This window comes from Rhodococcus sp. BP-261, assembly GCF_019835205.1.
GTDB classification, from domain to species: Bacteria; Actinomycetota; Actinomycetes; order Mycobacteriales; family Mycobacteriaceae; genus Rhodococcoides; species Rhodococcoides kyotonensis_B.
In genome coordinates, this window is sequence record NZ_JABUCO010000005.1 from 230687 (window position 1) to 287586 (window position 56900).

The window sequence follows — 56900 nt, forward strand, 5'->3', positions numbered from 1 at the left end:
TCGGCGGTGACCGGGGTGCCGTCGATCTCGGCGAATCCGTGGCGTGCGAAGAAGTCGACCTCGAAGGTCAGTACGAACAGACGGCCGAGCGACAACTCACGCGCGACGCTGATCAGCTTCTCGACGATGAGGTGGCCCGCGCCGTGACCCTTGGCCGACGGATCGACCGCGACGGTGCGCACCTCGCCCAGATCCGCCCACAGGACGTGCAGCGCGCCGCAGCCGATGACCGTGCCTGCGCGCTCGGCGACCCAGAACTCCTGCACCGCCTCGTACAGCGTGACGAGGTTCTTCTCCAGCAGGATCTTGCCCGCGTAGATGTCGATCAGCCGCTTGATCTCGGGGATGTCGGACGTGCGCGCGCGTCGAACCTGCAGTTCGTCGCCGCCGTGTGGCCGGGCGACGTCGGTAGGTGCTGGTTCTTCGGTCGCGTCGACGCCCAGTCGACTCGCCCGGTTCGGCGCAGAAGTCATGTGGTGAACAGTAGTCAACGCCCCAACCGATATTCTTTCCGTGTGTCCGTCACCGAAGAGCTTCCCCTGCGGCAAGGACATCGTTGTCGACCGAGCTCGCGCGGGGGCGGGGCAGTATGACCGAACCCGTCGTTCCCAGCTCTCGATTGCCACACGGCAATTCCACGACAGGAAGTTCCGACCCCGTACCCGTCGTCAACATAGCCAACGTGCTCACGGTCCTCCGTATAGCGCTCGTACCCGTGTTTCTCGTCGTCCTGTTCGCCGACGGCGGCCACGACACGACGTGGCGCATCGGCGCGACAGTCGTGTTCGCGGCGGCGGCCATCACCGACAGAATCGACGGCCAGCTCGCCCGGAAGTACGGTCTCGTCACCGACTTCGGCAAGATGGCCGACCCGATAGCCGACAAAGCGCTCATCGGTGCGGCACTGATCGGATTGTCGATACTGGGTGACCTGCCGTGGTGGGTCACCGTCGTCATCGCGGTGCGCGAGGTGGGCATCACCCTGGTGCGCTTCGCCGTCATCCGGCACGGCGTCATTCCCGCGGGTCGCGGCGGCAAGGTCAAGACTCTCGTGCAGAGCTTCGCGATCGGCATGTATCTCGCCCCGCTGCCGGACGAAGTTCGCTTCGCATCGGTGACGCTGATGGGACTCGCGGTCTTCCTGACGGTCTACACCGGTCTCGACTACGTCGTACAGGCCGTCCGTCTGCGGCGTGGAGTGTCGTCGTCGTGACGGATCCGCTCGTGGACGGAATCGGGGTGGACCGGCTCGTCGCCGAGCTGACGCGTCGCGGCCAGACCGTCGCGACCGCCGAGTCGCTGACGGCGGGCCTGCTGGCCGCAACCGTGGCAGGCGTCCCCGGCGCGAGCGCGGTGTTGCGCGGCGGACTGGTCGTCTACGCCACCGATCTGAAGTCGACGCTGGCCGGCGTCGATCGCGACGTGCTGGATACCGATGGGCCGGTCGCGGCCACCACGGCCGCCTCCCTCGCGGACGGTGCCCGCCGAACCTGCTCGGCCGACTGGGGCGTCGGACTCACCGGAGTCGCGGGACCCGATTCGCAGGACGGGCATCCCGTGGGCACGGTCTTCGTCGGTATCGCGGGCCCCGACGGCACCGACGTGAACGAACTCCGACTGTCGGGCGACCGCTGGACGATCCGACGGGATACAGTCCGTGAAGCCGTGTCGGAACTGCTCCGACGCGTGCTGAGCGGTACGGACGTATAGGGTCGGGAACCAATCGGACCGTGTCGAGCGTTGTAGCTTACGACGGTTCACAGACTCTGAGGAGGAGCGAGATGGCGCTGCTATTGCGTGAAGCACTCGGCGACAGTCTGCGGCGCACTCGCGTTGCGCAGAGTCGCACGTTGCGCGAGGTCTCGAACACCGCCCGCGTCAGCCTCGGATACCTGTCCGAGGTCGAACGTGGACGCAAGGAGGCATCGAGTGAGCTCCTGAACGCGATCTGCGAAGCCCTGGCGGTTCCGCTGTCCGACGTCCTGAACGACGTCAGCGAGAGCCTGTCCGAGTCGACTGCAGCCGAGAAGCCCACTGTCGACGCCGCCGAGCAGTCGCCGCGTATCGCCGGAGACACCCGAGTGGTCATTCCAGCCCCTGCACGCGCACTTGCTGCCGCCTGATTCGTCATCGGCGCTAGTGTGAAACTTGCAGTTCGCACGACACCAGCATCGACCCACACGCGTCTGACGCGGCGCCCTGAGATGGAGGCAGGATCAACCCATGGCTAATCCTTTCGTCAAGGCCTGGAAGTACATGATGGCGCTCTTCAATTCCAAGATCGACGAGAAGGCCGACCCCAAGGTTCAGATTCAGCAGGCAATCGAGGACGCGCAGCGGCAGCATCAGGCGCTGTCCCAGCAGGCCGCCTCGGTGATCGGCAACCAGCGTCAGCTGGAGATGAAGCTGAGCCGTCAACTCGACGAGGTCGAGAAGCTGAATGCGAACGCGCGTCAGGCCGTCACGTTGGCGGACCAGGCAGCTGCCGCGGGTGACACCGAGAAGGCGACGCAGTACACCAACGCGGCCGAGGCGTTCGCCGCTCAGCTGGTCACGGCAGAGCAGGGTGTCGAGGACCTGAAGGTGCTCCACGACCAGTCGTTGCAGGCGGCGTCGCAGGCCAAGAAGGCAGTCGAGCAGAACGCCATGGCGTTGCAGGCGAAGGTCGCCGAGCGCACTAAGCTGCTCAGCCAGCTCGAGCAGGCGAAGATGCAGGAGAAGGTCAGCGAGTCGCTGCGGTCGATGGACAGCACGCTGGCTGCCCCCGGAAACACGCCGAGCCTCGACGCAGTGCGCGACAAGATCGAACGTCGTTACGCGGACGCGCTCGGTTCGGCCGAGCTGGCTCAGAACTCGGTGTCCGGCCGCATGATGGAAGTTCAGCAGGCGTCGGTGCAGATGGCAGGACACAGCAGGCTCGAGCAGATCCGTGCCTCGATGGCGGGCGACTCGCTGCCGTCGGGCAACACGGCCGCGCAGAAGCCGTCGATTGCCAAGCCGAACACCACGCCGGAACCTCCCGTTCAGAACTGACACGGACAGATTTCTCGGACGATGAACAGCCAGGATCATGGCCGACCACGACAGTGGTCGGCCATGCCCGTTTCGCAGACGGTGCCCCGCGTGCGCGGCGCCGCGAGTTCGGCGCGCAGGATGGGCGAATCGCTCGTCGACGCCGCCAGCCGATGGAACGATCCGCGCCAGAAGCAGATTCGTCGAATTCGGCGTGCCCGTCGTCGTGGGTCGTGGTTCGGCGGCGCGTCGGGAGTGTCGGCCGTGTCGACGGCGGGGCTCGCGGTGACGTCGATGCCCGAGTGGACGATGGTCGCCACCGGTGGCAGTGCCCTGGTGCTCGCGGTCCCGGCGGTGTTGGCGATAGGTCGCTATCGCACGCTGAAAGCGCAGCCGCTGCCTCCTGCGCGGCCCGGTCGTGCCACGTTGCCGGACCGCTCGTCGGCGGCTCACGCGCCCATGACGCGTCTCACCGGTGCCCAGCGGAGTCTGTACGAGCTCACCGGCATACTCGCGCGTTCCGAGTCCGTCGACCCGGTCGAACTGGCGGAGACGACGGATGTCGCCACATCAGCGGCGAACGCACTCACGGCGATGTCGGCCGACGTCGTGTCGATGGAACGCGCGGCCGCGTCGAACAGTGCAGCGGCCGAGCATCTCGCGCCGACGATTCGGGGCGCCGCAGACCAGCTGGATCGCGGCGTCGATCAGTTCGAGGAACTCGTTGCCGCTGCTGCACGGTTGACGGCGCCCGCACAGTTACCGTCGAGCACAATCGACATGCGGCGCGCCGAGCTGACGTCGGCGACCGATCGGCTCGACGGATGGGCGACTGCGCTCGCCGAACTCGCCGAGATCCGGCGTCGTCACCCCTAGGCGAACGGCCTCAGGGTGTTCCCCCATCTTTCCCTGAACTCACTGCTGACCTGGTGATTTCCCGCTTCCGCCGTGTGAGGATCGATCTCGACACACGAAGAAGGGAAAGCCATGCTCTGGAAAATCCTCGGAATCATCGTCCTGGTCTGGATCGCGTTCGCCGTCCTGGGAGCAGTCGTCAAGGGGCTGTTCTGGGTGGCCGTCGCGGCCGCGATCGCGTTCGGAATCTACTGGCTCGTCAAGGCCATCGGCTCGGCCGAGAACCGCGACCTCACGAAGCTGTAGCACTGCCGTGCAGCGGTGACGTCTCGCCGACGAGCACCGTCACCGCTCGCGGGACCGCCTCGATGCGGACCGGAAGTGGCGGAAACCGTTCGCCATCGGCATACGCGACCATCCCCGGCGCCGTCAATCTCACGTGAGACGAGCGGTGCACGTCGACCTCGGGAAGCTCGACGTGCGTTCCCTTGTACAGCGTGGGGGACAGTCGCACGAGACGTGTCCGCGAACTCGCGCGGACCACGGTGACGTCCAGTAGGCCGTCGTCGACGCGGGCGTCGGGACAGATCGCCATTCCGCCGCCGTACGTGGGTCCGTTGCCCACGGTTACCAGCGTCGCCTCGAGATCGAGTGTCACGTCGTCGAGTTCGATCGAATACGGAATGGGGCGCAGCTTCGTCAGTTCGAGCACCATCGCGAGGTTGTAGCGCAACGGACCCCGCGGCCATCGGAGCCGGTTGGCGCGCTCGGTGACGAGGCTGTCGAATCCGCTGGACAGTACCGTCGCGAACCACCGACCGTCGGCTCGGCCGAGGTCCATCGTGCGCCGAGAATTGCGTGCGACGATGTCCGCGGCAGCGGCCGGATCGCCGTGCGGCACACCGAGCAACCGCGCAAGATCGTTACCGGTGCCCGCAGGCACCACCGCGAGTGCCGTCGACGTGGTGGCGACGGCCTGCAGGGCGAGATTGACCATGCCGTCACCGCCGACGACCACGACGGTGTCGGACCCGGTGCGGACGATGCGCCGGGTCGCGTCGAGTGCGTCGCCGGGGGTGCGGCCCACCACCGTCGTGACATCCAGACCCCGCTCCCGTAGTCGCGTGGTGACGGCCTCGGTCACGGCGGGCGCACGGCCGTTCCCCGCAACGGGGTTGGTCAGGACCGTGACCGATCGAGTCATGGGATCAGCTTGCCAGGATTCAGAATTCCTGCGGGATCGACCGCCGACTTGATCGAACGAAGGATCGCGGCGCCGACTGCACCGACTTCCTGCGGCATCCACGCGCGGTGGTCGCTGCCGACGCCGTGATGGTGAGTGACGGTTGCGCCCGACCCCACCATCGCGTCGGTCGCGGCGGCTTTCGCGCCTGACCACTGAGTGATCGGGTCGGCTGCCGCAGCGCAGACGACGGTGAAGTACAGCGATGCGCCGGTCGCGTAGACGTGCGAGATGTGACACATGACGACGGCCGGAGTCCCTGCGGCACCGAGGGATTCGACGAGCGAACTCGCGACGGCCGTTCGGACGGAATTCAGCGACGACCACCGCGCCGCCGTTTCCAGCGTCTCTGCGAGAGCGCCCACGTCCAGTAGCGAATCGCGGAGGTACGGCGCATCGAAGCGGCCGCGTTCCCATGCCCGTGCCGCACCCTCGTCGACGGAGGATCCGCCGGAGCGCTCGAGCACGTCGTCGACGTCGGCAACCCGGCGTGCGACGTCGGATGCAGTTCCGTCGAACGTCATGATCGCGAGGCAGCCGCCCTGGGGTGCATCGTCGTGACCGGACAGCGCTGCGTTGATGCCGGTTTCGGCCTCGTCGGACAGTCGCATGACCGTCGGCCGACCGGGGAGGTCTGCGATGATGCGGAACGCCTCCGCGCCCGCGGCGAAGTCGGGGAATCGCCACGCGCGGTACGCCGTGGTCTCGGGGGCCTCACGCACCCGGACGGTGACGTCGGTGATGATGCCGAGCGTGCCTTCGGATCCGAGAAACACCTGGCGCAGGTCCGGTCCGGCAGCCGACGCAGGTGCTCGGCCCGGCCGGGCGACACCGGTCGGCGTCACAACGGTGAGCGACTCGACCATGTCGTCGAATCGACCGTATCCCGCCGACGCTTGTCCCGACGACCGCGTCGCAGCGAACCCGCCGATGGTGGCGTACTGGAAGGACTGTGGGAAATGCCCGAGGGTGAGGCCGTGTCGGCCCAACAGTTCTTCGGCCTCGGGACCGGTCACGCCCGCCTGGAGTACAGCGGTTCTCGAATCCAGGTCGAGATCCGTCAGCGCGCACATCCGTCGGGTGCTGACTGCCACGACGGCGTCGAACCAGTCACGTACCGGATCGAGACCGCCGACGACGCTGGTGCCACCGCCGAACGGGACCACCGCGATCGAGGCGTCGCTGCAGAATGTCAAGATCGTTTCGACCTGACGGGCGTCGGCAGGGAAGACGACGGCGTCGGGCGCGGACTGTGCGTCGGGACTGCGTCGGTTCAGCAGATCGGTCGTGCTCTTGCCGCCGAGATGTAGCAGACGCACCGCGTCGCCCGTCGCAACGTGGTTCTCGCCGACGATCTCTTCCAGCGCACGCCGCGCGTCGTGGGTCAGTGCGCTCGAGGTGAGTCGGACGTCGGAGGCGTTCCGGTGCGCGGATTCCGGTGCGTCGAGCCCGAGGACGGTACGCAGGATGGAGCGCGTACGCGCAGGCAGCGGTGTCTGGTGCTCGCGCAACCCCCACGCGTCCCACGCCATCATCGGCGCGCGCGATGCGGGCCGCTCCACCGAGGGTTGTTCGCGCATGATCTATAGTGTTACACAGCATAGGTGTTTGTAACTCGGCAAGCGCGAGTTGCTCCGATGTCTTCTGCGAACGGGGTGTAGTGGTGGTCGAGCCGTCCGTCGTCCAGAGTGTCGCAACCGAAGCGCCGAGGACCGAAGTGACGCAGACCGTCGACGATCAAGTGCTCGACGCCGCGCGCTCGTGCATTCTCGAATTCGGTGTCCGGCGAACGACTTTGGCCGAGATCGCGCGCCGCGCAAAGGTCAGTCGGCCAACCGTCTACCGGCGTTGGGCGGACACGCGCGCCGTGGTGTCGAGTCTTCTCACGCGTGAAATAGGCTCGGTGATGCCCTCGTTCGAGGCGGGTGCCCAGGCCCGCGAACAGCTCGCGTCCGCGGTGTCCGTCGTCGCCGATCGGGTGCGGCTTCACCCGTTGTTCGTCAAGATCCTTCGATCGGACCCCGACATTCTCGCGACCTACATCCTGCATCGGCTCGGAACCAGCCAATCGCTCATCATCGACGCTCTGGCGCCGATCCTCGAGAGCGGCCAGCGGGACGGTTCCATTCGTGAGGGACAGCCGGTCCACATGGCGACGGTGTTGCTGTTGATGGTCCAATCCGCCGTTCAGTCCGCCGAGATGGTGGCCGACAGAATTCCCGGTGACGTTCTGGTCGCCGAATTCGCGTACGCCGTCGACGCCTACCTAAGTCCACGCGTCGAGTGACGTCTGCGGCGAGCGCACGGCTCGACGGCGACCGCCGTCGGCGAGAACTCGCAGCGCTGTTCGACGGCTCGCCGGTCGACGTACTCGTCGTCGGCGGGGGCATCACGGGAGCGGGTATCGCGCTCGACGCCGCGTCGCGCGGACTTCGAACCGTGTTGGTGGACAAGCACGATCTCGCGTTCGGCACGAGCCGGTGGAGTTCGAAGCTCGTCCACGGTGGTCTCCGGTACCTCGCGTCGGGCAATGTCGCCATCGCACACGAAAGTGCCGTCGAGCGAGGCATTCTGATGACGCGCACCGCTCCTCATCTGATTCGTCGTCTGGCTCAGGTCGTTCCACTTCTCCCGGAGGTGTCGCGGTCGTCGGCCACGGTCGTGCGCGCCGGATTCCTGGCCGGTGACGTGCTGCGGCGATCCGCAGGCACTTCCGTTGCAGTACTCCCGAATTCGCGGTCCATCGGTGCCGATGCCGTCGCGGCGCAGGTGCCGATCGTGCAGCGACACGGGTTACGCGGGGGTCTGATGGCGTGGGACGGCCAACTCGTCGACGACGCGCGTCTCGTCGTCACCGTCGCGCGGACGGCCGCGCTGCACGGTGCGTCGATCCTGACGGGTGTGGCCGCGTCGGAGGTCGATCGCACGTCGGCGCTGCTCACGGACGGGGACACCGGCACGTCGACGCGAGTGCGCGCAGGCGTCGTCGTCAACGCAGCGGGGGTGTGGGCGGGCCAGGTCGATCCACGAATCTCGTTACGGCCCAGCAGGGGAACGCATCTCGTGTTCGACGCGTCGACGTTCGGCGGGATGACGAGTTCGTTGACCATTCCGATTCCGGGGGAGCGGAACCGGTTCGTGTTCGCGCTGCCTGCACCGCACGGCCGCGTCTACGTTGGACTGACGGACGTCGCGACCGACGGACCCATTCCCGACGAGCCGCGCGCGACCGACGACGAGATCGAGTTCCTGCTCGACGTCGTGGGTACCGCCGTCGATCCCGCACCGACGGTGTTCGACGTCGTGGGTACCTTCGCCGGTCTTCGGCCGTTGCTCGACTCGGGCGGTAGGACTTCGGCCGCTACGCGCACTGCCGACGTCTCGCGCCGGCATGCGATTCTCGACGACGGCGACGGACCGATCGGTGTCGTGGGCGGGAAGCTGACGACGTATCGCAGGATGGCCGAGCATGCCGTCGACGCCGCTGTCGCCGCAACGAGACTGCCTGCGGGTCCCTGCAGGACCGCGTCGATTCCGTTGGTCGGCGCCGGGCCGATCGCGGAGCCGGTTCCGGAGCGGCTCGTGACCCGATACGGTGCGGAGGCTGCGCTCGTGGCCGCCCTCGCCGACACGATGCCCGACGGCACTGCGCCCGTCGCGGACGGAATCGACGTGTCCGTCGCCGAACTCGCGTTCGCGGTGCGTTACGAAGGAGCCCGCACCGTTGCCGATCTCCTCGATCGACGGACGAGAATCGGTCTGGTGGAAGCGGATCGCGAACGGGCGGTCGACGCGGCGACACGGGTGCTCGCCGAACACGACTAGCTACCCGCGGGTGTGGCACGCTGAGCGTCGTGCGAGTAGCAGTGGTGGCGGGACCTGATCCAGGACATGCTTTTCCGGCGATCGCACTGTGCCTGAGGCTGATCGAGGCGGGCGACAGTCCGGTTCTGTTCACCGGGTCCCGGTGGCTGGTTGCGGGCACCGAAGCAGGTATCGACACTCGCTTGCTGAAGGGACTCGCGCCGCGCCCGGAGGACGACGACATGGATGCGGGCCAGCGGATTCACGCGCGCGCCGCGTTCATCTCGACCGAGTTGCTTCCCGATCTGAGGGACGTCGCACCCGACCTCGTCGTGTCCGACATCCTGACGGCGGGAGGAGGTATCGCTGCCGAACGTCTCGGCATTCCCTGGGTCGAGCTCGCGCCGCACCCGTTGTACGCGCCGTCGAAGGGCTTGCCGCCCATCGGCAGTGGGCTCGCCCCGGGAACCGGTATCCGCGGGAGGATCCGCGACGCACTGATGCGGTCCGCGACGGGACGGTCCATCGCGCGCGGCAAGGCGCAGCGCGGTCTCGCGCGCGAGAGCGTGGGTCTGCCTGCGGAGGATCCTGGGCCCGTCGCACGTCTGATCGCGACCATCCCCGCACTCGAGGTCCCGAGGCCGGACTGGCCCGCGGAGGCACACGTCGTCGGCCCGCTGTTGTGGGAGCCGACGGCCGAGACGTTGTCGGTCCCGTCCGGCTCGGGTCCCGTCGTGATGGTGGCGCCGTCGACGGCGTTCACCGGCGCGCACGGCATGCTCGACGCGACCCTGGAGGGCCTGTCCGGACGTGGCGTCCGGGTGGTCGCGTCGATGCTCGACGAACCGCCCGCCGATCTACCGAGCTGGGCCAACGCGGGCCTGGGGCGTCAGGACGAGCTGCTGACGCACGCGGACGTCGTCGTCTGCGGCGGCGGACACGGCATGCTCGCGAAAGCGCTGATCCACGGAGTACCCGTCGTCGCGATTCCCGGAGGCGGGGATCAGTGGGAGCTCGCCAATCGCGCCGAACGGCAGGGGAGCGCCGTCGTGGTTCGGCCGCTGAGCCCACAGGCAGTGGCCGACGCGGTTCTGCGTGTGATCGGGGATGCGGCGTTCGCGCGTGCCGCGGAGGCGGCCGCAGCCGGCGCCGCCGACGTGAAGGACCCCGTGGAGGTCTGCCACCGCGCGCTGGGGTGACGCATCGTCGGTTACGGTTGACGTGTGCGTCTGACCGAGTTTCGTGAGTTGCTGACAGAAGAGTTCGGCCAGGTTCGGGGAGATTCCATGCTCGTCGATCACGTCATCCAGAGCCTGGGCGGGCAGACCGGGGCCGAAGCGATCGAAGCCGGGGTCGATCCACGCGACGTGTGGCGTGCCCTGTGCAGCGAATTCGACGTGCCGCGCGATCGCTGGTGAAAGTTCCGTCGGCGTGTCGATAGCCCGAATCGAACTATCGAACACGTGTTCGCCTATGCTGGTGTCATTCGGTGCGCAGCGGTTCGAGACGTTTTCTGTCGGTGCCTAGCTCTACCGTTACCGGCAACACGTTCGACGCGAAGCTGAACGAGACCATACGAGGAGATCACGATGCCTGCTTACGATCGCGACAAAGCGCTCGATCTCGCCCTTGCGCAGATCGACAAGAACTTCGGCAAGGGATCGGTGATGCGCCTCGGTGACGAGGTTCGTCAGCCGATCGCTGTCATTCCCACCGGCTCGATTGCTCTTGACGTCGCGCTCGGCATCGGCGGACTGCCGCGCGGCCGCGTCATCGAGGTCTACGGTCCGGAATCCTCCGGTAAGACCACGGTTGCGCTGCACGCTGTGGCGAATGCGCAGCGCAACGGCGGAATCGCCGCGTTCATCGACGCGGAACACGCACTCGATCCCGACTACGCCAAGAAGCTCGGCGTCGACACCGATGCGCTTCTGGTCTCTCAGCCGGACACCGGTGAGCAAGCGCTCGAGATCGCGGACATGCTGATTCGCTCCGGCGCACTCGACATCCTGGTCATCGACTCGGTGGCAGCGCTCGTGCCGCGCGCCGAGATCGAGGGCGAGATGGGTGACAGCCACGTCGGTCTGCAGGCTCGCCTGATGAGCCAGGCGCTGCGCAAGATGACCGGTGCTCTGAGTAACTCGGGCACCACGGCGATCTTCATCAATCAGCTGCGCGAGAAGATCGGTGTCATGTTCGGATCGCCGGAGACCACCACCGGTGGTAAGGCGCTCAAGTTCTACTCGTCCGTCCGCCTCGACGTTCGTCGTATCGAAACCCTCAAGGACGGTACCGAGGCAGTCGGTAACCGTACGCGCGTGAAGATCGTCAAGAACAAGGTCGCACCGCCGTTCAAGCAGGCCGAGTTCGACATCCTGTACGGCAAGGGCATCAGCCGCGAGGGCTCGTTGATCGACATGGGCGTCGAGCACGGGTTCATCCGCAAGTCGGGCTCATGGTTCACCTACGACGGTGACCAGCTCGGCCAGGGCAAGGAGAACGCCCGTAAGTTCCTGCTCGAGAACCCGGACGTTCGCGACGAGATCGAGAAGAAGATCATGGAGAAGCTCCAGATCGGCGCCGACGTCACGGCCACCGACGACGCGGCTGCTCCGGTCGACTTCTGACGCTCCGATGCCGGCAGTGGAGGGTGGTGGAACCGAAGCGCAGGCGAAGGACGTCTGCCTTCGGTTGCTGACCGACCGTGCTCGGAGTCGTCACGAGCTCGAGACGAGTCTGGCGAAGAAGGGCTTCTCTGCGGAGGTGTCCACTGCCGTTCTTGCTCGTCTCGAAGCGGCCAAGCTCGTCGACGACGCCGCGTTCGCGGAGCAGTGGGTGCACTCGCGGCACACGTACTCCGGCAAGGGCAAGCGTGCGATCGGCCTGGAACTCCGCAACAAGGGTGTCACGGGTGCGCACGCGCAGAACGCGCTGGATCAGATCGACAGCGAGGACGAACGCGCACGCGCAACGGAATTGGTCCGTAAGAAGTGTCGAACACTTCGGTTGCCGAGTCCGAATGACCCCGATGCGCGTGCAGAACGAGACAAGATTGTCCGCAGGCTCGTCGGAATGCTTGCGCGCCGCGGCTATTCGCAGGGCATGGCGTTCGGAATCGTCAAGTCCGAACTCGATGCGCTCGGTGCCGACACCGAAGACTTCGACGGTGAACACCTCGGGTGATCGTCCACCCGTAACTACCCGTCGAAAACGCGAGGCCCGCAACACGATCGATCCGTGTTGCGGGCCTCGCCTCGTATGTGGACGCCTCGTAGATCAGGATTTCGTGGAGATCAGGCTGCTCCGGCCGGGCCGCCACCGAAGTCCGCGGCTGCCACCACACCGCCGCCGCCGGTCCTGCGCTTCTTCTGCCGCATCCGTCGTTCGACGACGGTCGCGAGCTTCGTCAGCAGCGAGTTCACGATGATCATGATGATCGCGACGATGATCAGAGCCGGCAGGTAGTTGCCGTAGAACGCACCGACCTGCTGACCGGCGCGGACCACTTCGACGTAACCGATGAGGTAGCCGAGCGCGGAGTCCTTCAAGGCGACGACCATCTGCGAGATGATGGCAGGCAGCATCGCCGTGATCGCCTGCGGCAGCAGGACGATTCTCATGACCTGGCCCTTACGCATACCGAGCGCCGAGGCGGCTTCGGTCTGGCCCTTCGGCAGCGAATTGACGCCCGCGCGAACGATTTCCGCGATGACCGAACCGTTGTACAGCGTCAGGCCGGTGACCACCGCGGCGAGAGCCAGGTACTTGACCTTGAAGACCTCGTACTCCGCGTACACCGCGTAGAGGAAGATCATCAGGATCAGAACCGGCACTGCTCGGAACAATTCGACGATCACGCCGCTGACGACGCGGACCGACCGATGATCGGACAGTCGGCCGATGCCGAGGACTGCACCGAGGATCAGCGCGAAGACGATCGACAGCGCGGCCGCGACCAAGGTGCCCTGGAGACCCGGCAAGAGGTAGGTGGTCCAGGTCGTCGATTCGAGGAACGGATCCCATTTGTCCGACGTCAACTGGCCTTTGGCGTCGAGCGCGCGGTAGATCAGGTAGGCGATGCCGAGGGACACCACCAGCACGACACCGGACAGGATGCGATAGCGAATTCGCGCTTTGGGTCCTGGAACGTCATAGAGAACCGCTACGGCGTCACTCATCACTTCACCGCCAATCGCTTGCTGAGGTAGCCGAACAGAAGCCCGGTCGGAAGCGTCAGGATGACGAAGCCGAGTGCGAAGATGCCACCGACGACGAAGATCGCGGCCTCGTTCTCGATCATCGTCTTCATGAGCAGCGAGGCTTCCGCGACGCCGATCACGGACGCGATGGTCGTGTTCTTGGTCAGTGCGATCAGGACGCTGCCGAGCGGCCCGATCACGGCTCGAAACGCCTGTGGGAGAACGACGATCGTGATGTTCTGGGTGAACGTCATACCGAGCGAACGGCCCGCTTCGGCTTGACCGACCGGAACGGTGTTGATGCCGGACCTCAGCGACTCGGCGACGAACGACGCCGTGTAGACACTCAGTCCGAGAATCGCGAGCCGGAAGTTGTTGTCCACCAAGAACGTCGGAGAATCCTGAGGCGCCAGTGCGACACCCATCGTCTGGTACAGGCCGAACGACGTGAACAGAATGATCAGCGTCAGGGGAGTGTTACGGAAGATCGTGACGTATCCGGTGGCGATGGCGCGCGCGATCGGAATCGGTGACACGCGCATCGCCGCGATGATGGTACCGATGATCAGGGCGCCGATCGCGGACAGAACCGTCAACTTGATGGTCATGATGAACGCGTCGACGAGTTGATCGCCGTACTTGCTCAGAAGGTTCAATGTGGGGATGTCCTATCGGCTCGAATGGGCCGCCTCGCCCCGGTGCGCCGACATTCGGTGCGCACCAGGGCGAGGCGCAGAGCGTCAGTAACGGTCGACGGTCGGCTCGGCGGGCAGCTCGTACCCGGATGCACCGACGGTCTCCTCGAACGCGGTCGCCCATGCGCCGCTCGTGACCATCTCCTCGATGGCGTCGTTGATCTGGTTGCGTCCCTCGGTGTCGTCCTTCGCGAGGCCGATGCCGTAGTTCTCGGTGGTGAACGGCTCTCCGACGACCTTCAGCTCACCGGGGTACTGCGCCGCGTAGCCGGCGAGAATGATGTCGTCGGTGGTGACGGCGTCGACGGCGCCGTTACGCAGGGCCTCGACGCATGCGGAGTAGGTGTCGTACTCCTGGAGCTGGACGTCCTGGGCGTACTTGTCCTTCACGTTCTGTGCCGGGGTGGAACCGGTGACCGAGCACAGCTTCTTGCCGCCGTTGAGCGAGTCGGGGCCCGTGATGTCGGTGTTGCTCTCGGAGACCAGGAGCGACTGTCCGGCAACGAAATACGGTCCGGCGAAGCCGACCTTCTCCTTGCGGGCGTCGGTGATCGAGTAGGTAGCGACGACGTAGTCGACCTCGCCGTTCTGGATCAAGGTCTCGCGCTGTGCGGACGGAGCTTCCTTGAATTCGATGTTCTCCTCGGACACGCCGAGCTGTCCGGCGACGTACTTGGCGACCTCGACGTCGAAGCCGCTGAAGGTGCCGTCGGGGTTGCGGAGGCCGAGGCCGGGCTGGTCGTACTTGATGCCGACGATCAAGTTGCCGCTCTCTGCGCTCGACGAGACGCTGCGTGCCTCTTCGCCGCCGCCGCAGGCGGTAGCGACGACGGCGAGAGCTGCGATCCCGGCAGCGAAGCGAAGCGTGCGGTTGATTCTCACTGGTGTTCCTCCATGGTTGGTCCTGCGAGTGATGCTGTGACGGTGAATGATCCGACGAGCTCGAACACGCTCAGTGTCCGAGGATCTTGCCCAGGAAGTCCTTGGCGCGGTCCGATTTCGGCGACGTGAAGAACGTCTCCGGGTCGGTGTCCTCGACGACGGCGCCGTCGGCCATGAAGATGACGCGGTCGCCTGCCTTGCGCGCGAAGCCCATCTCGTGGGTGACGACGAGCATCGTCATGCCTTCCTTCGCGAGCGAGGTCATGACGTCGAGCACTTCGTTGACCATTTCGGGGTCGAGTGCGGACGTCGGCTCGTCGAACAGCATGACCTTCGGGTTCATGGCGAGGGAGCGTGCGATGGCGACGCGCTGCTGCTGTCCACCTGACAGCTGTGCGGGGTACTTGTCGGCCTGGTTGGCGATCCCGACGCGTTCGAGGAGCTTCAGCGCGTTCTCGCGTGCCTCGTCCTTCTTCAGCTTGCGCACCTTGAGCGGAGCCAGCATGACGTTCTCGAGAATCGTCTTGTGCGCGAACAGGTTGAACGATTGGAACACCATGCCGACGTCCGCACGCAACGCGGCAAGCGCCTTGCCTTCGGCGGGGAGGACGGAACCGTCGACCTCGATCGTGCCGGAATCGATGGGCTCGAGCCGGTTGATGGTGCGGCACAAGGTCGACTTACCCGAACCGGACGGTCCGAGCACGATCACGACCTGACCGGTCGGTACGTCCAGATCGATGTTCTTGAGGACGTGCAGATCGCCGAAGTGCTTGTCAACCGACTTCAGTGAGATCATCGGGGGTCGCTTGGCAAGAGCGCCGGAGGCCGGCGCGTCGGTAGCGTGCGTCATACGGCAGAACCCTATTCGTAGTTTGGTTGTCGGCAGCGCTTTTCACCCGACAATGGGGATTATGTAATGGAAACTTTACTGTCGGTCGGTACCGGTCCTCGAGGCGCGTCGGTCCCCGGCGTCGGCACGACCTGCCGGGCCGTACCCTGGAGGGGTGGAAACGAGTCACCTGGATACCCCCCTCGGCACCGACGACACCGCGCGGAGCTACGAAGTTCGGACCCACGGGTGCCAGATGAACGTGCACGATTCGGAGCGTCTGGCGGGCCTGCTCGAGGACGCGGGGTACGTACCCGCAGCCGAAGGCGTCGACGCGGATCTGGTGGTCTTCAACACGTGTGCGGTGCGTGAGAACGCCGACAACAAGCTGTACGGAAATCTCGGCATGCTGCGTCCGGCCAAGCGTCGGAACCCGGGCATGCAGATCGCGGTCGGCGGATGCCTCGCGCAGAAGGACCGCGACACCGTCGTCACCAAGGCGCCGTGGGTCGACGTCGTCTTCGGCACCCACAACATCGGCTCGTTGCCGGTTCTGCTCGAACGCGCGCGACACAACGACGAGGCGCAGGTCGAGATCCTCGAATCTCTCGATGCGTTCCCGTCGACGCTGCCCGCCAAGCGTGAGTCGCCGTACGCGGGCTGGGTGTCGATCTCGGTCGGCTGCAACAACACGTGCACGTTCTGCATCGTTCCGGCGTTGCGCGGCAAGGAGATCGACCGTCGGCCGGGAGACATCCTCGCGGAAGTGCAGGCTCTCGTCGACCAGGGTGTGCTCGAAGTGACGCTGCTCGGCCAGAACGTGAACGCTTACGGCGCATCGTTCGCCGACCCCGAGTTGCCTCGTGACCGAGGTGCATTCGCGTCGTTGCTGAAGGCGTGCGGACACATCGACGGACTCGAACGCGTCCGCTTCACCTCGCCGCATCCGGCCGAATTCACCGACGACGTCATCGAAGCGATGGCGACGACACCCAACATCTGCCCGACGTTGCACATGCCGCTGCAGTCCGGTTCGGACCGCATCTTGAAGGCGATGCGACGTTCGTATCGGCAGACGAAGTTCCTCGGCATCATCGACAAGGTTCGTGCCGCGATGCCGAACGCTGCGATCACCACCGACATCATCGTCGGATTCCCCGGAGAGACCGAAGAGGATTTCGAGCAGACGCTCGAGGTGATGCGTCGCGCACGCTTCTCGAACGCCTACACCTTCCAGTACTCCAAGCGTCCGGGAACGCCGGCCGCCGACATGGACGACCAGGTGCCCAAGGAAGTCGTGCAGGAGCGGTACAACCGGCTGATCGCGCTCCAGGAAGAGATCGTGCTCGAGGCGAACCGCGAACTGGTCGGCACCGAGGTCGAACTGCTCGTCGCCTCGAACGAAGGCCGCAAGAACGCGGCGACGCACCGGATGAGCGGCCGTGCCCGCGACGGCAGGCTCGTCCACTTCGGTACCGAGAATCACCGCGGCGAGCAGATTCGTCCCGGCGACATCGTGACGACGACGGTCACCGCCGCCGCCCCGTACCACCTGATCGCCGATTCCGGAGTTGCGACGCATCGGCGCACCAGGGCCGGCGACGCCTACGAGCGCGGAGAACTACCCAAGACAGCCCCCATCGGCGTCGGTCTGGGGCTGCCGTCCGTCGGCGCCCCGGCTCCGATGCCCGTGCAGACAGGATGCAGCGCATGAGTTCCGATCGCAGGACCCCCGACAACACGACACCCGACGGCCAGAAGCCCGACTACGACACCGCCGAGCGTCGCATCGACTCCGAGATCGATCCGGGAGTGCGAGCGGTGGTCGTCGCCGTCCTCGTGCTCGTTCTGCTCGGCACGCTCGCGTTGCCGCACGCGGGCGGCGCGACGGGCTTCGACGTGCTGTCCGGCAACTCGTCCGCTCTGGGCGAGTCCATCGCACTGCCGTCGCGCATCTTCGAATGGTTCGTGCTTGTCTTCGGCATCGTGTTCTCGGTGCTGGCGTTGGTGACGCGAATCTGGGCGTTGGCCTGGGCGGCGCTGTGCGGATCCGCCGTCGCCTGCGTCTTCGGGATGCTGTCGATCTGGTCGCGTCAGACGTTGCCGTCCGACGTGTCCGGGGGCGGCCCGGGTATCGGCCTGATCGTCGCGTGGATCGCCGTGCTGCTGCTGACGTTCCACTGGCTCAAGGCCGTATGGAACAAGACCACCGCACAGCTCGAGGCGCAGGAACGCCGTCGGCGTGCTGCCACCGAGGCCGAGCAGAACTCGCAGTGGGCCGGACCCGTCCTGGGACGGCCGACCGACCGCAAGCGCTGATCGTCTACCGCTCGCCCACGGCGCCCTCGGCGGCGTCGGCCCATTCACGCCACTGCTGAGCCTGCTCGAGAGCCTTCTTCGCGTCCTTGTCCTTGCCTGCGGCCTGAGCCTTCGCAGCCTGCTCCTCGAACTGCGCGACGCGCTCACGGAACTGTGCCGCGCGAGCCAATGCCTCCGGATCGGTCCGTCGCCACTGGTCGTCCGCGGCGTCGCGAACCGTCTTCTCGATGGCGCGTAGCTTGCCCTCCAGGTCGTGCATGCGATCGCGGGGGACCTTGCCGATCTCGTCCCACTTCTCCTGGAGATCCCGCAGCGACGCACGGGCGGCCTCGAGATCCTTGGCTGGATCGATGTGGGTGTAATGGCTCAGCAGTTCTTCCTTCGCGGCGGCGTTGGCCTCGAACTCGGCGTCACGCTCGGAAGCTGCTGCGTTCCGCGCCGCGAAGAACACGTCCTGCGCGGCCTTGAAGTTCTTCCACAGTGCGTCGTCGGCGTCGCGTGGCGCTCGTCCGGCTGCCTTCCATTCGACGAGCAGGTCGCGGAACGCCCCGGCGGTCGGACCCCAATCGGTCGACGACGACAGCGCACGCGCCTGTTCGACGAGCTCTTCCTTGCGTGCCTTGGCGGCCCCGCGCTCGCGGTCGAGGTCGGCGAAGTGCGCGCCTCGACGACGGTTGAAGTTCTCGCGCGCCTTCGAGTAGCGCTTCCAGAGCGCGTCGTCCACCTTGCGGTCGACGCCGCGGATGGTCTTCCACTCGTCGAGGATCTCGCGAAGCCGGTCGCCGGCGTGCTTCCACTGCGTGGACTCGCTACCGATCTGCTCGGCCTCGGCCGCGAGCTCCTCCTTGCGCGAGGTGTGCGCCGCGCGCTCGAGTTCCTTCTCGTGCTTCGCCACGGCCGCCGCGGCCTCCGAATGCTCGACGACGACCTCGAGCCGACGGGTCAGCGCGTCGATGTCACCGATGATCGCCGCGGTCGGAATGGACTCGAGCAGCGCTTGCGCGGCCGCCTTCGTCTTCTTCGCGTCACCGGAGCCTGCCGTCAGCCGAGCTTCGAGGAGTGCCACCTCGGTGGACAGGTCGTCGTAGCGTCGTCCGAAGTGCGCGAGGCCCTCGGCCGCGTCGCCTGCCTGCCACGAGCCGATCTGGCGTTCGCCGTCGGGCGTCGTCACCCAGGCGGTGCCGTCGTCGTCGACGCGGCCGAACTTGCTCGGATCGCTCGGAGGCGCGACGGTGGGCGTCACGGACGCGACGTGCGACGAGACAGGATGAGGTTTGGCCACCCCCGGAGTCGACGGCTTGGCTGCCTTCTGCGATACGCCGCCAGGCTTCGGAGCGCCCGGCTTCGGACCGCCGGGCTTGGGGCTTCCGGGCTTCGGACCTGCAGATTCGGAAGAGCCGCTGCTGGTCGTGCCACTGGGGTCGGTCATTGTTCCTCGTCTCTGCCGCGCGTCACGGCTGCCTCTATCGCGCTGTGGTCACCGATGAACACCATTGAACTCGGTGTCGCCGGTTCCGACCATTGAAACAGGTCGGAGAGCAACAGACGATGTCGTACGCCAACGGCGGCATCCGTGTCGGCGCATTCGCGTCCACCGACTAGCGTGGTCGTCGTGTTCCGCGCAGTGGCCCTGGTGCCGTCCCCGCCCCTGTTGGTTCCGGAGTTGACCGGCGGTGGAGCCTCCGAGACGGACGCAGTACGTCGCGCGGCGCTGGATGCCGCGACCCGACTCGGCCGCGTCGCCACTCGCTGGATTGCGCTCGGTGTGGCCGATGAGCCTGCGACCGTGCCGCCCGTCGCGCGTGGCTCGTTCCGCGGATACGGGGTCGACGTCGAGGTCGGCCTGTCCACCGACGCGGCGCAGACGGACGACCGGATGCCGCTGGCGGCGTTGATCGCCGGGTGGCTGCGCGGCCATGCCGTTCCGGGCGCCGTCGTCGAGGCGCGCATCGTCGCCGCCGACACGGATGCGTCGACCTGCCGCCGCCTGGGCCACGAACTTCGGCAGCGCATGGACGCCGACGACGAGGACTGGGGTGTGCTCGTCGTCGCGGACGGTTGCACGACGCTGACACCGAAGGCGCCCGGCTCGTTCGACGATCGCGCGGCCGCGTTCCAGTCCGGGCTCGACGACGCACTCGAACGCGCCGACGTCTCGTTCCTCGCCGGGATCGACCGCGATCTGTGCCGGGAGCTCGGCGCGTCCGGTGCCGCAGCGTGGCAGGTGTCGGCAGCCGTCGTCGGCGACGTCGTCGTGAGTTCGATTCCGTTGCACAGGGGAGCGCCGTTCGGTGTCGGCTACTTCGCCGGATTCTGGGAGCTGCCGGCATGAGTTCGCGCACCCCGATCGCGGTCGTCGGACCGACCGCGACCGGGAAATCGGACCTCGGGCTCGATCTCGCCGAGACCCTGGACGGTGAGATCGTCAACATCGATGCGATGCAGCTCTATCGCGGCATGGACATCGGCACCGCCAAGCTGCCCGTGCACGAGCGGCGCGGGATTCCGCATCACCAGCTGGACGTACTCGACGTCACCGAAATCGCAACGGTGGCCAAGTACCAGGCGTCGGCCGTCCGGGACGTCGAGGAGATCGCGGCCCGCGGCAAGGTGCCGATCATCGTCGGCGGATCGATGATGTACGTCCAGTCGCTGCTCGACGAGTGGGCGTTCCCTGCAACCGATCCCGAGGTGAGGGCACGCTGGGAGCAGCTACTGGCCGACGGTGGGACCGAGGCGGTGCATCGCGCGCTGACCGCGGCCGATCCGGAGGCGGCGGCGTCCATCCTCCCGACCGACGGCCGTCGCATGGTGCGCGCACTGGAGGTCGTCGAGATCACCGGGCTGCCGTTCGCGGCGTCGGCGCCCACGATCGGGACGCCGCGGTGGGGCACGCGCATCCTGGGAGTGGATCGCGACACCGGCGAACTCGACGAGCGGATCGCCCGACGAACGGATCTGATGTTCGAGTCGGGCCTCGTCGACGAAGTCGCCGCGCTGGTCGATCAGGGGCTGCGTGACGGCGTCACCGCGTCGCGGGCCATCGGATACGCCCAGGTGCTGGACTACCTCGCCGGCGACACCGACCTGGATTACGCGCGGGAGCGCACGTTCATCGGCACGCGCCGTTACGTCCGTCGGCAGCGGTCGTGGTTTCGGCGTGACCCCAGGGTGCAGTGGCTCGACGGCGCGGACGCCCGGTTGTCCGAGACAGCACTTGCAGCCGTCTCCGGGCATGACGCCCAGCGGTAGGATTTCGACCATGCATTTTGCCAAGGGCCACGGAACGCAGAACGACTTCGTCGTGCTGTTCGATCCCGATGTGAAGATCGAACTGCTGCGCACCCGTGTCGCCGCGCTGTGCGATCGACGTCGCGGGATCGGCGCCGACGGTGTCTTGCGTGTCGCTCGAGCAGGCGCGCTGCGCGACGCAGGCGTCCTCGACCGACTGCCGGTCGGCGTCGGCGCGGACGACTGGTTCATGGACTACCGCAACGGTGACGGAACCATCGCCGAGATGTGCGGTAACGGTGTTCGGGTCTTCGCGCATTACGTGCGTGCACACGGCCTCGTGGACGGCGACCGGTTCGTCGTCGGGTCGCGGGCAGGAGCGCGACCGGTCACCGTGCACAAGTTCGACGAGACGAACGCAGACGTGTCGGTCGAGATGGGCGACGTGCAGCTACTGGGGGCCAGCAGCACGACGCTGGGTGGTCGGACGTTCGACGGCATCGGCATCGATGTCGGCAATCCGCATCTGGCCTGCGTCGACGCGTCTGCCGACGTCGTGTCGCTGCGAGAGCTGGATTTGTCGACTCCTCCCGATCTGGACGCGGACTTCTTCCGGAACGGCGCGAACGTCGAGATCGTGACGCGTCTGCAGTTCGGCCGGGTCGACATGCGTGTGTTCGAGCGCGGCGTCGGCGAGACCCGCTCGTGCGGCACGGGGACGGTCGCGGCGGCGGCAGCGGCATTGTCCTACGAGGGCCTCGATTCGGGTTCCGTCGTCGTCGGCGTTCCCGGTGGCGAGGTCACCGTGACGATCGACGACTCCGGCTCGATGCTGCGCGGACCCTCGGTTCTGCTCGCCGAAGGCACCGTCGACGACACGTGGTGGCAGGAGCTCGGCTGAAACTCACGTGCATGCGCTGCCGATTTCGTGGATGATGGACAGTACATGACTGAGACACATCACCCTGAAAACCACGTGGGCCCGCAGGCCGACACCGATTCCGCCGAGCGCTGGACGCCGCAGGAATCGGAAGCGTGGTCGAGGCGCATCGCCCGATCCCCACTTCCACTCGACGAGGACACTCCCTCGTCCGGTGACATGCAGCTCGAAGAGCGCACGGCGCTTCGACGCGTCGCAGGCCTGTCCACCGAGCTCGCCGACGTCACCGAGGTCGAATACCGACAGCTGCGCCTCGAACGCGTCGTGCTCGTCGGTGTCTGGACCAGCGGCACGGCCGCGCAGGCCGAGAACAGCATGGCCGAGCTGGCCGCGCTCGCCGAGACCGCCGGCTCCGAGGTGCTCGACGCATTGATGCAGCGTCGCGACAAGCCCGACCCCGCCACCTACATCGGTTCGGGTAAGGCACACGAGCTACGCGACGTCGTCCTGTCCACCGGCGCCGACACCGTCATCTGCGACGGTGAACTGACTCCCGCACAGCTCAATGCGCTGGAGAAGGTCGTCAAGGTCAAGGTCATCGACCGTACGGCGTTGATCCTCGACATCTTCGCCCAGCACGCGACGTCACGCGAGGGCAAGGCTCAGGTCGCGTTCGCGCAGATGGAGTACATGCTTCCGCGACTGCGCGGTTGGGGTGAATCGATGTCCCGGCAGGCCGGTGGTCGTGCCGGCAGCAACGGCGGTGTGGGTCTGCGTGGTCCCGGTGAGACCAAGATCGAGACCGATCGTCGTCGTATTCGCGAACGTATGGCCAAGCTGCGACGCGAGATCAAGGGCATGAAGCAGGCCCGTGACACCAAGCGTGAACGCCGGGTGGGAAGCACGACGCCCAACATCGCGATCGTCGGATACACCAACGCCGGCAAGTCGAGTCTGCTCAACAAGCTCACCGGTTCCGGTGTGCTCGTGCAGAACGCTCTCTTCGCGACGCTGGATCCGACGTCGCGGAAGTCGACGCTCGACGACGGTCGCGCGATCGTGCTCACCGACACCGTCGGATTCGTGCGGCACCTGCCGACCCAGCTCGTCGAAGCATTTCGTTCGACGCTGGAAGAGGTGACCGACGCAGATCTGCTGCTGCACGTCGTCGACGGGTCGGATCCGCTGCCGACCGACCAGATCAAGGCCGTGCGCGAGGTCATCATGGACGTCGTCAAGGAACACGACGCCCCGATGCCACCCGAGTTGATCGTCGTCAACAAGATCGACGCCGCCGATCCCGTCCAGCTGACGCAGCTGCGTGGACTGCTTCCCGGGGCACGGTTCGTCTCGGCGCGCACGGGAGAGGGCGTCGCCGAATTGCGCGACCATCTCGGCGAGATCCTTGCCTGGCCCGAAGCGGAGGTCGACGTGTTGATCCCGTACACGCGTGGCGATCTCGTCGCTCGTATCCACTCCGAGGGACGCATCAGCGAGTCGACGCACGAGGCGGGGGGCACGCACGTCGCTGCGCGAGTTCCCCACGCTCTCGCGTCGGTGTTGTCGGACTTCGCCTACGACGCCGTCACCGCCTGACCTTCACATGAGGGGTGTTGCCGTCACCGGTCTCGTCGGTGCGCTGATGCTCGTCCCGGCGACCGCCGACGCAGAGCCCGACGTTCGACAGGAACAGTTCGAGACCCTGTGCACACCCACCGATCCGGGGCTGGACGAGTTGTCGGGGCTCACGGCCATCGAGGGTGAGCTGTACGCGATCGGGGACAGCGGAACCGATCACCGGCTCGCGGTCCTCGACAGCTCGTGCGTTGTGACGCGGTGGCTCGACGTGCCGGTCGATCCGTACGACGTCGAGGATCTCGGCTCGCACGACGGCCGACTGTGGCTGTCCGATACCGGCGACAACCTGCGTAGCCGCGACACCGTCGCACTCGCGAGCATGGATCCGTCGTCCGGTGAGGGTGAGCTGCACCGGCTGACTTTTCCGGACGGCCCGCACGACGCCGAAACCGTCCTGATCGAACCCGGCGGACGTCCGGTGATCGTCACGAAGGAAGTGTCGGGCGTCAGCGGGATCTACGTCCCGGCCGGCGACGAGACCGTCGAGCAACTGGCGTCGCCCGGTCCCACTCCACTGAAGAGGGTGGGGGAGCGCGCATTCCAGCGGACCGACACGCCCGGGGGCCCGCCGTTCATCACCGGATCGATTCTCGCGACGGGTGGTGCGGTCAGTCGGGACGGTGCCGTCGCGGCCGTGCGCACCTACACCGATGTCTACCTGTTTCCGGTGACCGATGGTGACGTCGCGGGTGCGCTGACCGGAGACCCGGTCGTCGTCGCGCTGCCGTCGCAGCCTCAGGGTGAGGCAGTCGCTTTCGACATTGACGGCAACCTTCTCGTCGCGTCGGAGGCCGCGGGTGGACCGTTGCCTCCCATCCACGTGCTGCGTGACGCAACATCGTTGGTGGAAACGCCGCCGGCGACGGCAGCGACCGAGACGCCATCGGGTGGCCGATGGTCGTTCGGTGCGCTTGCCGTCGCCGGTGTTCTTGCTCTTGCGTCGACTGCCTACGCGTTCGGGCGGACCCGAACGCGTAGCTAGCTGGGAATCAGGCGTCGAGGTCGGACTCGACGAGAGCCACGATCTTGTCGAGCGTCGCCTGGTCGTCGCTCTCGACGGTCACCTCGGTGCCCTTGGTGGCGCCAAGGGTCATGATCATCAGAGCGGATCCGGCGTCGACCGGCTCCTGGTCCGCCACCGCGAGGGTGACGTCGACGCCGGCTTCGGCGACTGCCTCGGCGATCAACGCTGCGGGACGAGCGTGCAGACCGATGGACGATCCGACGGTGACTGTGGTGCTGGGCATGTGATTCTCCTGCAGGGTTAGAGAAGTGGGTGGGGATCAGGCGGCGACGACGTCGGGGTCGAGCGCTTCTTCGGTCGGAGCGTTCTTACCCTTGACGAACTGCTTGGCAAACACGACGAGCAGAGCCGACACGACGGTTCCGGCCGCGAGAGCGATGAGGAACCAGACGATCTTGCCGATGGCGAAGAAGACGAAGATGCCACCGTGCGGGGCACTGAGCGTGACGTCGGTTGCCATGATGAGGGCACCGGTGACAGCACCGCCCGCCATCATCGACGGGATGACGCGCAGTGGGTCGGCTGCGGCGAACGGGATGGCGCCTTCGGAGATGAACGCCGCGCCGAGGAACCATGCCGCCTTACCGTTCTCGCGCTCGGCTTCGGTGAACAGCCTCGGACGAATGGCTGACGCTAGTGCCATCGCGAGCGGCGGAACCATACCGGCAGCCATGACAGCAGCCATGATGCGCAGCGATGCGGTGTCGGTCACCGACAGGCCCGCGGTGGCGAATGCGTACGCGGCCTTGTTGACCGGGCCACCGAGGTCGAAGCACATCATCAGGCCGAGAATGACGCCGAGGATGACCACCGAGCTGCCGCTGAGGCCGTTGAGCCAGTTGGTGAGTCCGCTGGTGATCGCGGCGAGCGGCTTGCCGAGCACGAGGAACATGATTCCGCCGACGATCAGCGTCGCGAACAACGGAATGATGACGACGGGCATGAGGCCACGCAGCACGGCCGGAATGCGCCACTTGCTGATCCACAATGCGACGAAGCCTGCGATCAGACCACCGACGAGACCGCCGATGAAGCCTGCTCCGACGAGCACCGCAACGGCACCGGCCGTGAATCCTGGTGCGAGACCCGGCCTGTCGGCGATGGCGTACGAGATGTAGCCGGCCAGGGCGGGCACGAGGAAGCTGAACGACAGCGCGCCGATCTGGAACAACACGGCTCCGAGGTAGGCGGTCAATCCGCCGTCGGGAAGAGACGTGATGGAGTTGTTGACGACGATGTCCTCGGCGACGCCGGAGATCTCGTATCCGCCGAGCAGGAAGCCGAGCGCGATGAGCAGACCGCCTGCCGCGACGAACGGGATCATGTAGCTGACGCCCGTCAGTAGGATCTGCCGAATTCGCGTGCCCCAGCCGAGTTCACCTGCGGCCGCGCTGCTTCCGCTCGAGGATGCTGCGGTGCCGGACACGCGAGCTGCGTTCGGGTCGTAGGACGCACGCAGTGCCTCGGTGACCATGACGTCGGGCTCGTTGATGGCGCGCTTGACGCCGGACGACACGACGGGCTTGCCCGCGAAGCGTTCCTTGCCCTTGACGCCGACGTCGGTGGCGAAGATGACGGCTTCTGCGCTCGCGATGACCGACGGGTCGAGGGGAGTGCTTCCGCTCGATCCCTGGGTCTCGACGTGCACCGTGACGCCGGCTCGCTCCCCGGCTGCGACGAGGGAGTCGGCGGCCATGTAGGTGTGCGCGATGCCGGTCGGGCAGGCCGTGACGGCGACGATGTGCTTCGGCGCGTCGGCGGGTGCGTCGGCAGCGGGTTCCGCAGTGGCAGGCGCAGCTGCGGGAGCGGCGGCAGGTGCCTCGGCGGGTGCAGCCTTCGGTGCCGGGTTGATCACGCCGTCGACCAGTGCGACCACGTCGGCCGCGGTGGCGGCGTTGCGCAGCGACGCGACGAACTCCGGCTTGACGAGAGCACGCGCGAGGCTCGACAGCAGCTTCATGTGCGCGGATCCGGCTCCGGTCGGAGCTGCGATCAGGAACACGAGATCGGCAGGGCCGTCCGGTGCTCCGAAGTCGACCTTCGGGTTCAGCCGAGCGAAACCGAGCGAGGCCGAGGTGACGGCGTCGGCGCGGCAGTGCGGGATCGCGATCCCACCGGGCAGGCCGGTCGCGGACTGAGCCTCGCGGGCGAGGGCGGCGTCACGCAGCGGCGCGGCGTCGGTCGCGCGGCCTGCGGCGGCAAGAGTCTCGGACAGTCGTTCGATGACAGCATCTTTGGACTCGCCGAGGTCCGCATCGAGGAGGATGAGCTCCTCCGCGATGATCGCGGGATCGTGGGTTGGTGTGGACATGACGGCTCCTAGGAGAGTGTCGACGAACTGGAAGGGGTAGAGGACGAGCTGGCGGGAGGTGAATCGAGAGCATGCACGGTGACGGCGTCGGGCCGTGCTTGATTCGGCGTCGGCAGCGTCGTACCCGGTAGGGCGGTGGCTGCAGTTCCGAAAGCGACTGCGCGACGGAGACGATCGGCCGGCGAACAGTGTTCGATGTCGGCCAGGATGTAGCCGGCAAGAGAGGAGTCGCCCGCGCCGACCGTGCTGATGGCATCGATCCGTGGCGGGCTGGCGAACCAGGCACCCTCGGCGGTGACGAGGACGGCCCCGGCGCTGCCGAGAGTGGCGAGCACGCTGCCGACGCCGCGACCGAGCAGAATGCGGCTGGCTTCGACCGCTGCGGTCGGGTCGCCGGCTGACGCCGCCTGCTCGAGCGCGTCGCCGTCGACGCCGGTCAGCTGGGCGAGTTCCTCGGAGTTCGGCTTGATCAGGTCGGGAGCGGATTCGGGGAACGATTCGGCGAGCGACAGCAATGGCTCGTCCGAGGTGTCGACGGCGACCCTGCACGGCGTCTCGCGCAGTGCGCGAACGAGTTCCGCGTACCAACCGGGTGCGATTCCGGGCGGCAGCGATCCCGACAATGCAACCCACGCAGCGTCGCGGCCGAGATCGACGACGGTCTCGAACAGCGCGTCACGCGTTGCCGCGGTGAGCACGGCGCCGGGTTCGTTGATCTTGGTCGTCGTGCCACCGGGCTCGCTGACGGTGATGTTGGTGCGTGCGAGGCCGTCGGTCGGCACGCTCCAGAAGCGAACGCCCTTGGTGCTCAGTGCTTCCAACAGCGGGTCGCCGCTTGCCGCAGGCAGGACGGCCATGGACTGGACGCCCGCGCCCGTCAGCACTCGCGCGACGTTGACGCCTTTGCCACCGGGGTCGTTGACGGTGGTGCGTGCTCGATGCACTCCGCCGCGAACCAGTTCCGAATCGAGTACGACGGTTCTGTCGATACTCGGGTTCGCTGTCAGTGTGACGATCATGCGGTCACGACCTCGATTCCGTTGTCGGTCAAACTCTTACGATCCGTGTCCTCGATGTCGCCGTCGGTGACGACGACGTCGATGTGGTCCAGTCTGGCGAAGCTCACGAGGTGTTCGCGGCCGATCTTCGTCGAATCCGCGAGAACGACAACATGGTTGGCGCAATTGACCATCGCTCGTTTCACGGCGGCTTCGTCGCTGTCCGGTGTGGACAGCCCGTGGCCGATACTGAGGGCGTTGGTGCCGATGAACGCGACGTCGACGCGCAGCCATTCGAGCGCCTGCATGGCCTCGGGTCCGACGGCGGCCTGCGTCGTACCGCGCACGCGGCCGCCGAGCATCCGCAGGTTCACGCCGGTGAGCGGCGCAACCCTCGCGGCGATCGGTACCGAATTGGTGACGAGAGTCAGGTCGCGGTCGCCGGTCAGCAGGGAGGCCAGTCGCCCGGTGGTGGTTCCGGCGTCGAAGACGGCGCTGCCGCCCGCGGGAGGAAGGTAGTCGAGCGCTGCGGACGCGATCGCGTCCTTCTGCTCCGCGCGCGTGTACTCGCGCTCTCCGACACCGGGCTCGGTGGCCGTCAGCGCAGATGCGGGCACCGCTCCGCCGTGCACTCGACGCACGACGCCGAGGCGGTCGAGCACTGCGAGATCGCGTCGCACCGTTTCGGTGGTGACGCCGTAGGCAACGGACAGGTCGGCGACGGAGACGCGGCCGCGGGTGCTGATCAGTTCCGCGATGGATTGCTGTCGTTCTTCTGCGTACACCCCCGACTCCTTCCTGATTACTGTTGGTTTATGTTGTTTTACGCCCGTATCTGTTGACATGTCAAGGCCGACGAGTAATCTCGATCACAGACAACGGCGGGTGACGGGTCGAACACACCGAACGACGAAGGAGGACACATGACGGGATCGCTGCGATCCGATGCGCAGGACACGGTGTTGCGGGGGACTCCTGTCGTTCCCGGTGTGGGATTCGGCCCGGTCATCCGACCCGGCCGTCGCCCGGAAGTTCCGACCGACACGACCGTCGTCGACGACGCGGCGCGCGGCGAAGAGCTCGAACGCTTCCGCACGGCCGCCGCGACCGTGGCCGCCCGGCTGCGGGGACGAGCGGAACTCGCGACCGGGGCCGCGTCGGAAGTCCTGTCGGCGAACGCCGCGATGGCCCAGGATCGCGGATGGCTCGGTGCCGCCGAGAAGCTGATCTCCAAGGGCACCCGCGCGACGGCAGCGACGGAAGCAGCAACGCAACAGATCGCGACGATGTTCGAGAAGCTCGGCGGACTGATGGCCGAGCGCGTCACCGACCTTCGCGACATCCGCGACCGGGTCGTCGCCGAAATTCTCGGAGTCGACGAGCCCGGCGTGCCGGTGCCGACCGAGCCGTCGATCCTCTTCGCCGACGACCTGGCGCCGGCCGACACCGCAGGTCTCGACGCCACCCTCGTCGTCGGCTTGGCGACGTCGCTCGGCGGGCCCACCAGTCACACCGCGATCATCGCGCGTCAGCTGGGCATCCCCTGCATCGTCGCCGTTGCCGGTCTCGACGACGTGCCCGCGGGCACGACGGCCATGGTCGACGGCACGACGGGCGACGTGGTGCTCGACCCGAACGCGGACGACGCGGCGAGGCTCGTCGCCGACGCGAAAGCCGAACTCGCCCGTGTGTCGGGCTGGAGCGGTCCGGGCGCCACGGCGGACGGTCACCCCGTCGACATCCTCGCGAACGTCCAGGACGGCGCAGGCGCGCGCGCAGCCCGCAGTTCCGCGGCGGACGGCGTCGGACTGTTTCGGACGGAGTTGTGCTTCTTGGACCGCGACGCCGAGCCGACCGTCGACGAGCAAGCCGCGATCTACGGGGAGGTGCTGGAGGCGTTCGCCGGACACAAGGTCGTCGTCCGCACACTGGACGCAGGCTCGGACAAGCCGCTGCGCTTCGCCAATCACGCCGACGAGGCCAACCCTGCCCTCGGTGTTCGTGGAATCCGCATCGCGGAACAGGATCGTGGCATCCTGTATCGCCAGCTCGACGGCATCGCCGCCGCAGCGAAGGCGACCGGCTCGAACCCGTGGGTCATGGCCCCGATGATCGCGACCGCCGCCGAGGCCGCTGCGTTCGCGGCCGACGTGCGTGAGCGCGGGCTGAAACCCGGGGTGATGATCGAGGTTCCCGCCGCGGCCCTGCTGGCCGAGCACATTCTCGAGCACGTCGACTTCCTGTCGATCGGCACGAACGACCTCGCCCAGTACACGATGGCAGCCGACCGGATGTCCTCTCAACTGGCCGCGCTGACCGATCCGTGGCAGCCTGCCGTGCTCGCGCTCGTCTCGCACACCGCCAAGGCAGGTGCCGCCGCAGGCAAGCCGGTCGGTGTATGCGGCGAGGCAGCGGCCGATCCGTTGCTCGCGTGTGTGCTCGTGGGTCTGGGCATCACGTCGCTGTCGGCTGCGTCGGCCGCCGTCGCCCACGTCGGAGCGAAGCTGTCGACCGTCACGTTCGACAAGTGTGTCGAGGCAGCCGACGCAGCTCTGCGCGCGGACAGCGCTTCCGCCGCACGCGCGGCGGTTGCTGCAATCCTGAACTGAATGCCCTCTAGGATTCATTCCTTGTGAGTCGAAACTTCGGATGGACCCTGCACGGCAACGGAAAGACTGTCGCTGCAGGCGCGGTGGTGGCCCCGGACGAACGTCTGTCGTGGCCGCGCACGATCGGTATCGGAATGCAGCACGTCATCGCCATGTTCGGTGCGACGCTGTTGGTTCCGACGGTCACCGGATTCCCGGTGACCACCACCTTGCTGTTCTCCGGAATCGGCACCGCGCTCTTCCTGGTGATCACACGCGGACGCATTCCGAGCTACCTCGGATCGTCGTTCGCGTTCATCGCCCCGCTCAGTGCTGCGCAGGCAGACGGGCCGGCAGCGCAACTCGGCGCCGTCATGTCCGTCGGAATCGTCCTGGCCGCAATCGGTTTCGTCGTCAGGTTCGCGGGCGGACGGGTGATCGAAGCCGTCATGCCGCCGGTCGTCACCGGAGCCGTCGTCGTCTTGATCGGGCTCAACCTGGCTCCGGCCGCGACGTCGTCGTTCGAGGCGCAGCCGCTCGTCGCGGCGGTGACGTTGATCGCGATTCTGCTCGTCACCGTCGTCGGTCCAGGACTTCTCGGTCGGCTCGGCATTCTGGTCGGCGTCGTGATCGGATGGGTCTTCGCGGCCGTTCTCGGCGAGATCGACCAGACCAGGCTCGACGCTATGCGCGACGCGGCCTGGATCGGCGTGCCCGAGTTCCGCGGGCCGACGTTCGAGCTGTCCGTCGTACTCATCGCCCTGCCGGTCGTGATCGTGTTGATCGCGGAGAACGTCGGACACGTCAAGGCCGTGTCGGCCATGACGGGGAAGTCGCTCGACGACCTGGCCGGTGACGCGTTGATCGCCGACGGCCTGGCCACCACCCTGGCCGGCGCGGCAGGTGGGTCGGGGACGACGACGTACGCGGAGAACATCGGCGTCATGGCCGCCACCCGTGTCTACTCGACGGCCGCGTACTGGGTTGCCGCCGCGACCGCCGTGGTTCTCGCGTTCTCGCCGAAGTTCGGGGCTCTCGTCTTCACCGTTCCCTCCGGGGTCATCGGCGGTGCGACGCTGGTGCTGTACGGCCTGATCGGTCTCCTCGGAGTACGTATCTGGTTCGACAACAAGGTCGACTTCACCGACCCGGTCAACCTGATGGTCGTGGCCGCGGCGCTCGTCGCAGGCATCGGGGACCTGACGCTGACGGTCGGCTCGGTCGAACTCGGCGGCATCGCATGGGGCTCGGTGGGCATCCTCGTCGGCTATCCGATCGTGCGCAGCCTGGCTCGGGCGCGACAGAACTGACGTACCGCGCGTTCGGTCACCGATGACGCACGAAACGGTCATCGACTGCGAACTCGGTTCGGTCGTAATGTTCGAACTACGCCAACCGTCGGCGGCGAGGTTCCATGCCGTCCGGCAGTACCGATGAGGAGTGATGAAGTGGAACGCACCCTGTTCGATTCGGAGCACGATCTCTTCCGCGAGTCGTACCGCAAGTTCCTCGAACAACACGTCGCTCCGAATCACGCGACGTGGGAAGAGCAGAACATCGTCGACCGTGACGTGTGGGTCGAAGCCGGAAAGCAAGGCTTTCTCGGTATGGCCGTGCCCGAGGAGTACGGCGGCGGGGGAGTCGAGGACTTCCGGTACAACTCCATCGTCACCGAGGAGACGACCAGGGGTGGCTACAGCGGCATCGGCTTCACACTGCACAACGACGTCGTCGCGCCGTACCTGATCAAGCTCACCAACGAGGAGCAGAAGAAGCGGTGGCTGCCCGGATTCTGTTCGGGCGAACTGATTTCCGCGATCGCGATGACCGAGCCCGGCACCGGCAGCGACCTGCAGGGCATCAAGACCAAAGCCGTTCGTGACGGTGACGAATGGGTGCTGAACGGCTCGAAGACGTTCATCACCAACGGGATCAACGCCGACATCGTCATCGTCGTCGCGTGCACCGATCCGGACAAGGGCGCGCAGGGCTTCAGCCTGCTCGTCGTCGAACGGGACATGCCCGGCTTCGAACGCGGCCGCAATCTCGACAAGATCGGCATGAAGGCGCAGGACACCGCCGAGCTCAGCTTCACCGACGTTCGAGTGCCTGCTGCCAACCTGCTCGGCGAAGAAGGCATGGGCTTCATCTACCTCATGCAGAATCTGCCGCAGGAGCGACTGTCCATCGCCGTCGTCGCTGCCGCCGCCATGGAGGCCGCCCTCGATATGACGGTCCAGTACTGCCGCGACCGCAAGGCGTTCGGCAAGTCGATCGGCAAGTTCCAGAACACCCGCTTCGTACTGGCCGAACTGGCCACCGAGACCACGGCGACCCGCATCATGGTCGACAAGTTCATCGAACTGCTCAACGCCGGAACGCTGACGGTGCAGGAAGCTGCGATGGCAAAGTGGTGGACGACCGAGAACCAGGTCAAGCTGATCGATCGGTGCCTGCAGCTGCACGGCGGCTACGGCTACATGAAGGAATACCCGATCGCCAAGGCGTACATGGACTCACGCGTCCAGACGATCTACGGCGGCACCACCGAGATCATGAAGGAGATCATCGGGCGCGGGCTGGACCTGTAGTCCCGCCTCCCCGTTTCCTTTCTCTTTCCCGACCGAGGGTGACATTCGGTCACTCCGAGTGACCGGAAGGCCACATTCGCTCCGGCCGGGTTGTGGCCCCGACGACAGCACGAAGCCCGCGCCCACCGAGTACGACCTCGGTGGACGCGGGCTTCGTCGTTCGTGGAATCAGAGCTTGCGCATCACGGTGACGACCTTGCCCAGGATTGCGGCGTCGTTGCCCGGAATGGGTTCGAACAAAGGGTTGTGCGGCATGAGCCAGATATCGCCCTTCGACCGCTTGAACGTCTTCACGGTGGCCTCGCCGTCGATCATCGCCGCGACGATGTCACCGTTGTCGGCCACGCTCTGCTGCCGTACGACCACCCAGTCGCCGTCGCAGATCGCGGCGTCGATCATCGACTCGCCGACGACCTTGAGAAGGAACAGCGACCCCTGGCCGACGAGTTCGCGGGGCAGCGGGAAGACGTCCTCGACGGCTTCCTCGGCGAGAATCGGGCCTCCGGCGGCGATACGTCCGAGGACGGGCACGAACGTGGGTGTCGGCAGCTGATCCTCGGCGGCAGCCGAACCGTCGGCGACGGCGGCTGCGTGGTCGGCCTGCACCTCGTCGAGTCCGCGAACATCCACCGCACGGGGACGGTTCGCGTCACGGCGCAGGAATCCCTTGCGTTCGAGCGTCCGCAGCTGATGGGCGACCGACGACGTCGACGTCAGACCGACCGCGTCACCGATCTCACGGATGCTCGGCGGGTACCCGCGCTCGGTGACCGATGCGCGAATGACCTCGAGTACCTTGCGCTGACGCTCCGTGAGCCCCGCGTTGATGTCGGTGCCTTCTCCTTCGAAGGCCTTCGCCGTCGGCACGGCGGCAGGCTTGCCCGCCGAACTCTTGCCGGCAGACCTGGATCCGGCGGACTTCGGTGCCGGTGTAGACCCTGACGAGGTCTCGTCCTTCATACGTGCATCCTCCTGCCGTCTCGGCGTGCGTTGCCGATGCTGGTGTGGCTGTCGCCTGTGGTTCTGTGACGCCATTTCGAGTGGTGCCGGTGTGACGTGTGGTTTCTGACACGAATCTAGCCCGTCGACGCTGTTCGATCAAACATCTGTTCGATCCGTGTCGCATTTTCTACTGACTTTGTCGGACCCGCGTGATAGAACTTCGAACAAGCGTTCATCGAACGCCTGATCGAATGGAACGAAGGCAAGTGGTTCGATCATCGTCGACAGCAGTGGAGATCTCGATGAGCATCACGGTTTCAGACCCTCGGGTGGTCCGCCCGGTCGCGCGTCCCTCCCGTCGACGCGCAACGCCTGCGCGACGTCGCTACGTGCACTCGGCCCCGTCGGCACATCAGCCGTCGTCGATGGGTGCGTACGCGGACTCGTGCGTCGAAGAACGCCGTTCCGATCAGTCGATCTCGTGGCAGGCCACCGTGGCAGGCGTCGTGGGTACCGCAGTGGTGATCCTCGCACTGGTCGGGCTCGCCAACCTTCGCGCGGGGCAGCTCGAACCGGCGTCGCAGCCGCCCAGTCAATCGGTGGAGCACGTCGTACCGTCGGCCACGGGAGAATGATCTCGTCATGTCGCCGGTGGTCGGCTTTCCGTCCCAGACGGGTGATCGAGTTCAGCACGTAGCGCTCCGAGTATTCTCGGAGCCTGCACCTCCCGTGCGTCCTAGGTGTTTCACGGGTCCTACGCGTTCGACCGGTGATGGCGGGGAGTGCATCGGCTACGACGGAGGCTCCGACATGCATTGCCCGTTCTGCAGGCACCCTGATTCGCGCGTGGTGGATTCCCGCGAGGCGGACGAAGGCCAGGCGATTCGTCGGCGTCGGTCGTGCCCGGAATGCGGTCGTCGGTTCACCACCGTCGAAACGGCGGTCCTCGCGGTCGTGAAGCGCAGCGGCGTCACCGAGCCGTTCAGCCGCGAGAAGGTCGTCAAAGGTGTGCGACGCGCGTGCCAGGGCCGGGATGTCGACAACGACGCGTTGAACCTCCTGGCTCAGCAGGTGGAGGACGCGGTTCGTGCGTCCGGATCCGCCGAAATCCCCAGCCACGAGGTCGGATTGGCCATTCTCGGCCCACTCCGCGATCTCGACGAAGTAGCCTACTTGCGCTTCGCGTCCGTGTACCGATCCTTCAGCTCGGCCGAGGATTTCGAGAAGGAGATCCTCGAATTGCGCGCGCATCGCGAGGCCGGCGTCAGCGACTGACTGCGTCCATCGCCTTCATGATTCGTTTCTCGGACACCGGATAGGCAGTTCGAATCCCCTGCGCGAACAGGCCGATGCGAAGTTCCTCGATAGACCAGAACACGTCCTGGACAGCCGAACTTCTCTGTCGTGCCTCGGGAAGCGACTTCAACAGGCGGTCGTACGCTTCGTAGACGCGATCCAGCACGTCCATGCCCGCGTCGTCACGAGACGCGCTGCTCGGCAACGACTTCAGGCGAGCGGTTGCGCCCTGCAGGTAGCGGGGAATGTCCGCGAGTCGAGCGGACCCGAACTCGAAGACGAAGCCGTCGAACACCAGACCGTCGAGTTGCTCACGGACGTCGTCGGCGGCATCGCCCTTCTTCGTGTCCAGGATCGATCGAAGTTCCATCGCGGCAGTCAGAATCGGCCGCACGAGCGCGACGATCCGGGACGTGCGGGCTGCGGTGTCTGCGTTGACCGCCTTCGACAGTGCGGCGAACTTCTCGGGGCTGCGCACCGGACCGCCGTGCGCCATCATCGCTTCGTCGACGGCGGTTCGGCGGCAGTCCTCGAGCAGTGCCTCGACGCTGCCGTACGGGTTCTGTCCGAGCGCGAGACGTTCCTTCGTCGGAATGCCCGCGAGCAGCGCTTTGGTGCCCCGGGGCGCGGACTCGAGCAGGAGGGCGCGTGTTCCGTCCCGCATCGACGCGCGCTGCTGAGCGGGTGTGCTCAACACACGCACGGCCACACCACCGTTCTCGGGAACGAGCGCGGGGTAGCCCGTGACGGTCTGCCCGCCGACGGACCGGGTGACGGTGTCCTCCAACGTGCCGAGCGAGGACGACGTCCAGGCCAGTGTCGGTGCGCGTTCGGCCTGTCCGACGGCGCTGGCGACCTCGCGATCGACGCGCGGCGACAACGTCTTTCGCAGCCGTACCAGGTCCTTGTCGGAGCCGAGAACGGTGCCGCTCCCGTCGACCGCGACGAAGGTCATGCGCAGATGCGGCGGCAACGACGCCACGTCGAAGTCGGTCGGGTCGATGCGGCAGGCGCCGAGGCGGGAAAGCTCCCTCGCGAGGGCCGTGACGACGGGCTCCGACCTGGGCTTCATCGACCTCAATGCCGCAGCAGCGAAATCCGGTGCCGGAACGACGTTGCGACGCACAGCTTTCGGAAGAAGTTTGATGAGTGTCGCCACCAACTCGGCGCGCATACCGGGGACCAGCCAGTCGAAGCCCACGGGCTGCACCTGCGCGAGGAGCGCGATCGGAATGCGGGCGGTGACGCCGTCGGCCTCCGATCCCGGTTCGAACTGATACGTGAGTGGGAATTGTATTTCGCCTTGCCGCCACGCATCCGGGTAGTCGCCACCGAGGACCGAGGCCGCGTCGGGGTTGACGACAGTGGCAGCGGTGAAGTCCAGAAGTTCCGGAGCGGCCTTGCGCGCCTTCTTCCACCACGTGTCGAAGTGGCGTGCCGACACCGCCTCTTTTCCGACTCGGGCGTCGTAGAAGTCGTACAGTGCGTCGTCGTCGACGACGATGTCACGCCGTCGAGCTCGGTTCTCGAGTTCTCCGACGTCCTCGAGCAGCGTGCGGTTCTTGTGGAAGAACGGATGCTGCGTCTTCCACTCACCCTGTACGAGAGCATGTCTGATGAACAGTTCGCGCGAGATCTCCGGGTCGATGCGGTGATAGTTCACCGGACGTCCCGTCACGAGCGGGATGCCGTACAGCGTGACACGCTCGTAGGCCATCGCGGTCTGTCGTTTGATGGACCAATGCGGTTCGGAGTACGTCCGCTTCACCAGATGCGGAGCGAGTCGTTCGGCCCATTCGGGTTCGATGCGGGCGGCCATCCGGCCCCACAATCGCCCCGTCTCGACCAATTCGGCTGCCATCACCCAACGCGGCGGTTTCTTGAACAACCCCGATCCGGGGAAGATCGCGAAGTGGGTACCGCGGGCGCCGAGAAACTCACGCTTCTCGCCCTCGCGTAGTCCGATATGCGACAGCAGACCGGACAGCAACGCTTGGTGCAGTGCCACCGGAGTGCTCTCGTTCTCGGGGACGGTCCAGCCGAGTCCGCGCGTGATCTGACGTAGCTGACCGTGCAGGTCCTGCCATTCCCGAATGCGCAGGTAGTGCAGGAACTCGTTACGGCACATGCGCCGAAACTGGTTCGACGACAACTCGTTTCGTTGTTCGCGCAGGTACTTCCACAACTCGATGTAGGCGAGGAAGTCGGAATTCTCGACCGCGAACCGTGCGTGCTTCTCGTCTGCAGCCTGTTGGTGCTCTACCGGCCGCTCTCGGACGTCCTGGATCGACAGCGCGGAGACGACGACCAGCGCGTCCGCGAGCGCGCCGGTGGCATTGGCTTCGACGAGCATCCGCGCCATTCGTGGATCGACGGGGAGCTGCGCGAGTTCACGTCCGATCGGGGTGAGCTCCGGTTCGTCGTTCTTCCCGGCCGAGAGCGCTCCCAGCTCCTCGAGAAGTCCGACGCCGTCGCGAATGCTCCGCGGGTCCGGCGGCTCGACGAACGGAAACTGGTCTATCTTTCCGAGGCCGAGGGACGTCATCTGCAGAATCACCGACGCGAGGTTGGTACGCAGGATCTCCGGCTCGGTGAAGTGGGGCCTGGCCTCGAAGTCCTCCTCGGAGTACAGCCGAATGCAGATGCCGTCCGCCACGCGACCGCAACGGCCTGCGCGCTGCCGTGCGGACGCCTGGGAGATCTTCTCGATCGGAAGGCGTTGCACCTTGGTGCGTATCGAGTACCGCGAGATGCGCGCGGTGCCCGGATCCACGACGTAGCGAATGCCGGGCACGGTCAGTGACGTCTCGGCGACGTTGGTGGACAACACGACTCGCCGTCCCGTGTGCGGCGTGAACACCCGGTGCTGCTCGGCCGCGGACAGGCGCGCATACAGCGGAACGATCTCGGTGTTGCGTAGTTTCCGGTCCCGCAGTGCGTCCGCGGTGTCTCGAATCTCGCGTTCGCCGGACAGGAACACCAGGATGTCGCCGTCGCCCTCGCCGAGCAGCTCGTCGACGGCGTCGCACGTCGCGTCGACGGGATCGAGATCGATCGTCGTGTCGCCGACGTCGACCGACAAAGGGCGATAACGCATCTCGACGGGGAACGTTCGACCGGAGACCTCGACGATCGGGGCCGGAACTCCGTCACGAGCGAAGTGCTGTGCGAAACGTTCGGGGTCGATCGTCGCCGACGTGATGATCACCTTGAGATCGGGGCGGCGGGGGAGGAGCTGAGCGAGGTACCCGAGAATGAAGTCGATGTTCAGGCTGCGTTCGTGGGCTTCGTCGATGATGAGCGTGTCGTACTGGCGCAGCAGCCGGTCGCGCTGGATCTCGGCGAGCAGAATGCCGTCGGTCATCAGTTTGACGAGCGTCGAATCCGAGGACTGGTCGGTGAATCGCACCTTGTAGCCGACAGTTTCGCCGATCTCCTGGCCCACTTCCTCGGCGATGCGTTCGGCGACCGTGCGGGCCGCGAGACGCCTCGGCTGGGTGTGGCCGATGGACCCTCGAACACCGCGGCCGAGTTCGAGGCAGATCTTCGGAATCTGCGTCGTCTTGCCCGATCCGGTCTCACCCGCGACGACGACCACCTGATGCTGTTCGATCGCAGCCGCGATGTCGTCCTTGCGTTGGCTGACCGGAAGAGATTCGGGATATTCGACGACGGGAACTGCCGTGCGACGGTTCGCCACCACGAGCTCGGCGCGCGCGACGTCGCTCTCGATCGCGTTCAGTGCGTCGTCCGTGCGTGCCCGGTCGAGCCGACGACGGAGACGATGTTCGTCGCGCAGCGTGACACCCTCGAGACGAGCGGTGAGGGTGCGACGACGGTGCGAGACGGTTTCAGTAGACATGCTGCCTCCAGGATAATCGGTCGAACCGACTCCCCTTCGTGTGGTGAACGCCGCGGAACGACTCGGTGCCGAGTGGAGAGACGGCTCACACTCGACGAACGGGGTCCGACTAAGCTCTCTGGCATGTCTACTCCGGCCGAGCCGACCTACGAATCCACCCATTCCGCGCTGTGGCACGGCTTCGCCGACATGGGCGCAGTCACCACCAAGGGGCCGTTCGTCGTATCGCGCGGCGAGGGTGCCTACATCTGGGATCGTGAGGGCAACAAGTACCTCGATGCCACCGCCGGCCTGTGGTTCACGAACGTCGGGCACGGGCGTCGTGAGATCGCCGACGCCGTCGCAACCCAGCTCGGGTCGCTGGCGCATTACTCGAACTTCGGCGACTTCGTCCCCGAGACGACACTCGCGTTGGCGGAACGACTCGGCGAGATCGCGCCGGTCGCGGGCAGCAAGGTGTTCTTCACCTCCGGCGGTTCCGATTCGATCGACACCGCAGCCAAGCTCGCCCGGAGGTACTGGCACGAGACGGGAAAGCCCGGAAAGAAGCTCATCGTCGGCCGTCAGAAGGCGTATCACGGCATGCATGTCGCCGGCACCGCCTTGGCGGGCATTCCGGTCAACCGTGAGAATTACGGCGAACTGATGCCCGACGCACGGACGGTGGCCTGGGACGATGCGAAGGCCTTGCTCGCGCTGATCGAGGAAGTGGGCGCGGACCAGATCGCCGCGTTCTTCTGCGAACCGATCATCGGCGCGGGTGGCGTCTATCTGCCCCCGCAGGGATATCTGCAGGAAGTGCGTCAGATCTGCCGCGACCACGACGTTCTCTTCGTCGCCGACGAGGTGGTGACGGGATTCGGTCGCATCGGCGGCTCGTGGTTCGCGTCGACGCGCTTCGATCTGCAGCCGGACCTGATGACGACGGCCAAAGGCCTGACGTCGGGCTACGTGCCGATGGGTGCGGTGTTCGTCGCGCCGCACATCGCCGAACCGTTCTTCTCCGGTGGGGTCTGGTGGCGCCACGGCTACACGTACGGCGGCCATGCGGGCGCTGCGGCGGCCGCGATGGCGACGCTCGACATCATGGAACGCGAGAACCTGCTGCAGGAGTCGGCGCGCCTCGAGACGTCGCTGCACACCCATCTCGCGCCGCTCGCCGACCATCCGCGCGTTCAGGAGGTGCGCAGTGGCCTCGGTGCCGTCGCCGCGGTGCAACTCGCCGATCCGGCCGAGGCACTGCCGTTCGTCGGGACGCTGCGCGAGCACGGCGTGTCCGGGCGCGCCGCGGGCCAGGGTGCGATGCAGATTTCGCCGTCGTTCGTGATGACCGACGCCGAAGTCGAGGAACTCGCGGGACGAATTCTCAGCGCGCTCGGCTGAACCGAGAGCGCAAGCGCTGCAACCCCGTCGGGGAAGCGGGGGCGTCGGCCGTTGCGGTCGATGCCTCCGCGAACCGCTTGTGCAGCTCCTGCCGAACCTCGTCGGGGGCGTAGGCGCGTCGCGCGCGTTCCGATCGCACGACGAAAGCCCCGGTGGCGGCGACGCCCGCGACGCCCGCGAGGCCCAGGATCTTCCACAGCTTCATGGCTTCACCGTACTGGTTAAGCTCGACCGTATGAATGCGTCGCGAATCGATCTGGATACAGCGGTGGACGCGACCAGGACCGGTGACATCTGGATCTTCCGTGGCCGTTCGGCGGCCGACAGGGCGATTCAAACTCTGACGAACAGTCCCGTCAACCATGTGGGGATGGCCGTCGTCGTGGACGATCTGCCTCCGCTGATGTGGCATGCGGAGCTGGGAAAGTCGTTGCAGGACATGTGGACCGGCAATTTCCAGCGCGGTGTGCAACTGCACGATCTTCGCGCTGCCGTGCTCCAGTGGACGCTGAAATACGAACAGCGTTGCTGGCTGCGGCAATTGGGGACGGCCGTGACACGAGAGCAGGAAGATGCGCTGATGCGGACCATCGCTCGCATGGACGGCACCGCGTTTCCGACGACGGCGAAGTTGGCAGGGCGTTGGTTCAAAGGACGCGTCCCCACGTTGATTCGGCGGCAGGAGCCGTCGGCCGCGATCGAGACGGCCTACTGTGCGGAAGTGGTTGCGACGACGTACGAGTCGATGGGCCTGCTCGCCGGGCACAAGAAGGCGAACTGGTTCGACCCGGGCAAATTCTGGAGCGGCGATCGGTTACCGCTGGCCGACGGCGTCACGCTGGGTGACGAGATCGCAGTCGACGTGCCGCACGAAGAATCTCCTACCGCACGGTGATCGACGAGTCCGCGACGGTCCGGCCGCCGAGCTCGATCCAGCCGTCGTCCAGACAGGTCGTCAGCAGCCTCGATCCGCGGCCTTGGTGAATGCGGATCCCCAGTCCCAGCGACGCGGTGATGCGAACTGCTGCCGCGCCGGTCGCTTCGTCCTCGGCAATCCCCATCTCGGGCGCGAACATTCGCGAACGTATCGCCTCGTGTTCGGCGTCCATCCATGCCCACACGTAGTGGTGCCCTTCGGTGAAGGTCGACAGGTCGACCGACTCGACCTCGTCGACGGTCGTCAACGGATGCATCGTGAACTCCGGAGCCCAGTCGGCTCGTGCCCGCACCGCCGTCGTGCCGTCACCGTAGGTCACCTGCAGCTCTCCGGCAGGGACGACGAGGGTGTCGATCGGGTGCCCCTGCGCGCCGAGCCACCACGACAGGCCGACGGTCGGGTGCCCCGCGAACGGGAGTTCGACGGCAGGAGTGAAGATGGCTGCGGAAGCCGTCGACCCGCCGTCGTGGTCGACGAAGATCGTCTCGCTGAAGCCGAGTTCGGTGGCCAGCGACTGACGCTCGGCGGGCGGCACGGCGTGACTGCGGACGATTCCGAGCGGATTGCCGTACCGGCCTGCGTCGTCGGTGAACACGCGAACGACTGCCACGTCGATACTCATGTCGGGGAATCTACCAAAGGCGCAGGCGATAGCCCTCGCTAAACTGATAGGCATGGCTGATCAAAGTTACCAACCCACGCTGTCGCAACTGCGTGCGTTCGTCGCCGTCGCCGAGCACCGGCACTTCGGAACGGCCGCGGCACGACTGAAGGTCAGCCAGCCGACGTTGTCGCAGGCGCTCGCGTCGTTGGAACAGGGCCTCGGGGTGCAACTCGTGGAACGCAGCACACGCAAAGTGCTCATGACGACGGCCGGAAGCCAATTGCTCGACCGTGCGCGGGCCACGCTCGAGGCCGCCGACGGGTTCACGGTGGCGGCGTCGGGACTGGGCGGCGGGCTGTCCGGACCGCTTCGACTCGGTCTCATTCCGACGGTTGCGCCGTACGTCCTGCCCGCGCTGCTGCCGGCGTTGCGCCGCGAGTATCCGGCTCTGGAGCCGTTCATCGTCGAGGATCGGACCGAGCGCCTTCTCGCGTCGTTGCGTTCGGGCGCGATCGAGGCCGCCGTTCTCGCCTTGCCGACCGAGGAGTCGGGAGTCGTCGATCTGCCCTTGTACAGCGAGGATTTCGTGCTGATCGTGCCCTCCGGGCATCCTCTCGACGGTCGTACGGATCTGACGCTGTCGGCTCTCGTCGATCAGCCGATACTGCTGTTGGACGAAGGGCATTGCCTGCGCGACCAGACGCTCGATCTGTGTCGTTCCGTCGACGCCGTTCCCGCGGCCGGCGACACACGCGCGACGTCACTGGCGACGGTCGTGCAGTGCGTCGCGGGCGGGCTCGGTGTGACGCTCGTGCCCCGGTCGGCTGTCGCGGTCGAGACGGCCAAGGGAAATCTGGGCGTCGCCGAGTTCGCCGATCCGAAGCCCGGACGCACGATGGGGCTCGTCTACCGCGCCTCGAGTGCACGCGCCGAAGAGTACGGTGCCATCGCGGCATTGATCTCGTCCGTCGGCGCCGGCCTGCACGCCTGAACGTCAGCCCGCGGTGATCGTCACCTCGTCGAACACGATCTCGCCTGATGCGTTCGATTCGTCGACGTCGACCACGGCATTCAACGACCAGCCCTGATCGCCGTCCGGATCTTCCAGGATCTGCCGAACCGTCGTGCGGTTCGGCCCGACGGTGAGATCGAACAGAGCGGGGCCTCGCGCCGACGGACCGGTGCCCAACTCGCCGTACTCGTCGAAGAACGGCGCGAGCTCGGCCTCCCAGTCCGGCCCGTCGTCCAGCTCGTCGAGCGCCGCCCACCGACCTGCTGCGGCGAGCTCGACGCGCTTGAACATCGCGTTGCGGACCATGACACGGAACGCGCGCGGGTTGGCCGAGATCGGCCTCGGTGAATCCCCGCCGTAGGCTTCGGGTTTCGCCTCCGGCTCCTCACCCGGATCGGTGAGGTTCTCCCACTCGTCCAGCAGGCTCGAATCGACTTGGCGCACAAGCTCTCCGAGCCATTCGGTGATGTCCTGCACTTCCTCGGTCCTGGCCTCGGGAGGTACCGTCTGGCGCAATGCGCGATACGCGTCGGCGAGATACCGCAGCACGAGGCCCTCGGAACGAGTCAGTCCGTAGTGGCTGATCAACTCGGCGAACGTCATCGTTCGTTCGATCATGTCGCGGACGACGGTCTTCGGCGACAGCGCGAACTCGCTCACCCACGGGTGGCCACCGCGATAGATCTCGAACGCCGGAACGAGAAGCTCGGCAAGGGGTTTCGGCCACGTGACCTCTTCCAGCAACTCCATGCGCTCGTCGTACTCGATACCGTCGGCCTTCATCTGTGCGACGGCTTCACCTCGGGCCGCGTGCTGCTGCGCCATCAGGATCTGGCGGGGATCGTCGAGCGTCGCTTCGATGACCGAGACGACGTCGAGGGCATGCGTCGGCGACTCGGCGTCGAGCAGTTCGAAGGTCGCCAGTGCGAACGGGGACAGTGGCTGGTTCAGGGCGAAGTCCGGCTGCAGATCGACCGTCAACCGAGCATGCCTGCCATCGGCGTCCGGCTCGTCGAGTTGCTCCACGATCCCCGCGGCCACGAGTCCTCGATACAGCGTGATCGCCCGAAGGATGTGCTTACGCTGCGCAGGTCGGCTCTCGTGATTGTCCTCGAGCAGGTGGCGCATCGCGTCGAAGCAATTGCCGGGTCGCGCAATGACATTGAGCAACATCGAATTGCTGACGGCGAACCGCGACTGCAGCGGCTCGGGGCTGGCGGCGACGATCCGGTCGAACGTCGGCTCGCCCCACGAGACGAATCCGTCCGGCGCTTTCTTGCGTTGGACGCGCTTGAGTTTCTTCGGGTCGTCACCGGCCTTGGCGATCAGTCGCGCGTTCTCGATGTCGTGCTCGGGCGCCTCGACGACGACGGTTCCCAACGTGTCGTATCCGGCTCGTCCGGCCCGGCCTGCGATCTGGTGGAATTCCCTCGCACGTAGCTGGCGGGTACGGATGCCGTCGTACTTGGTCAGTCCGGTGAACAGCACCGTTCGGATGGGCACGTTGATTCCCACGCCGAGAGTGTCCGTGCCGCAGATGACCTTGAGCAGGCCGTCCTGCGCGAGCTTCTCGACGAGGCGTCGATATTTCGGCAGCATGCCCGCGTGATGGACGCCGATGCCGTGACGGACTAAGCGAGACAACGTCTTTCCGAAGCCGGTCGTGAAGCGGAACTGGCCGATGGCGTCGGCGATCTGTTGCTTCTCCTCCTTCGACGCGACGTTGACGCTCGTCAGAGCCTGCGCACGTTCGAGGGCGGCGGCCTGCGTGAAGTGCACGACGTACACCGGCGCGAGATGAGTGTCGACGAGTTCTTCGATGGTTTCGCCGATCGGCGTCGTCACGTACGAGAACATCAGCGGCACAGGGCGTTCCGAGCCGGACACCACCGTCGTCGCGCGGCCGGTGCGCCTGGTCAGGTCGTCGCGGAAGAACGAGACGTCACCGAGCGTGGCGGACATGAGCAGGAACTGCGCGTTCGGGAGCTCGATCAGCGGCACCTGCCACGCCCAGCCGCGATCGGGCTCGGAGTAGTAGTGGAACTCGTCCATGATCACCTGACCGATGTCCGAGTTCGCGCCCTGACGCAACGCCAGGTTCGCGACGATCTCGGCGGTGGCGCAGATGATGGGCGCTCCCGCATTGACCGACGCGTCGCCCGTCATCATTCCGACGTTCTGGGCGCCGAAGATCTCGCACAGCGCGAAGAACTTCTCGCTGACGAGTGCCTTGATCGGCGCGGTGTAGAAGCTCCGAATGCCCGACGCCATCGCCGCGAAATGCGCACCGACGGCCACCATCGACTTCCCGGAACCGGTCGGCGTCGCGAGGATGACGTTCGAGCCCGACACCAGCTCGATGAGCGCCTCTTCCTGCGCGGGATACAGCGTCAGGCCGCGGTCGACGGTCCACGACGTGAAGACGTCGAACAGTGTGTCCGGGTCCTGTGCTTCGTCGGTCGTGGGATCGGGGACGAGATCGGTGAGAAGCACGTCTACAGGTTATGGGTCGAGTGCGTGGGAGGCGCCATCGCCCCTTGTCACGTCGCGCTGCGCTCGTCCGACCCCATCGCGCCGAGTACGGCGAGGCGCGTGCTCGCGCTACCGGTGATCGTGTCCTCACCGATGCCGTTCAGCAACAGGTTGCGCCACCGTGCCTCGTCGAAGTCCAAGGGGGGAGTGGACGCCAGGAACGTCTCGAGGACCTGCAGGAAACGAATGGGATCGTCCCGGAACGGGAAATGACCCGATCCACGGAAGATCTCGAGGACGGAGCCTGGCATCGCAGAATGGGCGAGATGCGCATGGCTCACCGGAATCACCGAATCGCTGCCACCCCAGACGAGCAGTACGGGGAGGTTCTCGGTCAGGTAACAGCGGTCGAGCATCGTGACGACCTGGCCGCGCCAGTCGACCACGGCGCGCAGCGTGCGCAGGTACGCCTCGTGCGCGGTCGGATCGGGGAGTCCGCTGAGGACACGCACCAGATCGGGCGTGTCGTGCAGCATCGCGCCCGGTCGGAACGGGGAACGGTTCAGCTTTCCGACGAGGTCGCCCGCCAGCTTCACCATCGTCATGGCCCCGGGAACGCGAAGAACCTTGACGACGTCGCTGGCGAGTGGGATGGACGCCAGACGCAGAATCGGGTGGACGTCTCGGGTGACGCCGCCGGCCGACACGAGGACGAGCCTGTCGACCATGTGCGGAAATTGGTAGGCGAACTGCATTGCGACGCCGCCGCCGAGGGAGTGGCCGACGACGGTGACCCGATCGATGCCCAGCACCGACAGCAGGTCACGCATCCCGTTCGCGTACGCCGCGACGGAGTAGTCGGCGCGAGGCTTGTCGGACTTGCCGTGCCCCAGCAAATCGGGCGCAATCACGGTGTAGTTCTGGGCGAGATGCGGGACGATGTCGTTCCACGTCTCGGAATTGTCGCCGATGCCGTGGATGAGCAACAGGACAGGTCCGTCTCCGGCCATACGAAAGGCGCGGCGGTACCCGTGAATGGTTCGGTACATCAAGCGTGGCTCGGCGTCGGGAACCGGCCGAAGCTTCCGCGTGCGTAGGGTGCTCATGCTGCCTCTTGTAGTCCTTGCACGTATCTCGGCGCCGGACCGCGGTGCGTGACGGGCTGGGTCGCGCCGGTTCCGACTCGAATTACATCCATGACTCTCGCACGAGAACGTGCGATCGGCGAGAGAAGAGAGCGTATTCGGAGTTACAGATATGTTTCGTGCGTCGTCAGCCCATTCCAGGTCACACAAAAATACGGGCGTCCGTGTGAGCAGTCACACGGACGCACGTTCGGTCGTCGGTTCAGTTCTCGCGATCGGTGTCGTCGGTATCCGAGTCGAATCCGCTTTGCTCGGCGAGGAAGCGTTCGAACTCCGCTCCGAGCTCGTCTCCACTCGGCAACGGCTCGTCACCGGCCAGAAGTGTCGACTGCTGCTCCTGCGCGGCGACGTAGGTGTCGTATTGGCGTTCCAGCGCGTGGACGACCGACTGAACTTCTTCGTTGCCCGTGATGTGCTCGTCGACCTGCTCGCGTACGCGCGCTGCGGCCTGTCCCAGTGCCGCCAGCGGCAGATCCAGGTCACCGGCTTCGCTCACGTTCTCGAGCAGTGTCTCGGCGGCGGCCGGGTAGTCGGTCTGGGCCAGGTAGTGCGGTACGTGCACCGAGAAGCCCATCGAGTCGTGTCCGTGCTGCGCGAGTCGGAATTCGAGCAACGAGGAGACGCTGCCCGGCACCTGCAGTTCACCCGACCAACTCTGATCCGACGGCACCATCGACTTGTCCGACGAGTGCGCGGTCACGCCGAGCGGACGTGTGTGCGGAATGGCCATGGGAATGGACCCGAGTCCGATCGTGCGGCGAACGCCCAGCTGCTCCGCCAGAAGGCGCACCGCCGTCGTGAACTTCTCCCAGCGTAGGTCCGGCTCCAGACCCGACAGCAGTAGGAACGGCACCCCGGCGTTGTCCTTGACGGCGTACAGATTCAGCTCCGGCGCATCGTAATCCGAGAAGTGGTCGGCCTTGAACGTCATGGTCGGACGCCGCGAGCGGTAGTCGATCAGCTCGTCGACGTCGAACGACGCCACCAACTCCGTCTCCAACGTGTCGCGCAGGTGCTGCGTCGCGAGACGGACGGCGTGGCCCGCGTCGGAGAATCCCTCGAGGCCGTGAACGAGAACGGGGCCGACGCCGTCGCCCGACGAGGTCTGCGGAGCGGGAAACTCCAGTTCGTACATACTCGACTTCTCGTCCACCACGGACCCCTTTCGTAGACTCGCCGACGGCGCTGGTGCGGCACCGGAAGGCGAAACCGACTTCGCGACAGAATACCCACGAGTGCTACTACCTAACGCACCCGTAGTCACGACTCGATTCGTACGAAAGGAACGCGGGTGTCGCCGTGTTCATTCCCGCGCGCGTCATTCCGGTCGAGACCCGCGGCCCGCGAAATTCTGCAGAGCACGGATCTTGTTGGTGACGTCGAGCGCGGCGACCTTGTACGCCTCGGACAGGGTGGGGTAGTTGAACACCGCGTCGACGAGATAGTCGACCGTGCCGCCGCATCCCATGACGGCTTGGCCGATGTGAATCAGGTCCGTGGCGCCGGAGCCGAAGATGTGAACGCCGAGCAGAGTTCTGTCCTCGGTGGAGACCAGGAGCTTCAGCATCCCGTACGAGTCGCCTGCGATCTGGCCGCGGGCGAGCTCGCGATAGCGGGAGACGCCGACTTCGTACGGGACCGAGTTCCTGGTGAGCTCGACCTCGGTCGCGCCCACGTACGACACCTCCGGAATGGAGTAGATGCCGATGGGTTGCAGATCCATCAAGCCTTGACTCGACTCGCCGAACGCGTGGTACGCGGCGAGCCTGCCCTGATCCATCGACGTCGCCGCGAGCGCGGGGAAGCCGATGACGTCGCCGACGGCGTAGATGTGGTCGACCTTCGTCTGGAAGTTCTCGTCGACGAAGATGCGCCCGCGGGCATCCGCTTCCAGTCCCGCCTTCTCGAGATCGAGCGATCGGGTCATGCCCTGACGCCCCGCGGAGTACATCACCGCCTCGGCGGGAATTCGCTTCCCGCTCGCGAGCGTCGTGACGGTGCCCGACGGGCCGACGTCGACGGCGGTCACCGCTTCGCCGAACCGGAAGGTCACTGCGAGGTCGCGCAGATGGAATTGCAGCGACTCGACGATCTCTCGGTCGCAGAAGTCGAGCATCGTGTCGCGCTTCTCGACGACGGTCACCTTGGTGCCGAGTGCCGCGAACATCGACGCGTACTCGATGCCGATGACGCCTGCGCCCACGACGACCATCGATGAAGGGATGAATTCGAGATTCAGGATGCCGTCGGAATCGAGAACCCGGTAGTCGTCGAATTCGACGTCGGCGGGACGGGCAGGCGACGTGCCCGTCGCGATGACGACGTTCTTGGCCGTCACCGTGATGCGCTCTCCGCGCTGAGGATCGTCGACGACGACCGTGCGCGGGTCGAGGAATGCGCCTGTCCCGGTGATGAGTTCGATCCGATTGCGCAACAGTTGCGATCGGACGACCTCGATCTCCTTGCCGATGACGTGCGTCGTCCGCGCGAGCAGGTCGGCGGGGGTGATGTTGGCTTTGACGCGGTAGCTGGCGCCGTACAGCTCTCGCTGATTCATGCCGGTCAGGTACAGCACGGCCTCGCGCAGCGTCTTCGACGGGATGGTTCCCGTGTTGACGCACACTCCGCCGAGCATCTTGCCCTTCTCGACGATCGCGACGCGTTTGCCCAGCTTGGCGGCCGCAATTGCCGCCTTCTGGCCGCCGGGTCCAGATCCGATCACGACGAGGTCGTATTCCATCGCAGCAGACATGGCTCATAGGTACTCCTCGCACGCAAAGTCCATGTGCCACCCGGATCACGAACTCGTGAACAGCTCGGGCCCCACGAGGTGCGTATGTCGCTACACGTGCATGGGTTGTGGAAGGCTGATGTCAAGACAAATCCAGTCGAAAGTGGAGGTTGCAATGCCACAGCAGGTGCGTGCCGTCGTCGCGAAGGCGAAGGGTGAGGCGGTGTCTCTCGAGACGATCGTGATTCCTGATCCGGGTCCGAACGACGTGGTCGTGAAGATCTCCGCGTGCGGGGTGTGTCATACCGATCTGCATTACCGCGAGGGTGGCATCAACGACGAGTTCCCGTTCCTGCTCGGGCACGAGGCAGCCGGAATCGTCGAAACCGTCGGCGACGCGGTCACCCATGTCGAGGTCGGCGACTTCGTCGTCCTGAACTGGCGTGCGGTGTGTGGTGAGTGCCGGGCCTGCAAGAAGGGCAAGCCCTGGTACTGCTTCGACACCCACAACGCGTCGAAGAAGATGACCCTCGAAGACGGCACCGAACTCTCGCCCGCGTTGGGTATCGGTGCGTTCGCGGACAAGACACTCGTCCACGAGGGCCAGTGCACCAAGGTGAACCCGGACTCCGATCCTGCAGTCGTAGGGTTGCTCGGCTGCGGTGTGATGGCCGGGTTGGGTGCGGCGATGAACACCGGCAACGTTTCGCGCGGTGACTCGGTCGCGGTGATCGGGTGTGGTGGCGTCGGCGATGCGGCGATCGCGGGTGCGCGTCTGGCGGGTGCGACGACGATCATCGCCGTCGACCGGGATCCGGGCAAGCTCGAGTGGGCAAAGGACCTGGGGGCGACGCACACCGTCGATGCGTCGACGGTCGATGCGGTCGAGGCGATCCAGGAGTTGACCGGCGGTTTCGGTGCCGACGTCGTCATCGACGCGGTCGGTCGTCCCGAGACGTGGCGGCAGGCGTTCTACGGCCGCGATCTCGCGGGCACCGTGGTGTTGGTGGGTGTGCCGACGCCGGAGATGATGCTCGAGATGCCGTTGATCGATTTCTTCTCCCGCGGTGGATCGCTCAAGTCGTCGTGGTATGGAGATTGCCTGCCCGAGCGGGACTTCCCGCTGCTGGTCGATCTGTACGAACAGGGACGGTTGCCGCTCGAGAAGTTCGTGACCGAGCGAATCGGGATCGAGGACATCGAGGCCGCGTTCGAGAAGATGCACAAGGGCGAGGTACTGCGATCGGTGGTCGAACTATGAGCCTGCGTATCGACAGGGTCGTCACGTCCGGGACGTTCGCGCTCGACGGCGGTGAGTGGGATGTCGACAACAACATCTGGTTGATCGGCGACGACAACGAGGTCGTGATCGTCGACGCCGCGCACGATGCGCGGCCGATCATCGACGCCGTCGGGGGCCGGACGGTGAAGGCGATCGTCTGCACCCACGGCCACAACGACCATGTCACGGTCGCGCCGGAGTTGTCCCGCGCGCTCGACGCGCCGATTCTTCTGAATCCGGCCGACGACGTGCTGTGGGAACAGACCCACCCCGGCGTCGGTCACGGGACGCTCGAGGACGAGCAGCGCATCTCGGTGGCGGGGACCGACATCGTCGCGTTGCACACGCCGGGTCACTCGCCCGGGTCGACGTGCCTGTATCTGCCCGAGGCGGGGCAGTTGTTCTCCGGGGACACGTTGTTCTCCGGGGGTCCTGGTGCGACGGGCCGGTCGTATTCGGACTTCCCGACGATCATCGGCTCGATCCGAGACCGGTTGTTCGCGCTGCCTGCCGAGACCGAGGTCAAGACGGGCCACGGTGACGGCACCAGCATCGGCGACGAATCGCCGCACCTCGAGGAGTGGATCAAGCGCGGTAGCTGATGCAGCTGCGCTACCCGTGCGCGGATAGTCGGTCCGGAGTCCGACTATCCGCGCACGGGTGGCAACGCCGCACCCCGCGTGCCTACCGCTCGGCGGCCCTGACAGGTGAGAAGGTGGATCGACCACACCCGCCGTAGACCGCTGGAGGACACTTCCGTGTTGCGCCGTTCCGTGACGACGTCTCGACCGATTCTGCTCGCGTTCGGCGCACTCGCAGCGCTGACCGTCGCCGGCTGCAGCAGCAATGTCACCGGAACACCCGCCGCCGGCGACGCCGGAGCATCCCCGGCGCCCGGTAGTTCGGCGGGCGCGGACTCCGATCTGAACGCCCTGCTGATCGACCCGTCGCAGTTCCCGGCCCCGTACGAGGCCATCGTGCTCCCGCCCCAGGCCATCAGCCAGGCCTCTCCCGACCTGACGGGAATCCCCGCGGGCGCGGAGGTGTCGCCCGCCGGGTGCAAGCCGGCAGATCCGACGTCCGCGGCGCTGATCGTCGGCACCGACAACGCGAACCGCGCGACCATCTCGGTCGAGCTCACCTCCGTCGACGAGCCGCTGTCGGACCGCGAAGATCAGTTGACTCGGTGTGCCGAGGTCGAGGCCACCAAATCCGGTGCCACGTCGACGATTCGATCGACGATCACACCCGCGCCCCCGATCGTCGCGGACGAGACTCTGGCCGTGAAGCAGACGGTGTCGTCGGGATCGGGAACCGAATCGATCACGCAGTCCATGCTGACGTTGATGGCCCAGGTGGACGGAACGCGCATCGCCGCGACCTACATGTCGTTCGACGACTCCACTCCCGATGCGGCCACGCTGGACGAACTGTTCACCGCAGCCGTGCAGAAGGTCAAGGCAGGCTGATCGCGAGGGCGGTCTGTCCACAAGTTCGCTCGATCCACAGGGTTTCGCTCAGCCCCAGGTGACGGGCTGATCCCGTTCGGCCGGTGGTCCAGGCTCGTGCCCATGACGACACACTCCGACGACCGACCCGCCTCTTCCGTCACCGTCCGCCTCGACGCGCCAGGGGAGCTGATTGCTGCTCTGCCTGCGATGCTCGGATTCGTCCCGCAGCGCTCGCTGGTGCTGATCTGCCTCCGCATCGACGACGGGGGCACGATCACCGCAGGCACCGTCATGCGGCACGACCTCGACGCCCCGGAATGCCACCGGTTCGCGGACACGACCCTCTACGTGATCCCGGACAGAATGCTCGAGGTGATCGACCGGTTCGCCACGCAGTGCGAACGCGAGGACGTGCGCGACGCCATTGCCGTCGTCGTCGACGATCGAGCTGCGGCGACGATGTCGGGCCCGGTAGGCGACGCGCGTTACGAAGTGTTGGCGCAGTGCGTGATCGACGATTTCGGTGCCCGCGGAACCGACGTGCTTCGGGTGTTGTTCACGCCGGAGATCGCGGCAGGGGCGGAATGGACGTCGTTGGACGGCATGGAGGAATGGGGGCGCGTGGGGGACCCGCGGACGTCACCGGTCGCGCTCGCCTACGCGATGGAGGGACGCTTCGTACAGCCGTCACGCGAGCGGCTGGCCGACGCGGTGCAGCCGGTCGACGACGAGACCAGCCGGCGGGTAGCGGACCTGATGCCCCGGGCGCGGGGTGAACGGCACGACTCGGACGGAACACATCTCTCACGGATTCTCGACATCCTCGACCGGGCGCATACGCATTCACCCGACGCCGCGCCTGTGCTGGACATCACGGCTGACACCGCGGCGACCATCGGAGCAGCCCTTGGCCGTCTTCCCGTGCGCGACAGCCTGCTCGCGCTCGTGCTCACCGACATGGCCCACGTCGCCGAGATGTTGTGGGCGACGTTGACGCGTGTCCTCCCGGCGCCCGAACGCGCAACGGCCGCATGCCTTCTCGCGTTCAGCGCATACGCGCGCGGGGACGGTGCCATGGCAGTGATAGCGCTCGAGGTCGCGTTGGACGCCGACCCCGAGCACTCACTCGCCCGGCTGCTCGACCGATCGCTTTCCGCGGGCGCGGGCCCTGCACTGATCCGTGAAGTTGCACTCAGCGGCTATGCGACGGCCGACAAGTGCGGCGTGCGCCTGCCGTTGCCGCTCGCCGCTCCGTGAGAAACCGTGTCAACGGCCAATTTTCGCGGCGTGCGATCGGTCGCCGAGCTCCTGCAGGAACGTCCAGGCATCGGACACGATGACGTCCAGATCGGTGAACTGTGGCTTCCACCCCAGATCGGCGATCGCTCGATCGCTCGACGCGATGAGGACGGCCGGATCGCCTGCGCGTCGCGGTGCTTCCTCCACCGGAATGTCCAGGCCGGTCACACGTGTGCACGCCTCGATGACTTCCTTGACCGAGAATCCGGTTCCGCTGCCCAGGTTGTAGATCCGGTGCGATCCTGCGGCCGACGATTCGAGCGCCAGGATGTGGGCCTCGGCCAGGTCGGCGACATGGATGTAGTCGCGCACCGCCGTGCCGTCGGGAGTCGGCCAGTCGGTGCCGAACACCGAGATCTTCGCGCGCTGGCCCAGTGCGGTCTGCAGCACCAACGGGATCAGATGGGTTTCCACGACGCGGTTCTCGCCGAATCCGGCGTACGCGCCCGCGACGTTGAAGTAACGGAGACTCGTCGCAGCGAGACCGTACGCGTGCGCATACGACGTGATCGCATGGTCGATCGCCAGCTTCGTCGCACCGTACGGATTGGTGGGGGCGGTGGGCATCGCTTCGGTGATCGGGGTCTGCTCCGGCTCGCCGTACGTCGCGGCCGTCGAGGAGAAGACGAGTCGGGGAGTGCCCGATTCACGCATCGCGTCCAGCAGCGCCAGAGTGGTCACGACGTTGCCGGTCCAGTACTTGTCCGGCGCGACGACGGACTCGCCGACGAGTGACTGCGCAGCGAAATGGAGAACACCGTCGAACTCCGCGCCGGTGAGGACGGACGCTGCCACGTCCTTGATGTCTGCTTCGACGAACGTGGCCTGTGGCGGCACCGCGTCGCGGTTGCCGGTGATCAGATTGTCCACGACGACCACTTCGTGGCCACGTTCGATCAACACCGCGGCGCACACACTGCCGACGTAGCCGGCGCCGCCGGTCACCAAAAGTTTCACTGTCCGCTCCTCGTCGGGCCGGCGGCCGGTCGTCGAGACAGGCCCCGGTACCCGACTGGAGGGATCTAGACCTGCTTGACCTGAACGGCGTGGGCCATCTCGTCCGAAATATCGATGCCTTCGTGACCGGGAACGGTGATCGTGACCGTTCCCGCCTTCGCCTCGACTGTAACCCGTGCATCAGGGACCACGCCTGCATCACGCAGCTGTGAGATCACTTCGGGATCCGACTGCACGTGCTCGGCCAGTCGACGTACGACGACGGCCGTCGCCTGTCCGTGGGGGAGATCGGTCAGCCGAATCAAGTCCTCGTGCTGCGCCGCAGGCTGTCCGAGACCCAGTTCTTCCAGCCCGGGAATCGGGTTGCCGTACGGAGACGTGGTGGGGTTGTTCAGCACGGTGACGAGGCGTCGTTCGACTTCCTCGCTCATCACGTGCTCCCACCGGCACGCCTCGGCGTGCACGTCCTCCCAGCGAAGCCCGATGACATCGACCAGCAGTCGCTCGGCCAGGCGATGCTTGCGCATCACCGACACCGCGAGGCTGCGGCCCTTCTCCGTCAGCTCGAGGTGGCGATCGCCCGCAACCGAGAGCAGCCCGTCGCGTTCCATACGGGCAACTGTCTGACTGACGGTGGGACCGCTCTGCTCGAGGCGCTCGGCGATACGTGCCCGCAGCGGAACGACGCCTTCTTCTTCCAAGTCGTAGATCGTCCGGAGGTACATCTCCGTGGTGTCGACCAGATCCTTCACACTCAACCCCTTCGTCTCGGGCGATTCTACCGTTGTCGAGCTCGAATCGGCGTCGTAGGTCGACCGCCCGCGTGCCCCGTTCGGGTACCCGTCGGTAACCGCGGGGCGGCGCGCGCCGTTGCTCGCGCCGCCCCATGACGACAAGTAGCGTTGTCGTCATGGCAGACCTGGCGGCTGGACCGCCTCCGAGCACCGCGGCGGCCCAGGACGACATCGTCGTCTGGAGCCCCGATTACCTCTCGTATCGGTGGAGTGACGACCACCCGATGAATCCCACTCGCCTCGATCTGACGATGTCGCTGGCACGCAGCATCGGGGTTCTCGACGGAATCGAGCCCGTCGAACCGACGGCCGCGAGCGACAGCGAACTGCTGCGAATCCATACGCCTGCATACATCGAAGCGGTCAAGAACGCTCCCGAGAAGGGACCGTCGATCGTCCATCCCGATGCGGTCGAGCACGGTCTCGGTTCCGACGACAATCCGGTGTTCCGACAGATGCACGAGGCCAGCGCGATGCTTGCCGGCGGAACGCTGGCGGCCGCGAGGGAGATCGCGTCGGGCAGAGCCCGTCGGGCCGTGAGTATCGGCGGCGGTATGCACCACGCGATGCCGGACTGGGCATCGGGATTCTGTGTCTACAACGACGCGGCAATCGCGATTTCCTGGCTGCTGGACAACGGGTTCGATCGCATCGCGTACATCGACGTCGACGCCCATCACGGTGACGGCGTCCAGCACGCGTTCGTCGCCGATCCGCGGGTGCTGACGGTGTCGCTGCATCAACATCCTGCGACGCTGTGGCCGAACACCGGGTGGTCCACCGAAGTCGGAACGGGTGCCGCCGAGGGCACGTCGATCAACGTTCCTCTGCTGCCGAACACCGGAGACAGGCTGTGGCTGAGGGCATTTCATGCCGTCGTGCCGGGAGCTGTCGCGGCGTTCCGTCCTCAGATCATCGTCAGCCAGTGTGGCGTCGACAGCCATCGCGAGGATCCGCTTGCCGATCTCGCGCTCACCGTCGACGGTCAGAACGCGGCGTTCCTGGCGATGCGCGATCTGGCCGACAAGCACGCAGACGGACGATGGATCGCTGTCGGCGGAGGCGGTTACGGTCTGGTCCGTGTCGTCCCTCGCGCGTGGACCTATCTGATCGCAGCAGCGCTCGGACGCCCGGTCGATGCCGGGCTCGCGCTGCCCGATTCATGGCGAGAGCGGGTTCGGGCGATGGCACCGAGCATCGATCTGCCGCAGGTCATGGGCGATGGCGGCGACGTCGACTACCCGGCATGGGACGGCCCGGGGGGCGCGGCAACCGGATCGACGGAAGCGTCGGATCGAGCTCTCGAACGCGTCGACTCCGCGATTCTGGCAACCCGTCGAGCAGCGTTCCCGTTGCTCGGACTCGACCCGGAGGACCCTCGTGACTGACTCCACGGAATCCACGGCGACAGAACCCACCGCGAAGGAACGTGAACGGCTGAAGGCCGAGACGTCGTTTCCGAAGCATTGGGTTGCCGACGTGCTGGCCTCCGACGGCGGCGTCGTGCACCTGCGTCCGATCGTGCCGTCCGACGCCGATGCGCTGGTGGCATTCCACGGCAGGCTGTCCGAACGAACCAGATACCTGCGGTACTTCGGCCCGTATCCGACGATGCCGCAACGGGATGTTCT

The 56900-nt window shown here is 66.3% G+C and carries 55 protein-coding genes (2 of these 55 running past the window's edge); 33 read left to right on the plus strand and 22 right to left on the minus strand.

The window, feature by feature from the left end:
• Nucleotides 1–473, minus strand: partial view of an amino-acid N-acetyltransferase gene (locus HQ354_RS08585; RefSeq protein WP_371828812.1) — the 5' portion only. Its footprint begins 112 nt before the window's first position; only the first 473 of its 585 coding nucleotides appear in the window; its start codon is at nt 471–473; its stop codon lies off the left edge, out of view.
• A 116-nt stretch (nt 474–589) separates the two neighbouring features.
• Between HQ354_RS08585 and pgsA the strand changes: the two genes are divergently transcribed.
• The 6 genes from pgsA to HQ354_RS08615 all read left to right on the plus strand — a co-directional run bounded on the left by pgsA (nt 590) and on the right by HQ354_RS08615 (nt 4173).
• Nucleotides 590–1213 carry a CDP-diacylglycerol--glycerol-3-phosphate 3-phosphatidyltransferase gene (gene pgsA / locus HQ354_RS08590; RefSeq protein ID WP_068428868.1) on the plus strand — a complete coding sequence of 208 codons (624 nt, stop codon included), beginning with the start codon at nt 590–592 and terminating at the stop codon, nt 1211–1213.
• On the plus strand, nt 1210–1710 hold the full coding sequence (locus HQ354_RS08595) for a CinA family protein (protein ID WP_068428871.1): 501 nt from the start codon (nt 1210–1212) through the stop codon (nt 1708–1710). The genes pgsA and HQ354_RS08595 overlap by 4 nt, the downstream gene beginning before the upstream one ends.
• A gap of 71 nt (nt 1711–1781) precedes the next feature.
• Nucleotides 1782–2123, plus strand: coding sequence for a helix-turn-helix domain-containing protein (locus HQ354_RS08600; RefSeq protein WP_068428874.1), 342 nt, complete (start codon nt 1782–1784; stop codon nt 2121–2123).
• 100 nt (nt 2124–2223) lie between these two features.
• Complete coding sequence (gene pspA, locus HQ354_RS08605) at nt 2224–3033, plus strand: phage shock protein PspA (RefSeq protein WP_068428877.1); 810 nt, start codon at nt 2224–2226, stop codon at nt 3031–3033.
• A gap of 63 nt (nt 3034–3096) precedes the next feature.
• Nucleotides 3097–3888 (plus strand): hypothetical protein, encoded by a 792-nt coding sequence (locus tag HQ354_RS08610; protein WP_222634569.1) that lies wholly within the window; start codon nt 3097–3099, stop codon nt 3886–3888.
• 111 nt (nt 3889–3999) lie between these two features.
• Complete coding sequence (locus HQ354_RS08615; RefSeq protein ID WP_165839664.1) at nt 4000–4173, plus strand: hypothetical protein; 174 nt, start codon at nt 4000–4002, stop codon at nt 4171–4173.
• Here the strand turns inward: HQ354_RS08615 and HQ354_RS08620 are convergent.
• Nucleotides 4160–5071 (minus strand): diacylglycerol kinase, encoded by a 912-nt coding sequence (locus HQ354_RS08620; RefSeq protein WP_222634568.1) that lies wholly within the window; start codon nt 5069–5071, stop codon nt 4160–4162. The two genes, HQ354_RS08615 and HQ354_RS08620, sit on opposite strands and share 14 nt — an antisense overlap.
• On the minus strand, nt 5068–6690 hold the full coding sequence (locus tag HQ354_RS08625) for an FAD-binding oxidoreductase (RefSeq protein WP_374107322.1): 1623 nt from the start codon (nt 6688–6690) through the stop codon (nt 5068–5070). The genes HQ354_RS08620 and HQ354_RS08625 overlap by 4 nt, the downstream gene beginning before the upstream one ends.
• 83 nt (nt 6691–6773) lie before the next feature.
• Between HQ354_RS08625 and HQ354_RS08630 the strand changes: the two genes are divergently transcribed.
• The 6 genes from HQ354_RS08630 (at nt 6774) to HQ354_RS08655 (ending at nt 12097) form a co-directional block, all read left to right on the plus strand.
• On the plus strand, nt 6774–7397 hold the full coding sequence (locus HQ354_RS08630) for a TetR/AcrR family transcriptional regulator (protein WP_374107321.1): 624 nt from the start codon (nt 6774–6776) through the stop codon (nt 7395–7397).
• Entirely contained in the window at nt 7394–8935 is a 1542-nt protein-coding gene (locus HQ354_RS08635; protein WP_222634567.1) for a glycerol-3-phosphate dehydrogenase/oxidase, read from the plus strand. The genes HQ354_RS08630 and HQ354_RS08635 overlap by 4 nt, the downstream gene beginning before the upstream one ends.
• Nucleotides 8936–8964: 29 nt before the next feature.
• Nucleotides 8965–10113, plus strand: coding sequence for a glycosyltransferase (locus tag HQ354_RS08640; RefSeq protein ID WP_222634566.1), 1149 nt, complete (start codon nt 8965–8967; stop codon nt 10111–10113).
• 24 nt (nt 10114–10137) lie between these two features.
• Nucleotides 10138–10332: a DUF3046 domain-containing protein gene (locus HQ354_RS08645; RefSeq protein WP_068428893.1), complete on the plus strand. Its 195-nt coding sequence runs from the start codon at nt 10138–10140 to the stop codon at nt 10330–10332.
• A gap of 171 nt (nt 10333–10503) precedes the next feature.
• Entirely contained in the window at nt 10504–11541 is a 1038-nt protein-coding gene (recA, locus tag HQ354_RS08650; protein ID WP_068428896.1) for a recombinase RecA, read from the plus strand.
• A 7-nt stretch (nt 11542–11548) separates the two neighbouring features.
• Nucleotides 11549–12097 (plus strand): regulatory protein RecX, encoded by a 549-nt coding sequence (locus HQ354_RS08655; protein ID WP_222634565.1) that lies wholly within the window; start codon nt 11549–11551, stop codon nt 12095–12097.
• Nucleotides 12098–12207: 110 nt separating this feature from the next.
• Here HQ354_RS08655 and HQ354_RS08660 read toward each other — a convergent pair whose 3' ends face one another.
• The 4 genes from HQ354_RS08660 to HQ354_RS08675 all read right to left on the minus strand — a co-directional run bounded on the left by HQ354_RS08660 (nt 12208) and on the right by HQ354_RS08675 (nt 15489).
• Nucleotides 12208–13092: an amino acid ABC transporter permease gene (locus tag HQ354_RS08660; protein WP_068428900.1), complete on the minus strand. Its 885-nt coding sequence runs from the start codon at nt 13090–13092 to the stop codon at nt 12208–12210.
• Nucleotides 13092–13769 (minus strand): amino acid ABC transporter permease, encoded by a 678-nt coding sequence (locus HQ354_RS08665; RefSeq protein WP_068428901.1) that lies wholly within the window; start codon nt 13767–13769, stop codon nt 13092–13094. The genes HQ354_RS08660 and HQ354_RS08665 overlap by 1 nt, the downstream gene beginning before the upstream one ends.
• Nucleotides 13770–13853: 84 nt before the next feature.
• Nucleotides 13854–14690: a glutamate ABC transporter substrate-binding protein gene (locus tag HQ354_RS08670; RefSeq protein ID WP_068428906.1), complete on the minus strand. Its 837-nt coding sequence runs from the start codon at nt 14688–14690 to the stop codon at nt 13854–13856.
• A 70-nt stretch (nt 14691–14760) separates the two neighbouring features.
• Nucleotides 14761–15489: an amino acid ABC transporter ATP-binding protein gene (locus HQ354_RS08675; RefSeq protein WP_174551469.1), complete on the minus strand. Its 729-nt coding sequence runs from the start codon at nt 15487–15489 to the stop codon at nt 14761–14763.
• Between the two features lie 223 nt (nt 15490–15712).
• Here HQ354_RS08675 and miaB point away from each other — a divergent pair, with 223 nt between their 5' ends.
• Together miaB and HQ354_RS08685 are read left to right on the plus strand one after the other, a co-directional pair.
• A complete protein-coding gene (gene miaB, locus HQ354_RS08680; RefSeq protein WP_084423889.1) occupies nt 15713–17236 on the plus strand; it encodes a tRNA (N6-isopentenyl adenosine(37)-C2)-methylthiotransferase MiaB in 1524 nt (507 codons plus the stop codon).
• On the plus strand, nt 17233–17841 hold the full coding sequence (locus HQ354_RS08685) for a hypothetical protein (protein ID WP_068429207.1): 609 nt from the start codon (nt 17233–17235) through the stop codon (nt 17839–17841). The genes miaB and HQ354_RS08685 overlap by 4 nt, the downstream gene beginning before the upstream one ends.
• A gap of 4 nt (nt 17842–17845) precedes the next feature.
• On the opposite strand, the gene HQ354_RS08690 is transcribed toward HQ354_RS08685, so the two are convergent.
• Nucleotides 17846–19270 (minus strand): DUF349 domain-containing protein, encoded by a 1425-nt coding sequence (locus HQ354_RS08690; protein WP_068428916.1) that lies wholly within the window; start codon nt 19268–19270, stop codon nt 17846–17848.
• Nucleotides 19271–19453: 183 nt separating this feature from the next.
• On the opposite strand from HQ354_RS08690, the gene HQ354_RS08695 reads away from it, so the two are divergent.
• Genes HQ354_RS08695 through HQ354_RS08715 form a run of 5 tightly spaced genes read left to right on the plus strand, consistent with a single transcriptional unit; the run spans nt 19454 to nt 24572 of the window.
• The gene (locus HQ354_RS08695; RefSeq protein WP_308115151.1) at nt 19454–20173 is read left to right on the plus strand and encodes a hypothetical protein; all 720 of its coding nucleotides are present in this window, start codon (nt 19454–19456) and stop codon (nt 20171–20173) included.
• A complete protein-coding gene (gene miaA, locus HQ354_RS08700) occupies nt 20170–21093 on the plus strand; it encodes a tRNA (adenosine(37)-N6)-dimethylallyltransferase MiaA (protein WP_157105375.1) in 924 nt (307 codons plus the stop codon). Before HQ354_RS08695 ends, miaA begins: the two co-directional genes overlap by 4 nt.
• Before the next feature lie 10 nt (nt 21094–21103).
• On the plus strand, nt 21104–21973 hold the full coding sequence (gene dapF / locus HQ354_RS08705; RefSeq protein ID WP_068428918.1) for a diaminopimelate epimerase: 870 nt from the start codon (nt 21104–21106) through the stop codon (nt 21971–21973).
• A gap of 45 nt (nt 21974–22018) precedes the next feature.
• Nucleotides 22019–23548 (plus strand): GTPase HflX, encoded by a 1530-nt coding sequence (gene hflX, locus HQ354_RS08710; protein ID WP_084423873.1) that lies wholly within the window; start codon nt 22019–22021, stop codon nt 23546–23548.
• A 7-nt stretch (nt 23549–23555) separates the two neighbouring features.
• Complete coding sequence (locus HQ354_RS08715) at nt 23556–24572, plus strand: hypothetical protein (protein ID WP_261768562.1); 1017 nt, start codon at nt 23556–23558, stop codon at nt 24570–24572.
• Nucleotides 24573–24579: 7 nt separating this feature from the next.
• On the opposite strand, the gene HQ354_RS08720 is transcribed toward HQ354_RS08715, so the two are convergent.
• Genes HQ354_RS08720 through HQ354_RS08735 form a run of 4 tightly spaced genes read right to left on the minus strand, consistent with a single transcriptional unit; the run spans nt 24580 to nt 28708 of the window.
• A complete protein-coding gene (locus HQ354_RS08720) occupies nt 24580–24837 on the minus strand; it encodes an HPr family phosphocarrier protein (RefSeq protein WP_068428923.1) in 258 nt (85 codons plus the stop codon).
• Nucleotides 24838–24873: 36 nt separating this feature from the next.
• On the minus strand, nt 24874–26925 hold the full coding sequence (locus HQ354_RS08725; protein WP_222634563.1) for a fructose-specific PTS transporter subunit EIIC: 2052 nt from the start codon (nt 26923–26925) through the stop codon (nt 24874–24876).
• Nucleotides 26926–26933: 8 nt separating this feature from the next.
• Entirely contained in the window at nt 26934–27944 is a 1011-nt protein-coding gene (locus tag HQ354_RS08730) for a 1-phosphofructokinase family hexose kinase (RefSeq protein WP_068428926.1), read from the minus strand.
• Nucleotides 27941–28708, minus strand: coding sequence for a DeoR/GlpR family DNA-binding transcription regulator (locus HQ354_RS08735; protein ID WP_068428929.1), 768 nt, complete (start codon nt 28706–28708; stop codon nt 27941–27943). Before HQ354_RS08735 ends, HQ354_RS08730 begins: the two co-directional genes overlap by 4 nt.
• Before the next feature lie 138 nt (nt 28709–28846).
• Between HQ354_RS08735 and ptsP the strand changes: the two genes are divergently transcribed.
• From ptsP to HQ354_RS08750, 3 genes are all read left to right on the plus strand, one after another.
• Nucleotides 28847–30532, plus strand: coding sequence for a phosphoenolpyruvate--protein phosphotransferase (ptsP, locus tag HQ354_RS08740; RefSeq protein ID WP_167676068.1), 1686 nt, complete (start codon nt 28847–28849; stop codon nt 30530–30532).
• Nucleotides 30533–30555: 23 nt separating this feature from the next.
• Nucleotides 30556–31821, plus strand: coding sequence for a uracil-xanthine permease family protein (locus tag HQ354_RS08745; RefSeq protein WP_068428934.1), 1266 nt, complete (start codon nt 30556–30558; stop codon nt 31819–31821).
• A gap of 138 nt (nt 31822–31959) precedes the next feature.
• Nucleotides 31960–33102, plus strand: a complete 1143-nt coding sequence (locus HQ354_RS08750; RefSeq protein ID WP_068428935.1) for an acyl-CoA dehydrogenase family protein — start codon at nt 31960–31962, stop codon at nt 33100–33102.
• A gap of 168 nt (nt 33103–33270) precedes the next feature.
• Here the strand turns inward: HQ354_RS08750 and lexA are convergent, their stop codons facing one another.
• Nucleotides 33271–34062 carry a transcriptional repressor LexA gene (gene lexA, locus HQ354_RS08755; protein ID WP_206030689.1) on the minus strand — a complete coding sequence of 264 codons (792 nt, stop codon included), beginning with the start codon at nt 34060–34062 and terminating at the stop codon, nt 33271–33273.
• 284 nt (nt 34063–34346) lie between these two features.
• On the opposite strand from lexA, the gene HQ354_RS08760 reads away from it, so the two are divergent.
• Nucleotides 34347–34679 (plus strand): hypothetical protein, encoded by a 333-nt coding sequence (locus HQ354_RS08760; protein ID WP_125833460.1) that lies wholly within the window; start codon nt 34347–34349, stop codon nt 34677–34679.
• 175 nt (nt 34680–34854) lie between these two features.
• Nucleotides 34855–35319, plus strand: a complete 465-nt coding sequence (gene nrdR, locus HQ354_RS08765) for a transcriptional regulator NrdR (protein WP_068428940.1) — start codon at nt 34855–34857, stop codon at nt 35317–35319.
• On the opposite strand, the gene hrpA is transcribed toward nrdR, so the two are convergent.
• Nucleotides 35309–39202 (minus strand): ATP-dependent RNA helicase HrpA, encoded by a 3894-nt coding sequence (hrpA, locus tag HQ354_RS08770; protein ID WP_222634562.1) that lies wholly within the window; start codon nt 39200–39202, stop codon nt 35309–35311. The genes nrdR and hrpA overlap by 11 nt on opposite strands.
• A 123-nt stretch (nt 39203–39325) precedes the next feature.
• On the opposite strand from hrpA, the gene HQ354_RS08775 reads away from it, so the two are divergent.
• A complete protein-coding gene (locus HQ354_RS08775) occupies nt 39326–40585 on the plus strand; it encodes an aspartate aminotransferase family protein (RefSeq protein ID WP_167676064.1) in 1260 nt (419 codons plus the stop codon).
• Here HQ354_RS08775 and HQ354_RS08780 read toward each other — a convergent pair.
• Nucleotides 40569–40790, minus strand: coding sequence for a hypothetical protein (locus HQ354_RS08780; protein ID WP_167676062.1), 222 nt, complete (start codon nt 40788–40790; stop codon nt 40569–40571). The two genes, HQ354_RS08775 and HQ354_RS08780, sit on opposite strands and share 17 nt — an antisense overlap.
• 30 nt (nt 40791–40820) lie before the next feature.
• Here HQ354_RS08780 and HQ354_RS08785 point away from each other — a divergent pair, with 30 nt between their 5' ends.
• Complete coding sequence (locus HQ354_RS08785; protein ID WP_114332566.1) at nt 40821–41480, plus strand: hypothetical protein; 660 nt, start codon at nt 40821–40823, stop codon at nt 41478–41480.
• Here HQ354_RS08785 and HQ354_RS08790 read toward each other — a convergent pair.
• Nucleotides 41467–42144 (minus strand): PhzF family phenazine biosynthesis protein, encoded by a 678-nt coding sequence (locus tag HQ354_RS08790; protein ID WP_222634561.1) that lies wholly within the window; start codon nt 42142–42144, stop codon nt 41467–41469. The genes HQ354_RS08785 and HQ354_RS08790 overlap by 14 nt on opposite strands.
• Before the next feature lie 52 nt (nt 42145–42196).
• Between HQ354_RS08790 and HQ354_RS08795 the strand changes: the two genes are divergently transcribed.
• Nucleotides 42197–43117, plus strand: a complete 921-nt coding sequence (locus tag HQ354_RS08795) for a hydrogen peroxide-inducible genes activator (protein ID WP_222634560.1) — start codon at nt 42197–42199, stop codon at nt 43115–43117.
• A 3-nt stretch (nt 43118–43120) separates the two neighbouring features.
• Here HQ354_RS08795 and HQ354_RS08800 read toward each other — a convergent pair whose 3' ends face one another.
• The 4 genes from HQ354_RS08800 to sthA form a co-directional block, all read right to left on the minus strand.
• Complete coding sequence (locus HQ354_RS08800; protein ID WP_167676058.1) at nt 43121–45631, minus strand: RNA helicase; 2511 nt, start codon at nt 45629–45631, stop codon at nt 43121–43123.
• A 47-nt stretch (nt 45632–45678) separates the two neighbouring features.
• The gene (locus HQ354_RS08805) at nt 45679–46716 is read right to left on the minus strand and encodes an alpha/beta fold hydrolase (RefSeq protein WP_068428963.1); all 1038 of its coding nucleotides are present in this window, start codon (nt 46714–46716) and stop codon (nt 45679–45681) included.
• Nucleotides 46717–46957: 241 nt separating this feature from the next.
• Nucleotides 46958–47908 (minus strand): proteasome assembly chaperone family protein, encoded by a 951-nt coding sequence (locus HQ354_RS08810; RefSeq protein ID WP_167676056.1) that lies wholly within the window; start codon nt 47906–47908, stop codon nt 46958–46960.
• Nucleotides 47909–48073: 165 nt separating this feature from the next.
• Nucleotides 48074–49507, minus strand: coding sequence for a Si-specific NAD(P)(+) transhydrogenase (sthA, locus tag HQ354_RS08815; RefSeq protein ID WP_222634559.1), 1434 nt, complete (start codon nt 49505–49507; stop codon nt 48074–48076).
• Nucleotides 49508–49661: 154 nt separating this feature from the next.
• Here sthA and HQ354_RS08820 point away from each other — a divergent pair, with 154 nt between their 5' ends.
• From HQ354_RS08820 to HQ354_RS08835, 4 genes are all read left to right on the plus strand, one after another.
• On the plus strand, nt 49662–50747 hold the full coding sequence (locus HQ354_RS08820; protein WP_222634558.1) for an S-(hydroxymethyl)mycothiol dehydrogenase: 1086 nt from the start codon (nt 49662–49664) through the stop codon (nt 50745–50747).
• Entirely contained in the window at nt 50744–51370 is a 627-nt protein-coding gene (locus HQ354_RS08825) for an MBL fold metallo-hydrolase (protein ID WP_222634557.1), read from the plus strand. Before HQ354_RS08820 ends, HQ354_RS08825 begins: the two co-directional genes overlap by 4 nt.
• A gap of 159 nt (nt 51371–51529) precedes the next feature.
• Nucleotides 51530–52237 (plus strand): sensor domain-containing protein, encoded by a 708-nt coding sequence (locus HQ354_RS08830; RefSeq protein ID WP_374107326.1) that lies wholly within the window; start codon nt 51530–51532, stop codon nt 52235–52237.
• Nucleotides 52238–52339: 102 nt separating this feature from the next.
• Nucleotides 52340–53476 carry a DUF4192 domain-containing protein gene (locus HQ354_RS08835; protein WP_222634556.1) on the plus strand — a complete coding sequence of 379 codons (1137 nt, stop codon included), beginning with the start codon at nt 52340–52342 and terminating at the stop codon, nt 53474–53476.
• 9 nt (nt 53477–53485) lie between these two features.
• On the opposite strand, the gene galE is transcribed toward HQ354_RS08835, so the two are convergent.
• Together galE and HQ354_RS08845 are read right to left on the minus strand one after the other, a co-directional pair.
• Nucleotides 53486–54475 (minus strand): UDP-glucose 4-epimerase GalE, encoded by a 990-nt coding sequence (galE, locus tag HQ354_RS08840; protein WP_222634555.1) that lies wholly within the window; start codon nt 54473–54475, stop codon nt 53486–53488.
• Between the two features lie 65 nt (nt 54476–54540).
• Entirely contained in the window at nt 54541–55227 is a 687-nt protein-coding gene (locus HQ354_RS08845) for a metal-dependent transcriptional regulator (protein WP_068424508.1), read from the minus strand.
• Nucleotides 55228–55385: 158 nt separating this feature from the next.
• On the opposite strand from HQ354_RS08845, the gene HQ354_RS08850 reads away from it, so the two are divergent.
• Nucleotides 55386–56657, plus strand: a complete 1272-nt coding sequence (locus HQ354_RS08850; protein WP_222634554.1) for an acetoin utilization protein AcuC — start codon at nt 55386–55388, stop codon at nt 56655–56657.
• Between the two features lie 49 nt (nt 56658–56706).
• Nucleotides 56707–56900: the 5' portion of a bifunctional GNAT family N-acetyltransferase/acetate--CoA ligase family protein gene (locus HQ354_RS08855; protein ID WP_174551417.1), read on the plus strand. 2446 nt of this gene lie beyond the right edge of the window; the window shows 194 of its 2640 coding nt (coding positions 1–194); the start codon lies at nt 56707–56709; its stop codon lies beyond the right edge, outside the window.

Excerpts from the sequence above, each read along its gene's own strand:
- sthA (WP_222634559.1), bottom strand. The coding sequence starts at position 49,507 with ATGTCTGCTGCGATGGAATACGACCTCGTCGTGATCGGATCTGGACCC.
- HQ354_RS08820 (WP_222634558.1), top strand. The coding sequence starts at position 49,662 with ATGCCACAGCAGGTGCGTGCCGTCGTCGCGAAGGCGAAGGGTGAGGCG.
- dapF (WP_068428918.1), top strand. The coding sequence starts at position 21,104 with ATGCATTTTGCCAAGGGCCACGGAACGCAGAACGACTTCGTCGTGCTG.
- HQ354_RS08730 (WP_068428926.1), bottom strand. The coding sequence starts at position 27,944 with ATGATCGTCACACTGACAGCGAACCCGAGTATCGACAGAACCGTCGTA.
- HQ354_RS08655 (WP_222634565.1), top strand. The coding sequence starts at position 11,549 with ATGCCGGCAGTGGAGGGTGGTGGAACCGAAGCGCAGGCGAAGGACGTC.
- HQ354_RS08805 (WP_068428963.1), bottom strand. The coding sequence starts at position 46,716 with ATGAGCACCCTACGCACGCGGAAGCTTCGGCCGGTTCCCGACGCCGAG.
- hrpA (WP_222634562.1), bottom strand. The coding sequence starts at position 39,202 with ATGTCTACTGAAACCGTCTCGCACCGTCGTCGCACCCTCACCGCTCGT.
- HQ354_RS08785 (WP_114332566.1), top strand. The coding sequence starts at position 40,821 with ATGAATGCGTCGCGAATCGATCTGGATACAGCGGTGGACGCGACCAGG.
- HQ354_RS08720 (WP_068428923.1), bottom strand. The coding sequence starts at position 24,837 with ATGCCCAGCACCACAGTCACCGTCGGATCGTCCATCGGTCTGCACGCT.
- hflX (WP_084423873.1), top strand. The coding sequence starts at position 22,019 with ATGACTGAGACACATCACCCTGAAAACCACGTGGGCCCGCAGGCCGAC.
- HQ354_RS08825 (WP_222634557.1), top strand. The coding sequence starts at position 50,744 with ATGAGCCTGCGTATCGACAGGGTCGTCACGTCCGGGACGTTCGCGCTC.
- HQ354_RS08835 (WP_222634556.1), top strand. The coding sequence starts at position 52,340 with ATGACGACACACTCCGACGACCGACCCGCCTCTTCCGTCACCGTCCGC.
- HQ354_RS08690 (WP_068428916.1), bottom strand. The coding sequence starts at position 19,270 with ATGACCGACCCCAGTGGCACGACCAGCAGCGGCTCTTCCGAATCTGCA.
- HQ354_RS08725 (WP_222634563.1), bottom strand. The coding sequence starts at position 26,925 with ATGTCCACACCAACCCACGATCCCGCGATCATCGCGGAGGAGCTCATC.
- HQ354_RS08760 (WP_125833460.1), top strand. The coding sequence starts at position 34,347 with ATGAGCATCACGGTTTCAGACCCTCGGGTGGTCCGCCCGGTCGCGCGT.
- HQ354_RS08625 (WP_374107322.1), bottom strand. The coding sequence starts at position 6,690 with ATGCGCGAACAACCCTCGGTGGAGCGGCCCGCATCGCGCGCGCCGATG.
- pgsA (WP_068428868.1), top strand. The coding sequence starts at position 590 with ATGACCGAACCCGTCGTTCCCAGCTCTCGATTGCCACACGGCAATTCC.
- lexA (WP_206030689.1), bottom strand. The coding sequence starts at position 34,062 with ATGAAGGACGAGACCTCGTCAGGGTCTACACCGGCACCGAAGTCCGCC.
- HQ354_RS08850 (WP_222634554.1), top strand. The coding sequence starts at position 55,386 with ATGGCAGACCTGGCGGCTGGACCGCCTCCGAGCACCGCGGCGGCCCAG.
- HQ354_RS08600 (WP_068428874.1), top strand. The coding sequence starts at position 1,782 with ATGGCGCTGCTATTGCGTGAAGCACTCGGCGACAGTCTGCGGCGCACT.
- HQ354_RS08795 (WP_222634560.1), top strand. The coding sequence starts at position 42,197 with ATGGCTGATCAAAGTTACCAACCCACGCTGTCGCAACTGCGTGCGTTC.
- HQ354_RS08610 (WP_222634569.1), top strand. The coding sequence starts at position 3,097 with ATGCCCGTTTCGCAGACGGTGCCCCGCGTGCGCGGCGCCGCGAGTTCG.
- HQ354_RS08775 (WP_167676064.1), top strand. The coding sequence starts at position 39,326 with ATGTCTACTCCGGCCGAGCCGACCTACGAATCCACCCATTCCGCGCTG.
- HQ354_RS08790 (WP_222634561.1), bottom strand. The coding sequence starts at position 42,144 with ATGAGTATCGACGTGGCAGTCGTTCGCGTGTTCACCGACGACGCAGGC.
- pspA (WP_068428877.1), top strand. The coding sequence starts at position 2,224 with ATGGCTAATCCTTTCGTCAAGGCCTGGAAGTACATGATGGCGCTCTTC.
- HQ354_RS08715 (WP_261768562.1), top strand. The coding sequence starts at position 23,556 with ATGAGGGGTGTTGCCGTCACCGGTCTCGTCGGTGCGCTGATGCTCGTC.
- HQ354_RS08780 (WP_167676062.1), bottom strand. The coding sequence starts at position 40,790 with ATGAAGCTGTGGAAGATCCTGGGCCTCGCGGGCGTCGCGGGCGTCGCC.
- ptsP (WP_167676068.1), top strand. The coding sequence starts at position 28,847 with ATGACGGGATCGCTGCGATCCGATGCGCAGGACACGGTGTTGCGGGGG.
- nrdR (WP_068428940.1), top strand. The coding sequence starts at position 34,855 with ATGCATTGCCCGTTCTGCAGGCACCCTGATTCGCGCGTGGTGGATTCC.
- miaA (WP_157105375.1), top strand. The coding sequence starts at position 20,170 with ATGAGTTCGCGCACCCCGATCGCGGTCGTCGGACCGACCGCGACCGGG.
- HQ354_RS08615 (WP_165839664.1), top strand. The coding sequence starts at position 4,000 with ATGCTCTGGAAAATCCTCGGAATCATCGTCCTGGTCTGGATCGCGTTC.
- HQ354_RS08675 (WP_174551469.1), bottom strand. The coding sequence starts at position 15,489 with ATGATCTCACTGAAGTCGGTTGACAAGCACTTCGGCGATCTGCACGTC.
- HQ354_RS08685 (WP_068429207.1), top strand. The coding sequence starts at position 17,233 with ATGAGTTCCGATCGCAGGACCCCCGACAACACGACACCCGACGGCCAG.
- recA (WP_068428896.1), top strand. The coding sequence starts at position 10,504 with ATGCCTGCTTACGATCGCGACAAAGCGCTCGATCTCGCCCTTGCGCAG.
- HQ354_RS08660 (WP_068428900.1), bottom strand. The coding sequence starts at position 13,092 with ATGAGTGACGCCGTAGCGGTTCTCTATGACGTTCCAGGACCCAAAGCG.
- HQ354_RS08620 (WP_222634568.1), bottom strand. The coding sequence starts at position 5,071 with ATGACTCGATCGGTCACGGTCCTGACCAACCCCGTTGCGGGGAACGGC.